At 48.0% G+C, this 57,671-nt stretch carries 49 protein-coding genes and 1 pseudogene (1 of these 50 cut by a window edge); 25 read left to right on the top strand and 25 right to left on the bottom strand.

Features of this window, described 5'->3' with window-relative positions; genetic code table 11:
- Together QGP82_RS30120 and fabI are read right to left on the bottom strand one after the other, a co-directional pair.
- Nucleotides 1-447, bottom strand: the 5' portion of a protein-coding gene (locus QGP82_RS30120; protein WP_006515154.1) for an SRPBCC family protein. Its footprint begins 3 nt before the window's first position; only the first 447 of its 450 coding nucleotides appear in the window; it begins with the start codon at nt 445-447; its stop codon lies off the left edge, out of view.
- A 44-nt stretch (nt 448-491) separates the two neighbouring features.
- Nucleotides 492-1,268: an enoyl-ACP reductase FabI gene (gene fabI / locus QGP82_RS30115; RefSeq protein WP_163667930.1), complete on the bottom strand. Its 777-nt coding sequence runs from the start codon at nt 1,266-1,268 to the stop codon at nt 492-494.
- A gap of 422 nt (nt 1,269-1,690) precedes the next feature.
- Between fabI and ntcA the strand changes: the two genes are divergently transcribed.
- The 4 genes from ntcA to QGP82_RS30095 all read left to right on the top strand — a co-directional run bounded on the left by ntcA (nt 1,691) and on the right by QGP82_RS30095 (nt 5,525).
- Nucleotides 1,691-2,356 (top strand): global nitrogen regulator NtcA, encoded by a 666-nt coding sequence (gene ntcA / locus QGP82_RS30110; RefSeq protein ID WP_006515157.1) that lies wholly within the window; start codon nt 1,691-1,693, stop codon nt 2,354-2,356.
- Between the two features lie 94 nt (nt 2,357-2,450).
- A complete protein-coding gene (locus QGP82_RS30105; RefSeq protein WP_163667928.1) occupies nt 2,451-3,857 on the top strand; it encodes a DUF3084 family protein in 1,407 nt (468 codons plus the stop codon).
- 638 nt (nt 3,858-4,495) lie between these two features.
- Nucleotides 4,496-4,873: a PadR family transcriptional regulator gene (locus QGP82_RS30100; RefSeq protein ID WP_006515159.1), complete on the top strand. Its 378-nt coding sequence runs from the start codon at nt 4,496-4,498 to the stop codon at nt 4,871-4,873.
- Between the two features lie 88 nt (nt 4,874-4,961).
- Complete coding sequence (locus QGP82_RS30095) at nt 4,962-5,525, top strand: cofactor assembly of complex C subunit B (RefSeq protein ID WP_348918245.1); 564 nt, start codon at nt 4,962-4,964, stop codon at nt 5,523-5,525.
- Between the two features lie 138 nt (nt 5,526-5,663).
- Here the strand turns inward: QGP82_RS30095 and QGP82_RS30090 are convergent, their stop codons facing one another.
- Nucleotides 5,664-5,969, bottom strand: a complete 306-nt coding sequence (locus QGP82_RS30090) for a DUF3155 domain-containing protein (protein WP_036018428.1) — start codon at nt 5,967-5,969, stop codon at nt 5,664-5,666.
- Nucleotides 5,970-6,256: 287 nt separating this feature from the next.
- Between QGP82_RS30090 and QGP82_RS30085 the strand changes: the two genes are divergently transcribed.
- A complete protein-coding gene (locus QGP82_RS30085) occupies nt 6,257-7,570 on the top strand; it encodes a GAF domain-containing sensor histidine kinase (RefSeq protein WP_163667923.1) in 1,314 nt (437 codons plus the stop codon).
- On the opposite strand, the gene QGP82_RS30080 is transcribed toward QGP82_RS30085, so the two are convergent.
- Nucleotides 7,551-9,035, bottom strand: a complete 1,485-nt coding sequence (locus QGP82_RS30080) for a hypothetical protein (protein ID WP_163667921.1) — start codon at nt 9,033-9,035, stop codon at nt 7,551-7,553. The genes QGP82_RS30085 and QGP82_RS30080 overlap by 20 nt on opposite strands.
- A 59-nt stretch (nt 9,036-9,094) precedes the next feature.
- Complete coding sequence (locus tag QGP82_RS30075) at nt 9,095-9,493, bottom strand: AbrB family transcriptional regulator (protein ID WP_006515164.1); 399 nt, start codon at nt 9,491-9,493, stop codon at nt 9,095-9,097.
- A gap of 547 nt (nt 9,494-10,040) precedes the next feature.
- Between QGP82_RS30075 and QGP82_RS30070 the strand changes: the two genes are divergently transcribed.
- Together QGP82_RS30070 and pyrR are read left to right on the top strand one after the other, a co-directional pair.
- Complete coding sequence (locus QGP82_RS30070) at nt 10,041-10,472, top strand: Rrf2 family transcriptional regulator (RefSeq protein ID WP_006515165.1); 432 nt, start codon at nt 10,041-10,043, stop codon at nt 10,470-10,472.
- A 160-nt stretch (nt 10,473-10,632) separates the two neighbouring features.
- Nucleotides 10,633-11,172, top strand: a complete 540-nt coding sequence (pyrR, locus tag QGP82_RS30065) for a bifunctional pyr operon transcriptional regulator/uracil phosphoribosyltransferase PyrR (RefSeq protein ID WP_163667920.1) — start codon at nt 10,633-10,635, stop codon at nt 11,170-11,172.
- Between the two features lie 7 nt (nt 11,173-11,179).
- Here pyrR and QGP82_RS30060 read toward each other — a convergent pair whose 3' ends face one another.
- The 4 genes from QGP82_RS30060 to QGP82_RS30045 form a co-directional block, all read right to left on the bottom strand.
- Nucleotides 11,180-12,472, bottom strand: coding sequence for a family 8 glycosyl hydrolase (locus QGP82_RS30060; protein ID WP_163699317.1), 1,293 nt, complete (start codon nt 12,470-12,472; stop codon nt 11,180-11,182).
- Nucleotides 12,473-12,621: 149 nt separating this feature from the next.
- Nucleotides 12,622-12,768, bottom strand: coding sequence for a hypothetical protein (locus QGP82_RS30055; RefSeq protein WP_163667916.1), 147 nt, complete (start codon nt 12,766-12,768; stop codon nt 12,622-12,624).
- Nucleotides 12,769-12,829: 61 nt separating this feature from the next.
- On the bottom strand, nt 12,830-15,106 hold the full coding sequence (locus tag QGP82_RS30050) for a tetratricopeptide repeat protein (RefSeq protein ID WP_499061853.1): 2,277 nt from the start codon (nt 15,104-15,106) through the stop codon (nt 12,830-12,832).
- A 101-nt stretch (nt 15,107-15,207) separates the two neighbouring features.
- Nucleotides 15,208-16,593, bottom strand: coding sequence for a carbohydrate porin (locus QGP82_RS30045; RefSeq protein ID WP_499061851.1), 1,386 nt, complete (start codon nt 16,591-16,593; stop codon nt 15,208-15,210).
- Nucleotides 16,594-17,098: 505 nt separating this feature from the next.
- Between QGP82_RS30045 and fni the strand changes: the two genes are divergently transcribed.
- Together fni and sppA are read left to right on the top strand one after the other, a co-directional pair.
- A complete protein-coding gene (fni, locus tag QGP82_RS30040) occupies nt 17,099-18,160 on the top strand; it encodes a type 2 isopentenyl-diphosphate Delta-isomerase (protein ID WP_348918244.1) in 1,062 nt (353 codons plus the stop codon).
- Nucleotides 18,161-18,223: 63 nt separating this feature from the next.
- Complete coding sequence (sppA, locus tag QGP82_RS30035) at nt 18,224-20,044, top strand: signal peptide peptidase SppA (RefSeq protein WP_163667910.1); 1,821 nt, start codon at nt 18,224-18,226, stop codon at nt 20,042-20,044.
- 17 nt (nt 20,045-20,061) lie between these two features.
- On the opposite strand, the gene QGP82_RS30030 is transcribed toward sppA, so the two are convergent.
- The gene (locus QGP82_RS30030) at nt 20,062-21,153 is read right to left on the bottom strand and encodes a hypothetical protein (RefSeq protein WP_499061850.1); all 1,092 of its coding nucleotides are present in this window, start codon (nt 21,151-21,153) and stop codon (nt 20,062-20,064) included.
- Between the two features lie 345 nt (nt 21,154-21,498).
- Here QGP82_RS30030 and QGP82_RS30025 point away from each other — a divergent pair, with 345 nt between their 5' ends.
- Nucleotides 21,499-22,287 (top strand): DUF4058 family protein, encoded by a 789-nt coding sequence (locus QGP82_RS30025; protein ID WP_163667906.1) that lies wholly within the window; start codon nt 21,499-21,501, stop codon nt 22,285-22,287.
- On the opposite strand, the pseudogene QGP82_RS30020 reads toward QGP82_RS30025, so the two are convergent.
- The 4 genes and pseudogenes from QGP82_RS30020 to QGP82_RS30005 form a co-directional block, all read right to left on the bottom strand.
- Nucleotides 22,285-22,371 (bottom strand): annotated as a pseudogene (locus QGP82_RS30020) (PIN domain-containing protein); the annotation flags it as partial. The gene QGP82_RS30025 and the pseudogene QGP82_RS30020 sit on opposite strands and share 3 nt — an antisense overlap.
- Nucleotides 22,372-22,410: 39 nt before the next feature.
- Nucleotides 22,411-24,045 carry a glycoside hydrolase family 3 N-terminal domain-containing protein gene (locus tag QGP82_RS30015; protein WP_499061849.1) on the bottom strand — a complete coding sequence of 545 codons (1,635 nt, stop codon included), beginning with the start codon at nt 24,043-24,045 and terminating at the stop codon, nt 22,411-22,413.
- Between the two features lie 192 nt (nt 24,046-24,237).
- The gene (gene rbfA / locus QGP82_RS30010; RefSeq protein ID WP_163667902.1) at nt 24,238-24,660 is read right to left on the bottom strand and encodes a 30S ribosome-binding factor RbfA; all 423 of its coding nucleotides are present in this window, start codon (nt 24,658-24,660) and stop codon (nt 24,238-24,240) included.
- 92 nt (nt 24,661-24,752) lie between these two features.
- Nucleotides 24,753-24,950 carry a DUF751 family protein gene (locus QGP82_RS30005; protein ID WP_006515175.1) on the bottom strand — a complete coding sequence of 66 codons (198 nt, stop codon included), beginning with the start codon at nt 24,948-24,950 and terminating at the stop codon, nt 24,753-24,755.
- 111 nt (nt 24,951-25,061) lie between these two features.
- Here QGP82_RS30005 and QGP82_RS30000 point away from each other — a divergent pair, with 111 nt between their 5' ends.
- Nucleotides 25,062-25,904, top strand: coding sequence for a DNA adenine methylase (locus tag QGP82_RS30000; protein WP_499061847.1), 843 nt, complete (start codon nt 25,062-25,064; stop codon nt 25,902-25,904).
- A gap of 12 nt (nt 25,905-25,916) precedes the next feature.
- Here QGP82_RS30000 and QGP82_RS29995 read toward each other — a convergent pair whose 3' ends face one another.
- Nucleotides 25,917-26,648, bottom strand: coding sequence for a HepT-like ribonuclease domain-containing protein (locus QGP82_RS29995; protein WP_499061846.1), 732 nt, complete (start codon nt 26,646-26,648; stop codon nt 25,917-25,919).
- Between the two features lie 131 nt (nt 26,649-26,779).
- Here QGP82_RS29995 and QGP82_RS29990 point away from each other — a divergent pair, with 131 nt between their 5' ends.
- Nucleotides 26,780-27,643: an alpha/beta fold hydrolase gene (locus tag QGP82_RS29990; RefSeq protein ID WP_499061845.1), complete on the top strand. Its 864-nt coding sequence runs from the start codon at nt 26,780-26,782 to the stop codon at nt 27,641-27,643.
- A 20-nt stretch (nt 27,644-27,663) separates the two neighbouring features.
- On the opposite strand, the gene QGP82_RS29985 is transcribed toward QGP82_RS29990, so the two are convergent.
- The 4 genes from QGP82_RS29985 to QGP82_RS29970 all read right to left on the bottom strand — a co-directional run bounded on the left by QGP82_RS29985 (nt 27,664) and on the right by QGP82_RS29970 (nt 34,200).
- The gene (locus QGP82_RS29985; RefSeq protein ID WP_499061844.1) at nt 27,664-29,877 is read right to left on the bottom strand and encodes a protein kinase domain-containing protein; all 2,214 of its coding nucleotides are present in this window, start codon (nt 29,875-29,877) and stop codon (nt 27,664-27,666) included.
- A 187-nt stretch (nt 29,878-30,064) separates the two neighbouring features.
- Nucleotides 30,065-31,354 carry a proton extrusion protein PcxA gene (locus QGP82_RS29980; protein ID WP_163667891.1) on the bottom strand — a complete coding sequence of 430 codons (1,290 nt, stop codon included), beginning with the start codon at nt 31,352-31,354 and terminating at the stop codon, nt 30,065-30,067.
- Nucleotides 31,355-31,446: 92 nt separating this feature from the next.
- Nucleotides 31,447-32,856: a DCC1-like thiol-disulfide oxidoreductase family protein gene (locus tag QGP82_RS29975; RefSeq protein WP_163667889.1), complete on the bottom strand. Its 1,410-nt coding sequence runs from the start codon at nt 32,854-32,856 to the stop codon at nt 31,447-31,449.
- Nucleotides 32,857-32,994: 138 nt separating this feature from the next.
- A complete protein-coding gene (locus tag QGP82_RS29970; protein WP_499061842.1) occupies nt 32,995-34,200 on the bottom strand; it encodes an NAD(P)/FAD-dependent oxidoreductase in 1,206 nt (401 codons plus the stop codon).
- 252 nt (nt 34,201-34,452) lie between these two features.
- Between QGP82_RS29970 and QGP82_RS29965 the strand changes: the two genes are divergently transcribed.
- Entirely contained in the window at nt 34,453-35,166 is a 714-nt protein-coding gene (locus tag QGP82_RS29965; protein ID WP_163667884.1) for a 4'-phosphopantetheinyl transferase family protein, read from the top strand.
- Between the two features lie 97 nt (nt 35,167-35,263).
- Here QGP82_RS29965 and QGP82_RS29960 read toward each other — a convergent pair whose 3' ends face one another.
- Entirely contained in the window at nt 35,264-35,830 is a 567-nt protein-coding gene (locus QGP82_RS29960; RefSeq protein ID WP_163667881.1) for a pentapeptide repeat-containing protein, read from the bottom strand.
- A 294-nt stretch (nt 35,831-36,124) separates the two neighbouring features.
- Here QGP82_RS29960 and QGP82_RS29955 point away from each other — a divergent pair, with 294 nt between their 5' ends.
- The gene (locus QGP82_RS29955; protein ID WP_163698414.1) at nt 36,125-36,619 is read left to right on the top strand and encodes a tetratricopeptide repeat protein; all 495 of its coding nucleotides are present in this window, start codon (nt 36,125-36,127) and stop codon (nt 36,617-36,619) included.
- A gap of 9 nt (nt 36,620-36,628) precedes the next feature.
- On the opposite strand, the gene QGP82_RS29950 is transcribed toward QGP82_RS29955, so the two are convergent.
- Complete coding sequence (locus tag QGP82_RS29950; RefSeq protein ID WP_163698416.1) at nt 36,629-37,585, bottom strand: peptidoglycan DD-metalloendopeptidase family protein; 957 nt, start codon at nt 37,583-37,585, stop codon at nt 36,629-36,631.
- Between the two features lie 158 nt (nt 37,586-37,743).
- On the opposite strand from QGP82_RS29950, the gene QGP82_RS29945 reads away from it, so the two are divergent.
- From QGP82_RS29945 to QGP82_RS29935, 3 genes are all read left to right on the top strand, one after another.
- Nucleotides 37,744-38,271, top strand: a complete 528-nt coding sequence (locus QGP82_RS29945; protein ID WP_163667875.1) for an adenine phosphoribosyltransferase — start codon at nt 37,744-37,746, stop codon at nt 38,269-38,271.
- 74 nt (nt 38,272-38,345) lie between these two features.
- Nucleotides 38,346-39,398, top strand: a complete 1,053-nt coding sequence (locus QGP82_RS29940) for an ABC transporter permease (protein ID WP_431732049.1) — start codon at nt 38,346-38,348, stop codon at nt 39,396-39,398.
- Between the two features lie 3 nt (nt 39,399-39,401).
- On the top strand, nt 39,402-39,806 hold the full coding sequence (locus QGP82_RS29935; protein WP_163667873.1) for a hypothetical protein: 405 nt from the start codon (nt 39,402-39,404) through the stop codon (nt 39,804-39,806).
- Nucleotides 39,807-39,934: 128 nt separating this feature from the next.
- Here the strand turns inward: QGP82_RS29935 and QGP82_RS29930 are convergent, their stop codons facing one another.
- Nucleotides 39,935-40,351: a hypothetical protein gene (locus QGP82_RS29930; protein ID WP_499061841.1), complete on the bottom strand. Its 417-nt coding sequence runs from the start codon at nt 40,349-40,351 to the stop codon at nt 39,935-39,937.
- A gap of 340 nt (nt 40,352-40,691) precedes the next feature.
- Between QGP82_RS29930 and QGP82_RS29925 the strand changes: the two genes are divergently transcribed.
- Nucleotides 40,692-40,979 carry a hypothetical protein gene (locus QGP82_RS29925; RefSeq protein ID WP_006515333.1) on the top strand — a complete coding sequence of 96 codons (288 nt, stop codon included), beginning with the start codon at nt 40,692-40,694 and terminating at the stop codon, nt 40,977-40,979.
- 100 nt (nt 40,980-41,079) lie between these two features.
- On the opposite strand, the gene QGP82_RS29920 is transcribed toward QGP82_RS29925, so the two are convergent.
- Nucleotides 41,080-42,996 carry an ABC-F family ATP-binding cassette domain-containing protein gene (locus QGP82_RS29920; protein WP_499061839.1) on the bottom strand — a complete coding sequence of 639 codons (1,917 nt, stop codon included), beginning with the start codon at nt 42,994-42,996 and terminating at the stop codon, nt 41,080-41,082.
- A gap of 560 nt (nt 42,997-43,556) precedes the next feature.
- On the opposite strand from QGP82_RS29920, the gene QGP82_RS29915 reads away from it, so the two are divergent.
- On the top strand, nt 43,557-45,461 hold the full coding sequence (locus QGP82_RS29915; protein WP_499061838.1) for a sensor histidine kinase: 1,905 nt from the start codon (nt 43,557-43,559) through the stop codon (nt 45,459-45,461).
- On the opposite strand, the gene QGP82_RS29910 is transcribed toward QGP82_RS29915, so the two are convergent.
- Nucleotides 45,458-46,933 (bottom strand): DEAD/DEAH box helicase, encoded by a 1,476-nt coding sequence (locus tag QGP82_RS29910; RefSeq protein WP_163698424.1) that lies wholly within the window; start codon nt 46,931-46,933, stop codon nt 45,458-45,460. The genes QGP82_RS29915 and QGP82_RS29910 overlap by 4 nt on opposite strands.
- A 271-nt stretch (nt 46,934-47,204) precedes the next feature.
- On the opposite strand from QGP82_RS29910, the gene QGP82_RS29905 reads away from it, so the two are divergent.
- Nucleotides 47,205-47,369, top strand: coding sequence for a hypothetical protein (locus QGP82_RS29905; protein ID WP_163667862.1), 165 nt, complete (start codon nt 47,205-47,207; stop codon nt 47,367-47,369).
- 478 nt (nt 47,370-47,847) lie between these two features.
- On the opposite strand, the gene nrdJ is transcribed toward QGP82_RS29905, so the two are convergent.
- Nucleotides 47,848-50,025: a ribonucleoside-triphosphate reductase, adenosylcobalamin-dependent gene (gene nrdJ, locus QGP82_RS29900; protein WP_163667860.1), complete on the bottom strand. Its 2,178-nt coding sequence runs from the start codon at nt 50,023-50,025 to the stop codon at nt 47,848-47,850.
- A 723-nt stretch (nt 50,026-50,748) separates the two neighbouring features.
- On the opposite strand from nrdJ, the gene hpsE reads away from it, so the two are divergent.
- The 5 genes from hpsE (at nt 50,749) to htpG (ending at nt 57,426) form a co-directional block, all read left to right on the top strand.
- Nucleotides 50,749-51,765: a hormogonium polysaccharide biosynthesis glycosyltransferase HpsE gene (gene hpsE / locus QGP82_RS29895; RefSeq protein ID WP_163667858.1), complete on the top strand. Its 1,017-nt coding sequence runs from the start codon at nt 50,749-50,751 to the stop codon at nt 51,763-51,765.
- A gap of 67 nt (nt 51,766-51,832) precedes the next feature.
- Nucleotides 51,833-52,846 (top strand): glycosyltransferase family 2 protein, encoded by a 1,014-nt coding sequence (locus QGP82_RS29890; RefSeq protein ID WP_163667856.1) that lies wholly within the window; start codon nt 51,833-51,835, stop codon nt 52,844-52,846.
- 10 nt (nt 52,847-52,856) lie between these two features.
- Nucleotides 52,857-54,104, top strand: coding sequence for a glycosyltransferase family 4 protein (locus tag QGP82_RS29885; RefSeq protein WP_163698430.1), 1,248 nt, complete (start codon nt 52,857-52,859; stop codon nt 54,102-54,104).
- 92 nt (nt 54,105-54,196) lie between these two features.
- Nucleotides 54,197-55,075 (top strand): sulfotransferase family protein, encoded by an 879-nt coding sequence (locus QGP82_RS29880; RefSeq protein ID WP_499061837.1) that lies wholly within the window; start codon nt 54,197-54,199, stop codon nt 55,073-55,075.
- Nucleotides 55,076-55,449: 374 nt separating this feature from the next.
- Nucleotides 55,450-57,426, top strand: a complete 1,977-nt coding sequence (gene htpG / locus QGP82_RS29875; RefSeq protein ID WP_499061836.1) for a molecular chaperone HtpG — start codon at nt 55,450-55,452, stop codon at nt 57,424-57,426.
- Nucleotides 57,427-57,671: the final 245 nt, after the last annotated feature.

The raw sequence follows: 57,671 nt of genomic DNA, 5'->3' as shown, positions 1-57,671 counted from the left end.
GCCAGCCTTAGCATCCTGTTCAGCTTTTTGGCGAAATCGCTCCAGGTCAGCCTGTAGCGTAGAGTCGACAATTTGTCGCAACCAGCCATTTTCCATAAAACGGGCCAATACACTTGGCACCGAATAGGAAAGGGTCATCTTAACTGTGCTATTACCAGCATGATGGCCATAAAACCGGATTGCACCACGATTGGGCAACCCATCTACCGATTCCCACTGCAAAATCTGATGGGGAACCACTTTAACTGTACGAGACATCCAAGTAAATTCCCAAACGCCCGAAGCTAGCTTCCAACGAGATAGTTCGGGCTGATCGTCTAAAAGTTCTACCGAATCAATCCACTTCATCCACTGGGGCATCTGCTCTAGATCCGACCAGAGAGCCCACACTAATTCAATGGGGGCCTCCACATCAACGTACACGCTATGTTCAAGCCAATTTGCCATGGGGGATATGGACTAAAACAAAGAACTAATGGCTGCAAAGACCACTACATTCCCATGACTTCATAGCCAGAGTCAACGTAAAGGATTTGCCCAGTCACACCGGAGGCTAAATCACTACATAGGAACGCTGCGGCATTTCCTACTTCCGACTGAGTAACTGTACGACGCAGGGGAGCAACTTCCTCTACATGGTGAATCATATCTAGAATTCCGCCCACCGCTGACGATGCCAGGGTGCGGATCGGACCGGCTGAAATCCCATTTACTCGAATATTGTTAGACCCGAGTTCTGCCGCTAGGTAACGAACATTCATTTCCAGAGCCGCCTTGGCAATACCCATTACATTGTAGTTAGGCACTACCCGCACACCCCCCAGATACGTCAGGGTAAGGATGCTGCCGCCCTCAATCATTAAAGTTTTTGCCTGCTGAGCAAGCTTCACCAGAGAGTAAGCGCTGATATCCAGAGCAGTTTGAAACCCCTGACGGGAAATATCGCTAAAATCTCCCGCTAAATCATCACGATTGGCGAATGCCAAACAGTGAACCAGAATGTCCAACTTGCCCCAATCGGTCTTCACGGTATCAAACGTAGCCTGGACCTGCTCATCATCCTGGACATTACAGGGCAAAAACAAACTAGGATGCAAAGGCTCGGTTAAATCCCGAACCTTTTTTTCCATGCGCCCCTTGTCATCAGGAAGATAAGTGACACCAATATTCGCACCAGCCTTACTCAACTGCTGAGCAATTCCCCAGGCAATTGAACGATTATTGGCAATACCAGTTACCAAGGCATTTTTTCCAGTCAGGTCTAACATGATAGTTGGGTGGAGCTGTATCGAAATTAGTTAATTAAGGCTATGCCGCCGGAACGGCCCCTAGGAGCATACTGAAAAATGGCTCCCATGAATACCCTTGCCAGCGAGTTAGCCCAATTAACGTTGAGGCTAGTCATTAAGGTGACCGGAAAACAAAGTTTAGTATATTGCTATACAAAAGCCTCGACGAACTTGGGTTTTATTGGTCTAAAGTCAGGAAATCTTACCAATTGGAGGTTTTCTACCGATTGGTTGAGTATTTTTACTGAGGCACTGATTGGTTAGAAACGCTGCTAAATTGTTTTCGGCATCTCCGCTTCTGATCGGTTTAAAACCTGAAGGCTCAGTTTGCCACTACAGCTTTCAGCTACTCTTATTTGCAAATATTTGCTATAGCTTTGAGATCGCATACTCCCACTACCGTGACTACAGAGAAACCTCTTGCCAACCTATTACGGCAGCTATCCACAGGCTCATTCCCCCCTGTAGCCGAAACCTACGAGCGCGGTAAGACAATTTTCTTTCCAGGCGATCCGGCTGAACGAGTTTATTTTTTACTGAAGGGTGCCGTTAAGCTTTCTAGAGTCTATGAAGCTGGCGAAGAAATTACAGTAGCTCTGCTTAGGGAAAATAGTGTTTTTGGCGTTCTTTCACTGCTAACAGGCAATCGGTCAGATCGGTTTTACCATGCCGTCGCCTTTACACCAGTCGAACTAATGTCCATGCCCATTGAGCAAGTGAAACAGGCACTTGAGGAACATCCTGAGCTCTCTATTATGCTGCTCCAAGGGTTATCCTCTCGTATTTTGCAAACTGAGATGATGATTGAAACACTGGCTCATCGGGACATGGGTTCTAGACTTGTCAGCTTTCTTCTCATTCTTTGTCGCGATTTTGGAGTGCCCAGCACCAGCGGCATTACTATAGACCTCAAACTTTCCCATCAGGCCATCGCCGAAGCCATTGGCTCCACACGAGTTACCGTCACACGGCTACTGGGGGATTTGCGTCAAGACACGATGATATCTATTCACAAAAAGAAAATAACTGTCCACGATCCCGTCGCTCTCAGCCAGCAGTTTGCTTAGGGTTATCGTCGGTTTACTCACCACAGTGACAAACAATCAAGTAACCTATACGAGAGCCTGCTCAGGTGCTTCTGCTCCGTTGGATAGACGTTAGATGGACGTTGGTCTAATACTGATTACGACCGTGCTCGTCCTCGGTGGCCTTATTGCCACACTGGGCGACCGAATTGGTATGCGTGTGGGAAAGGCACGTCTATCGTTATTCAATCTTCGCCCCCGACAAACAGCCACCCTTGTCAGTATTTTGACGGGCAGTGTAATTTCGGCTTCAACCTTGAGTCTATTACTGATCACCAGTGAGCAACTACGCAAAGGCCTTTTTGAGTTTGAAGAAACCCAGGCTAATTTATCAGAGGCCCGCAATGCCTTAGAAGAAACTCAAATCGCTAAATCTGAAGTAGAACAAGCCCTCAATCGAGTCACTCGTCAAAAAATTAATGCCGAAGGTGAACTGACCGAAGTGATTACGTTTTTAGATGAGGCCACTGAACGAGAAACCATCATCCGACAACGTCTTGGTCAAACTCAAAATCAGCTTGGCATTGTTTCTGAACAGGCCGATCAGCTCCAGGGAGAAATTAGCCGACTACAGCGGGATCGTCAACTTCTACAACGTCAGCAGGCCGAGGTCAAGCGACAAATTGCCCAGCGAGACCGCTCACTGGCTCAGCGAGACCAAGAGTTGCTACAGCGAGATCGCGCCATTGCCCAGCGAGAAGGAGCCCTGGAGCGATTGAAGACTGAGCAAGCTTTTCTAGAGGACGAGATCCAGCGTTTAGAATCAGAGTTCCTCAAATTACGCGCTGGCAATGTTGCCATTAGTCGGAACCAAACCCTGGCCCTGCTAATCACTCGGCCATCCTCCATTGCAGCCGCCACAGCAGAAATCGAACAACTCTTATCAGAAGCCAACCGATTAGCCTTAAATGCGATCTGGCCCGATGCCCCTAATAAGGCAGTGCAAATTTTGCGCATTAATCCCCAAATCATTCGAGGAATCGCCAGGAATATCACCGACGGTCAGCAATATGTAATTCGCGTTGGCGTCTCGGGAAACTATGTAGTCGGTGAACCCTGCGTTGTACAGCAAGAAGTTCCCCCATGTGTAGAAATCACTCTGCAAGCCAAGCTCAACCGTATCGTTTTTGAACAGGGGGAAATCATAGCCCGTGTCCCTATCGAGGCAGCTTACCCTAGCACACCTTCTTTAGTAGAGGCCCTACGCACCCTGGTTACCAGTGCTCAAATCAGAGCGAGTTTAGAAGGCATCATCATCGTAGATAACCCTCGCGTAGCTGGCGGTTTTAGTGAACCTGTTATCGATTTTCTTAACCAGGTACAAAACTATGGCGCTCCTCTGGAAATTGAAGCCGTTGCAGGCAAGCAAATTTTCACCACAGGCCCTTTGGCTTTAGAACTCGTTGCTAGCCGTGACGGTCAACGTCTATTCCAAACCCAACTCTCTTCATCACCCTCACCAAGGGACGAACAAGAACCATAACTCAAGGCCCTTGAACTAGAAAAATATCAAATGGCATTTCTGACTATTAGTACAGTTTGCCAAATTTAGGCTGGTGAAAATTTTACGGATCGATTCATCCTCTAAATCAGTAACAGCGAACGGAGAAAGGACTATCAGGCATTTTTTATTATCAAAATCTCAAGCTAGTTTATATTTTGTTTGCGGATAGTAACTATATAAGGCAGCGATCCCACTAAGCATTTTTTAGCGTCTAAAATAAAGCTTAGATTTTTTAATAAAATCTTTTGACGAAATATCTAGGTTGGCGAAATATCTAAGGTTGAGGCTGTAGCTTTTGCTCCTTATTGCCATGACAAGGGTATACACGCAACATAGGTCATAGTCACCATTTAGCTTGAATAGCTCAGTCAGCTTTTGAGAAGCCCTCTCATTTGGTGATCTCCACCAAGTAATGGTGACTATCACCAAATAGTGGTGACCATTACCAAGTTTGGTGACCATCACCAGCCCTTGAGCTTGAACTACTCAAGGGCCTTTGGAACATTAATTTATAAAGCCGTTAGGTTGGACCTAACACTTTTTCAATGCTCCATTAACAAATCATCAATAGCCAAGCTGTCTTAAACCCATCCCTATTGCAGCCGGAGCAATAAACCATGAAATTTGAGGACATTTATCAATTTTTTGAAGATCCGCCGCCTCTCTACCTCAATAAGGAATTAGCTGTTTGTTACGTCCTTTCGGTACTCATACGTCGTGATTCTTACGGTACTGAACTGATTCACGCGATTGAAAATGAGTACCCTGACTATCGTTTGTCAGATACAGTGCTCTATAGTGCTCTGAAATTCCTAGAGAATCAGGGTGCGATTATGGGCTATTGGAAGAAGGTTGAGGGTCGTGGCCGTCCCCGTAGAATGTACCGCCTACGCCCTGACTGGCAGACTAAAGCACGAGAGCTCGCAGAGCTTTGGCAGCGTTATATTTTAGGTCAGCGTAATACTACACCTAGGCGTCGAGCAATGAGCTCTTAAGGTATCGTCTCAAGGATGCGTCTTAGATTCGATAGCTATCTAGCAATCAGTCAACCGCATAAGCAACAGCTACTGGGGTATAGTCAATGTGATTCCAGTAGTTGTTGTTTTTGCAGGGATAGCTGTTGTGGAAAGTGCAGTCAGTCAGTCAACCTTTTTCCTAACTATGCTTTTAGGAGTAGGGTTGTTCTTTTTTATCAAAGCAGCTACTAAGGATCGTACCGAGATCGCTGAATTTTTGACCGATCAGTCTCCAGAGACATTACACCAAAAGCTACTTGACTATTTTGAGGAGCGTGCCTACCACCTAATGCCCGAAGTATCAGCATCTGATGAAGATACTTGGGTTAAGTTAGTTGGCTTAGTGAGACCTAGCATCTTTTTGGCTATTTTTTTGGCATTTTTAGCAGCTGTAGCGTTAATGTGCTTTTCTTTGGTATTGGCGACTCTATTTAGTAACTATGGGCCAGTTTTCTTTGTCTTAGTCTTGTTATCCCCTGTTGTTGCCATTGCCTATTGGAAACAGGCTAAACGTGAAGAACAAGTTGCTTTCCGTATTAGCAGCACAGATAAGGGGAGTGCTCTAGCTGTAAGGGGTCATCGGGATGAAATTATTCAGCTTAAAGCCCATGCTCCCTTTCAACTCTTGTAAAACGTCGGACAACAGCCTGCTTGTGGCATCAAAATACTCGCCAAAAAGGGAGGCACAAATGGTACACCTCCCTGGTAATCTTTTATAGGTTTTGTTTGAACAGGTTAAGTGCTGACCAAAGCACTTAACCTTTACTTTTTAGCCCAGAACTGCTTCTTCCTCTTCACCAATTAAGGCGCGAAGACTAGGAAACAAAAAGTGGTTCTCTTCAACATACTGAGCACCAAACAGCCCCTTCTCTGCCCAAAAGTACCGGTCAGTGGTATGCTCATTACGCTTGACCAGTAGTACAGCAGGTGGTTGAATTCCTTCAGAATGAATGAAGTTACGAGCCGCAGTCACAGGCTTTGCTTCTCCACTCTCTATGCTGTATTGAGGAACGGACTCTAAAATACGACGCCCTTCGAGGCGGCGACGGCTTTTGCGTTTACGTCTCCGTGCCAAGTTAATTGACCTCCCATGCATTTATTGAATAGCGGCTTCGTGTATTGATAGTTACAAAAACACTTAACCCAGCAAAGTATATCGGTTGTGCCTTAGATTTTCAACTTCTTTTAAAAATGTGGCGTACTGGCTGAAAGTGTGCTGGTGACAATCATCTAAAAAATCGGGGACAATATAGACCCCATAATTTTTCTGGTTATCTTGATAAAAATTAAACTTTAGATAATTTTATCCGGATTTGTGAAATACCCAAGGGATCGTTCCATTGATCAACGTAAGGCCAGACCATGCCAGCCAGTGCCGAATTAGTAGATTTATGTCAGGCTCACCTCGAATTATTGCGCCGGACATTCGGCGAGGTATCGTCTGTCATCTATCTCACCTTAGGTATGGATCAAGAATCTGAACCCATACTGGTTCCCATAGCTCAATTACCAGAGTCTGGCGACTTCAAAGATTTGCTTGATCCTAGAACTAAGCGCGATGCTCTACCGCCATCAGACCTAGATAGTGCTTCACCTGGAGAATTAACTGGAATTGAACCATCAGGTCCAGACTTGGGGGGTGAACGCCTGGTTATGCCATTAATGCATCAGGAAATCGTTATGGGCGTCCTAGTTACCATGCGTTCGGACCGCGCCTGGCAAGCGAGTGAACAGCAGTATTTACAAACGGTCTCGACGAGCTTAGCGGCCGGTTGCTTTTTAGATCGGCAAAATCAATGGTTACGTCAACGTCTCAAAACCAAACAGGCGTTACAAGGAGAACAATCTGACGTTTTTCATAACCTGCTACATCAGTTTCGTAATCCTTTAACCGCTATTGGTACGTTTGGGAAGCTAATGCTGCGGCGATTAACCCAAGATGACCCCAACTATAGATTGGCAGACGGTATTGTACGTGAAAGTCAACGACTGAAGGAACTGGTTACTGATTTTGACGCTGCAGTTGACATTGGGGATGCTGATATTGCCCAAGAAGTCACACCTCCCCTGCTGCCACCAGATAACATTGACACTAGTCAAAAGCCACTGCTGCCTGCATTAGGTCGCTCTTTAGAAATTACCCCCCAACGTTTGGAAGATGTGATTCACCCCTTGATCATGGTGACGGTAGCTGCTGCTAGTGAAAGAAATCGACAGTTTTGGCATTCTCCCTTGGATGGTTTCCCGCAAACACTCGTAGGCGTTGATGCCCAAGCATTACAGGAAGTGATTGCGAATTTACTGGACAATGCATTCAAGTATGCACCTCATCAAGCATGGGTTTGGCTTCTGGGAGGATTAACCAAAGAAAATTACGTAGGCATTGTCATTGGCGATAATGGTCCCGGAATTCCAGCAGAGGATCAAGTTCATTTATTTGAACGACATTACCGAGGGATTCAGTCCCAGGGGGCCATTGGTGGTACGGGCCTGGGCTTAGCGATCGCAAAAGATTTGGTTATCCAAATGGGAGGGACCATAGACTTGATCAGCCCCATTTGGACTCAAACAGCAGTACCGCCATGGATACCTGTACCCTTACATCAAAAACTATCACCTGCTGATAAGGGTACAGTTTTTATTGTGTGGCTACCGATTATGGACGCTCCGAAGTAGCCGTTGAACTAGCAGGTCTAGCCCCCGCTGAACGGACTGACGTTATCCGCCGTAGAGCATCAAACCAAAAGTTAGATCCCATAGAAACAGCCAAGCCTGTCACAATCCATCCAAACCAATGGCGCGGTATTGGTAGGGGCCAATCAGCTTCTAGCACCGCTTGAGTCGCCAACAGTTTAGGAGAGCGGCCAATGGGCAGCGAATAGTCCGAAAGTGTGGTTTGTACAGCAGTCCCTAAGGACTGTAGGTCATCGCTTAGGGCTCTAGCATCGTCAGAGGGGGAAACGAGAGTGTCTAGGGATGCCTGGTTAACGGTTTGAATTACGCTATTACGTACAGCTTGATCGACCGTCAAACGATTGACAATGTAAAACGTATCTGCATTAACGGCAGCTGCAATCGCCACACCAATTAAAATGGCAACTATTTTTGAGTTACGGCGATATACCCCTGCGGCCCGATCCATACCTCGGTCGTACCAATGTTCTAATTCCTGCTGGAAAAGTTTAAACTGATCCTCTGCGGCACCGGTGCGACGACTCACTCGCTCAGCCAATATATTGAGACTCTCTTGAAGACGTACAGGTATTCTGCCATCAAGGGTTTGACGGATATAGGCCAGTTCAGAACGGGAGTCGGCTTGCTCACCTGAACTCGTTAATAACGCCAGCAATTCTTTCAAATTTGGCTGTAGCTGATGGACTAAACCTTCGGCCATATCCATGCCGCCGGCAATTTGCGATCGCAAGTATCCTAGCCGCCGAGTAAACGCCTGGGTTGCCCCATAGCTCTCAGGCAAAACTTGAGCTCCCTGATCGGCAAAATGATCTAGCTCGGCCATGACCCGATCGGCAATTTGGGCTAAACCAGTGCGCCCCGTCCGATAGTCTATGAATATTTTCTCTAAGGACGCTTCCAAATTTCGCAGCTCGACATCAAGCAGCGCACCATCACCAACGGCTGCTCGTAGCGTATGCAGCGTATCTCCTAAAGGAAGCATGATGCGCTCCTGCAACAATCGCTTGAGGCGAGCTTCGACTACTGTTTTTTGCACCCCTTCCAACTGCAAGGTTTCCATCAGTGTGGTTGCAAATGCTTCTGACGGAATATACGAAGGGCCGGACGTTTGCCTGCCAAATACATTACGGGTACGGCTCACCAATCGATACACACTACCTATCACATGGAGCATCTGCCGAGCCGAGCGAGCAATGATTCCCTGGGCTTCATAATTCAAGTCACGCACCATGGGACTACTGTAAATCTGGTCGGCTAACCTACGAGCAGCACGATGATCGGCAGATTGTCCCCCTGCCAACAGCTGCTCAATCGAATACTTAAGATGTTCAGCCCGCCATTGCAGCATAGTGCTAACAATTTCCTGCACCTCACTGGCAATCAAACCCAAGGCCATATAAACGAACACCAGCCCTAGGGCAACATCTAAAACTACTGGCAACCCCATAATTTTTCTGAATTAAAGCTAAGAATTGAGCCAACTAACGATGACGCAATTACAAACGATTATTCGTCAGCATCGTCATCACTATCGACATTAAGCTGCTTTAAGCGAATATGCTTACGACCTAAAGAAATCTCAAACTCATCTCCGGGTTTTAGCCCCATTTGCTTGGTATAGGCAGCTCCAATCAACAAATTACCGTTAGATTGCACAGTAATTCGATAGCTTGCACTACGCCCGCCTCGCCCATTACCTGTTTGAATACTATCCAATTGAATACCTTCGGCATCAATCAGCGCATTCATAAATTTCATCATGTTCACACGGACAACATCATTCTTTGTCACCGTGTAATAGCCACAGGCTTTAGCCTTTTCCTCTCTAGAGAGATGTTCTAAGTCCTTTACTTTTTTAAGTAATGTCTTACCAGTTAATGGATTTGAATTTGACGGTTTAGCCATTCACCCACATCTCTAACACGAACACGTTTGGAAGTTTGCTTTTACTGCTTAAAGAAATGATTCTGCTTGCTGTGACTGTTAAACCATGTCTGAGTAAACTTCATATTTTCCCCGAGAAAAACCATCGTTCTGAATGGAGACATGATCAACTAATTATCACCTCATACAGGATTCATTCCATTGGTCCGCAATATCAAAAGCTAATCATAGATATTTGGGAAGGAGTCCACGAGTAATGCTTCAATTAAATTGCTTTAAACTCCCTGAAGCACCCAGCCCATTACTATTTTTAAACATTACCTACTCACTGCGCAGTAGATAACGAGCAGAATCATACATGATTAAAATACGTTTGTGCACGCTGTTTGCATTTATTTCTTGATAATTGTATTAAGAGTTGATTTACCTAGTAATTTGTCCAGGGTCTAATCATTATGGAAACTTCTTATGTTAACTTTTCCCTAATTCTCCCTAATCTATCCTGTTGACCTGAGGCTAGATTCACCTTTTTCTAAACCTCAAAGTCGAGCCAGTATCCGCCTTAACCATGAAACTGACAACCCGCGGACACTATAGTGTTAAAGCAATGCTCGATCTGAGTTTGCAACCCCGTTTAGCGTCCGTTAAACTCATTGCTCAGCGACAAAATCTACCAGCTCCCTACTTAGAAAAACTGCTAATTCAACTGCGTCAAGCGGGCTTAGTTGAATCAGTTCGAGGCTCGCGTGGTGGCTATCGTTTAGCAAAAGCGCCCAGTCATATATATCTAGGCCAAATTTTAGATGCCGTCGGCGAACCAATTACGCCTTTGGAGCTAGCATCTCCTGAAAAAGCTGAGGACTGGGTCACACTTACCCTATGGCGAAAATTGCAGGAAAAACTAAGAGAAACGCTTTATAAAATTTCCCTAGAAGAACTCTATTACGATGCGCGTAGTTGGCAAGCGGCCCAAGGTGAAGATACAAACTTTATGGTTTAAGGCTTGCTAAGTCGAAAGTCTTCGTTATGGTTATTAAACTAAGCGTTAATGTACCTTGAGATCCCTTAATCTATGAATTGCCAATTGTACGCTGGCAACATAGATAGAAGTATCTCTTGATCAGCAACGGCATAAATTGCTTTCACTTCTCGCCTTAATTATGGCCGATCAGGTTGTTGAAATTCTATCCGCAGAGGCGATTCGCCGTACTCTAAACCGTTTGGCTTCTGAAATCATTGAACGCACCCATGCTCTGGATGACTTAGTCTTAGTCGGCATTTACACCCGTGGCATTCCCCTGGCCCATACCATTGCCCAGCAAATGGAACGGCTTGAAGGCATTAAAGTTCCTGTGGGAGAACTCGACATTACATTTTACCGAGACGATCTCGATAAAATCAGCACTCGTACACCTGCAAAAAGTGAGATGCCCTGTGATCTGACAGGGAAGAAAGTTGTGTTAGTGGATGACGTCATTTTTAGCGGGCGCACCATTCGAGCCGCCCTCAATGCCGTACTGGACTATGGCAGACCCAATATGATTCGTCTGGCTGTGCTAATAGATCGGGGCCATCGGCAGGTTCCTATTCATCCGGACTTTATTGGCAAATCTCTACCCACTGCCCGCGAAGAGTTGGTCAATGTACAGCTTATGCCTGTAGATCCCAAGGACACGGTTGAGTTATTGAAACCGACCTAACAAACGCCTAGCGAACTGATCTGAACCAGGATTCTGGTACCCATTCCGGAGGATAGAGCCCCAACCAAGCAAGGTTTTGCGTGTAGTAGGCAGAATCTCCATCCCAAAAATCATTGGGGTCTGCCAGTGCCAACTTATTTTCTCGAATCGCCTCGGCTGCCTTGGGATCTAAATGACGAGCAGCCTGATAAACCATGGCGTATTGAGATGTGGCCCCATAATCAACCATCGCTTCACCCGCCAGATCGATCTGGGCTGGTAGCTTTTGAGATTGTTGCCAAAGTTCCAGTAAGGGTGTGAGATGCTCGCTCAGGTAGTGGCCCGCTGGAGGAGCCTCAAACCAAGTCAAATCAAGGGCTACTCGCCACCACACTCGATAGGCATCAAAGCCATAAATACTTCTAAGCGGGGCTGAGGCTGGTAATTTTCGATAGTGAGGGGCTTCACTGTGCAGCAAAAACCAATCGCTGGGCAGTCCTAGTTCTGAGATTTTTGCACTCTCTTCCAGCATTCTGTAACTGGTATGGACAAGTTCCATCCAATCGCGCCGTCGATCGACTTGGGCAAAAAGCCGGAAAGCATAGGGTGCTGCATAGGATGGGTTTAGGTACCAGGTTTCAGGGGAGGGATGAAAGGCCTCCATGGGGCCAGGCAAAAGATAATGTCCAGACAGATCATCTTTTAAGGCGATATCAGCTGTCGAAAAGTCCCAAATATCCTTGAGTTTGATCTTTGCTAGGGTCAAATAGGCTGGCTTTTTCCAACGACGGGCAGCCATAATCAGGGCTGTCGCTGCATCGATATCGGCATCAGTGGCAAAGTTTTCGTCAAGGATGCCCCATGTCTGAGCTTCACCCGGTGCGGCATCAGGCCCCCACTTCCAGGCCCAAAGATGGTCGAGCAGTTCACCGTCTTCATCCAGACGCGCTAGATTTTCTTCGCCCCATTGCAGTACTCGATCAAAGGTCTCAGGATCATCGATCAGCAATGCACGCAACATCGCATAGGCTTGACCTTCAGACGTGGTGCGCTGATCGTCGTTTTCCCAATCAATCACCCGACCATCAGCCTGAATAAAACGATCGCGATAACGCTGCCATGTGGTTTCAAAAAAAGACTGTTGAGCTGCACCATCCGACGTAGCTATTGTGATAGAAGCCGGTAGCTGTGTTGGTAGGTTATAAATAGCCTGCGATCGCACAGATACCAAGCAACCAGTAATCCATACATTAAGCACAAGACCCAAAAGGACTAGACAGCCCCAACGCTGCATCCATTTAAAAACCGCTCTCGACAACATGTTTGTCCCATCCTTTTTATATGGTCTAGCGTTGTAGTCATGTCCTAACAAATTAAAACCGCGACATATCCCATTAGTTGCCACTTCAATTAGCTGCCACGTATATCAGTGCTCAGTTTTGACTACGGTGTGATGCACAATGTGATCACTTACGGTGTGATCGCTTGCTGATCCGGTGTAGGATGTCCATCCTGCACCATAGAAAATCGACTAGAAACTGATATAAACCGATATACAGCCAGTGTGCCAAGCTGTCGGCAAACGTCCTTATCCTGCCACACCACTCTGAAACTCATCAAAATTGAGCGATTGGATTCACGTCTTACCCAAAAATTACGGCTCTAAATGTAGAAACGGTTAATAACGCTCCCAAACAGGTTGAAAACCGCGATGAAGTAGTAATCCCTCTTTAATTAAAATTTCCTGGCGCTCCAGACCAAGATTGTTAGGGACTCGACTTTGCAGAGCATTGATTTCTTCCAATGCTCGTAAAGGACGATCTTGAGCCACCGTTAAGCTAATGGAGGTCTGGCGTAAATTAATATCGTCCGGGGCCAGTTCAATGGCCTGGTCATATAGACGGCGCGCCTCTTGATAGCGCAATTGCCGGAAACGAACCCCAGCCAAACCGACCATTGCATCAAACTGCTCAGGGTTTCGCTCTAGCAAAGTGTTATACGCATTAGCCGCCGTCGATAAATCATCGGTGTCTTGGGCAATCTGTCCCTGTAGCAGATAAACTTCAGGAGCATCTGGGTTATCAGCCACGAGCTGCGCCGCAGCCTCATTAGCCGCATCGGGGTCGGTCATCGCCAGCACCTGGATCTGACGCTGACGCACCGCAATGGAATTAGGGTTAGCTATCAGCAGCGCTTCATACAGCTCGCTGCGGGCTGGATCCGCGGGTAGTGCACCCACCAGACTATATAGTTCAGGCGGGTTTTCATTGGTAGAGTGATTGGCAAGCCACTGCTCTAGAACTGATTCCGCCGTTTCGACTGAAATAAATTTACCCTGATAGGCCAGGCTGGTTTGACCCAGGATTTTGGCATCGTTACCGGGATTGAGGGCAATGATTTCTTCATAAAGAGCCAAGGCCTCAACGTACTGACCTTGACCTTGATAGATACCCGCCAGACCTTGCAGAGCACCGGTCACTACCTCATTGCTACTGGTAGGGTCATTAATCAGCTGCTGATATAGTGAAATACTCGTGTCGATATCATCTTGACGACGAGCTTGTTCCGCCTGGAATAGAAAAACAGCCGGATCATCTCCGGCATAAAGACGCAGCTGCTCCTGGGCCAGGTCCAACTGATTTTTCTGAAGATAAATTTGGCCGAGACGATAGTGGAGAAATGGCTCAGCAGAAGTCACTGCAAGCACATCCTGATAAAACGTGATTAGCTCTGCATCGGGGGGATCAAGTCTGGCCAGGCTGGTGGCAATGTACTGAAGCTGGGTGGGATTTTGCGGTAAGTTGATCGACAACAGACGCTGTCGCAGCTCGTAGGCCGAAATTTGAGCCAGCTGTCGCTCCCAAATGCTGGTCTGTACATAGAGGCTGACGTCATCGGGGTATTGAGCCGACAGCTGGCGATAGGTCGCTAATGTGGTGGGCTGGCTACTGGGATAAGCGCCCAGGGCAGCCGCCACTTCACGAGCGGCCCCCACCGTCAGGCTGGAGCTGGTTAAGACCCCTTGATAGGCTGAGATCGCACGACGTTGCACGACAGGGGCATCTGTGTAGAACGTCATCCCTCTGAGGGCACGAGCCACCACTAGCGGCTGGCCTTGAATGGTATCTAGTAATGCTAACCCACGCTCATATTCACGATTTGCAGCATAGGAAGTGGCAAGCTCTGCCTTAATTTGAGCCTGTTGAATGGAATCGCCATTGGCATCGAGAAACGGCGTAAGCACCTCGATTGCTGCCCTGGGATTATCTTGCTGGCGGAGGGCAAAACTGTAAGCCTGGGCTTCAAACACCGTTAGAGTTTGACCAGCATTGATATAACCTTCAAACAATTCAACGGCCTGGGCAGAGCGTCCACCATAGGCAAAGGCCTGGGCAGCGCCCACCTGAGTGGCCAATGGGGGGGACTGCTCCAGGGCAATTTCGTAGTCAGCAACGGCTTCAGCCAGGCGGCCATCATAAAAAAGGAGGAGGGCGCGTTGCGATCGCACCTCTCCATTTTGTCCATACCCCGGCTGCTCCAACAGCGTAGTCAGCGCATCAATGCCAACCGTCCGCCATTCAGGGCGATAGCTCCCCAAAAAGCCCAACGTTTCCAGCGCTTCAATATTAGTTGGATCAAGCCCTGTCAAACGACGAAATTCTTCAAATGCATTGGCATCCTGACCTAACTTGAGATAGGACCGAGCCACCCCTAACTGAGCTGGAACAGAGTCTGGATACTGCTGTACCGCCTGTAGAAACTTTTCAAGGGCCTGATCAGTCCAGCCTTTCTCAAATAGGTCATACCCTTCTTGCACTAAGGCAGGTTCATTATTTAAGTCCGGCAATTGGGCATTGGGCAATTGGGCCAACACCGGCTGAGCCAACATCAGTGGCGTAGCAGCCAGTAAATTAAAACCGAGGCATAGACCTAAAGTGCAACGATACCAGTTCATAACAATAAGGGTTCCTATATTTCTCCGGGAATGGCGTTCTGCCTACACATCAATCAAAAAGGAGGGCAAAAAAGAAGGGTGGGCGGCCCACCCGATCAGAATCAATCCAAAAGCTCCAATAAATCCCAATCGGCACGAACACGGACACCAAACACCGCATCAGAGAATTCATCCCGCAGCTGCAAACTAACAGCGGCTCTAGCATTGGGGGCGAGTCGGATGTCATAAAACGTTTCTAAAACATCAGGACGATCTCCCTGACGTCGATCGTCATCGCTAAGGTCACGACCATAGCCAATGCCAAAACGGTCATCTTCCATGAACAGGTCTAGGAAATTAACACCAAAACTGTAGGTATTGCCTGAAATATCTAAATCAGTATTTCTGTGATGACCATAGCGACCAAACAGTCCGGCATTGAGCTGAGGAATAAACCACTCGGCATTGATGCCGTAGGACTCTTCACGATCCCCCTCCTGGGGGCCAAAAATGCCATTGCGGTTGAGCTGAAAACTCTCAGGGATACCATCACGATCACCGTTATCAGTGGCTGTCACGTAGGTACCACGCACAATAAAACTACCGACATTAATACCCAATTCACCAGCAAAGGCATCAAAGTTCAAGTCATCAAATCCACCGGACGAAAATGTTGCCGCCTTGAGAATAATTTCATCAATGGGCCGCCAATGAATCAGTGCTGCTGGTTGGGACTCAAGCTGTGTTGCCGCGAGGGCAGGATTCGTCTGAAAAACAGGATTAATGAAATGGGTCAGACTATCTTTAGCAAAGCTATTACGATCAAAAAAGGACGTCAGCTCAATGAGCCCAGCAGCTCCTCGCAGACTGGGCAAATTTGTTGGAGACGCAACGACATAAAGTTCGCTGACGTTAAAACCCGTGGAATCCGTGTCTGAGAATGCATCGCCAGTGGATAAGTCAACGGCACCTACAAACGCAACGTTAGATTCCAAGAAGTAGTGACCATAGACACGCGCTCGGGCAGAAAAATCACCATCTTCTACAATCGCAGCGGTTTGAAGTTTGAGAGACGGTGGTGTGAGGGGCCCTTCGACGTCGACCTCTTCTCCAGTGACTGCATCATCGATTTCTGACTCCGTATTCGAGAGAGGAGCAAGCACGCCATCTTCAGATGCTTCAACAGAGGTTTCATCAAAGAAAAATGGGTCTGCGGGTTCCGCTAGATCACTGGCATTTTCCTGGGCCAAAAGAATCTGCTCAGCTTCAGCCCCATTGGTAGCCTCAGCCGTTTCGTCCTCCTCCTCAGACGCTTCCTCCTCCTTAGATGCTTCGTCTGGAGTAGATTCCGGTAGTGACGTCACCAGGGTAACCTCTTCTGTCTCCGCTGTCTCCGGCAGTGCTTCTACAGGTAAGGCCATCACTGGAGCTGCAATTACCGCCATGGCTATCCATACCATCCAAGACACCAGCGGCAGGGCTTGAAAATTCCTAGCGATATCCCTCATAGTCCTTTCCAATAAGTGTTCCTATTTAAGAATTTTGGGCGTTGCTAACCCTTGGAATCAGTAAATCTGTAATGCCATGGGCAAAACAGACAAAACCATCCCACAAAACCAACAACAGCTTTTTAGATAGTTTTTTTAACCCTGATATCGGTGACAGATTAAACATCTAGGGCCACATCGGTATTCACCCCATAGTTATCCCATCGGGTCAAATCATCTTTAATACCCTGGAATATCAAGATGCTTAATTCGCCATCTTGTTCCAAAACTAGTGTGAACTCTCTGTTTGGGCTTGTAGTTCTTAGTTAAAGACAAATCGCCTTTATCAGTTCTTTACAAAGTCTTTGAATGCGTCCCCAGGAAAACTCCGGTTTTGCCATGAGTTCGCCCAATGTATCTTACGTATCTTGGTCAGACGCGTGAATAAACGTTGACTAACAATAATTGGTTCAACCTAGGGCTTACTTTAGATAAAGCAAGATCAGCAAAAATATAGAAACATACCGTGGGCCAAACCGTTAGCTTGGACAACACCAATCCTGCAATTATTCAGGATCGCAAAGCGGATCATCTGCGCATTTGCCTCGAAGATGATGTGCAATGTCATCAGATCACCACTGGTCTAGAAAACTATCGCTTTATCCACTGTGGTCTACCTGAGTTGAATTATGACCAGGTGGATATTAGCACCACATTCCTGGGTAAACAGCTGGCCACACCGTTACTCATTTCCTCCATGACCGGTGGCACAGAACAGGCTCGGGTCATTAATCAACGCCTGGCTGTCGCCGCCCAGAAATTTGGCTTAGCCATGGGGGTAGGTTCTCAGCGCGTGGCCGTGGAAAAACCAGAATTAGCGCCCACGTTTAATATCCGTCGATATGCGCCGAGTGCTCTACTTCTGGCTAATCTGGGGGCGGTGCAGTTGAACTATAGCTATGGGCTAGAACACTGTCAGCGGGTGGTGGATTGGTTAGAAGCCGACGCCCTGATTTTGCATCTAAATCCACTTCAAGAATGTGTGCAGACCCGGGGTGACACTGACTTTAGCGGTCTGCTGGTTAAAATTGAGACTCTCTGCGCAAAGCTGCCGGTGCCGGTCATTGCTAAAGAAGTGGGCAACGGTATTTCTGGCGGTTTGGCGAAAAAGCTTATTGATATAGGTATCTCGGCCATTGATACCGCTGGGGCTGGTGGCACATCCTGGGCCAGGGTAGAAAGTGAGCGGGCTCAGGATATTAAACAACGTCGCCTGGGGCAAACCTTTGCGGACTGGGGTATACCCACGGCTGATTGCATTGTGAGTGTGCGTGCGATCGCACCCAAAATTCCCCTAATTGCCTCTGGCGGACTGCGCAACGGTCTAGATGTGGCTAAAACCTTAGCCCTGGGTGCTGACATTGCCGGCATGGCCTTACCATTCCTCAAAGCAGCTGACAATTCCGAAGAAGCCCTGGACACCCTGGCCGATATCCTGATAGCCGAACTTAAGACTGCACTGTTTTGTACGGGTCAAGGGAATCTTAAAGACCTGAAACACAGTCAAGTTCTACAGCGCATACCATAGAGTAATCTGCGTTGAGTCAGATTTTCCAAACCCAGATTTTCCAAACGTTGCCCACATCCCACCATGCGAGACTTTTTTAAATATATGGCAGCTAGTGCCATTGGCACTTTAGTTGGTCTATTCAGTTTAATTGCCCTACTGGGTGTGGGCGCAATCGGGCTGGCAGGCTTGTTTATCACCTCCGCGTCCAGTGACACAGAACCTGAGGTTGAAAAAAATTCGATCTTAGTTTTTGACCTGGCCACCGACATTGTGGATGCGGTGCCCTATTCAGGAGCCAGTGTCGTACTCGAAGAAACGCTTTACGGTAACCCCTATCGGTCCATGTCTCTGCATAGCGCCCTAGAAGCCATTGAGGCTGCTGCCACCGACAACAATATCACTGGCATTTACCTCACTGGCAATACCAATGCTGGGCTGGGCACATTAAAAGAGATCCGGGCCGCCCTGGAAAAATTTAAAGCCGACTCCGGTAAACCGGTTTTGGCAAACAACTCTGTCTGGAGCGAGCGGGACTACTATCTTGCTTCGGTAGCCGATTCTCTATATCTAAACCCGGCAGGTATTCTTGAACTCAATGGTTTTCGAGCCGAGATTCAGTTTCTAGCGGGCGCGCTCAGCAAATATGGTGTGGGCGTGCAAGTGTTGCGAGCTGGCCGTTACAAATCTGCCATCGAGCCATTTACCCGTACCACCAGTAGCCCAGAAGAGAAGCAACAGACCCAAGCACTGCTAACTGACCTATGGCAAGAGTTTTTAACCACCGCCAGTGAAGCTAGAGAAACCACACCGGAATCCATTCAGGCAATTGCTGAGAACCAAGGCTTACTGCCAGCCGCCGAAGCCCAGACAGCTGGACTGATTGATAATGTCGCTTTTTATGACGATGTGCTGAGTGAGCTGAGGGCATTAACTAAGCAAACCGATGAAAAATGGGTTGAGGATGAAGATGATTTCACTCAGATTAGCCTTCATCGCTACAGCCAGACCCTAAGCCCTGATATTGGCAAGGATACCATTGCTATTGTGTATGCCAGTGGGGAAATTATCGATGGAGAGGGAACCACACCTGGCACCATTACCTCCGGCGGTCTCTCGGATACGCTGCGCCAAGTACGTCATGACAATGATATTGAAGCGGTGGTGCTCCGGGTCAATAGCCCAGGGGGCAGTGCGATCGCATCTGAAATCATTGCCCGTGAAGTGGAACTCTTAGCAGCGGAAAAACCTGTGATTGTCTCCATGGGTAACTACGCTGCTTCAGGGGGCTATATGATTGCGGCCCCTGGCGATCAGATTTTTGCCACCCCCAGCACGGTAACCGGCTCCATTGGAGTATATGGCCTGCGGCTCAATTTCAAAGAAATTGCCAACCGCAATGGCGTTACCTGGGATGTAATTAAAACTGCAAAGCTGGCCGATATTAACACCATTAGCCGTCCCCAAAGTGAGGATGAACTGAAGCTGCAACAGGGGTTTGTTAACACCTTATACGACCGTTTTGTGAGTCTGGTGGCAGATGGGCGAGAACTCCCCAAAGAAAAAATCAACCAGGTGGCGCAAGGACGTGTGTGGTCAGGCACCGATGCCCAGAGTGCCAACCTGGTGGACCAAATGGGCGGACTAAATGATGCGATCGCGGCTGCCGCCGAAGCTGCCGAATTGGATGATTGGCACGTGGAAGAACTGCCCAAACCTCCCAGCTTTGAAGAACAACTTTTTGAAAGTCTCTTTGGTGTAGGCGTTGTTACCAGGTTACCCTGGGCTCAGGATCCGATCTCTCAAGAAGCGATGAAACTCAGAGAAGATCTAACATTGTTAAAAACTCTCAACGATCCCCAGGGAGTCTACATGAGACTCCCGTTTACCACCGAGATTGAGTAGATTTTAAACAACGATGTCTAATGTTGTTGTCTAATCGCCCATAACCCACTTCCGACTACCCCAAGGGCAAGCAACAAACTGGGTTCTGATACAGATTTAGCATCAGACTGAGCTAATAGAGTTACGGGCGAACTGCTTAGATCTGTTGTATCTGCCAAACCTGACAGCACTGGCACCGGGGCGGATGTCGCGAAAAGAGGAGTATCTTCTGTGGCGACCTCAGGAGGATGGGATGGGAGGGTGAGATTAGGCAACACATGGGTGGCGATATCTTGCACAATGCGATCATGCAATCTTGTATCGTCGTCTATGGTGCGGTGGGTGATGTTGCGATCGCCAAATAACTCCTCCACATTAATATTCTCAGACCCATTAACGTTGCTTGCTCCCCCTAAATCAAACAGGTCCCAACCTGGCCTAAAAAAGTTAAAGCGGTTACGACGCTGGTAGTAATTAATGCCAGTTTGCACATTAGGGGGCAAAACCTCATCTTCTTGGTCCCTCCCAGTCAGTGGCTCATAGGAATCAATCTGTACCAGCAGATCAATCGGCGAAGGCGACTGACCGGTAGCAGTTCGCATCGCGGACAGACCTCCGCCACTATAGCCAATTAGACCAATAGCACCAACATCGTCAAACTGGTTAAGAAAGGATAGCCCTTGAGCACTGCCCACTTCTTGAAAGTTAAAGATATTCCCTTCGTAAGAATCAAAGACTTGAACAGTCAAGTTATGGTCCGGAAAGGCTGTGCTGATACGATTGGCGAGGGTATCCATACCTGATGGGCCAGAATCACCACTTAAAGGGCCCAGTAAGCCACCTGCCCCTCGAAATAGACCAATGACGGCCCGTTCGCCCAGGGTAAGCTTGGCAGCTTGGGCAGCCGTAGGACTGAGTACTGCAACTGAAATGATCAGCAGGCTGAGCCCAACCCCCTTGGGAGTTACACGCCTGACAGGATCATACTTTTGGGGAGGCTGCGGACCTTCGGGAGGATTTAATCTAAAAAATGCTGATATCGGGCCAGCCCGCCAGCTCGCTTCATCCCCTGAATCAGCAACGGTATTTTGGATCGCCTGCCTGAAGCATTTTGAAAGCCAATGACTCATTTGCCGCACCGGGTAAGTTTTAGCGTGTTGCCATCAACAATAATCCATACAATGTTGGCACAGTCTTTCTGTGCTAACAACATTGCAAGCGTTGATTGAAATTATGGATCGATACTGTCCTCGATACTGAAGGCATCGAAGAAGGTTAAATCCTTGAAATCTTCCATGTCCTGGGCGAATCAATTGATGTTGTGACGGCACCTAAGTCTGCTGTTGCTCCACTCAGTCTCGTTTTAGTGTGGCAGAGCCACAGTAGTCTTCTCCAGGCTGAGCCTGGGAACAAGGAAAGGGGAAGCAGAGCTATGATTAATCTGAACACTGCAAGCTTAAACTGTCACAGCCACCATGCCCTCACCATTTCCAGGGATGGATCCATATCTAGAACAGCCAACATTCTGGTCGTCTTTTCATAGCCGATTAATTGTAGCGATTGCCGATACCCTAGCCCCTCAACTTCGTCCCCACTACTTCATTGAAGTTGAAACCAGAACTTACAAAGATATTCCTGACGATGAGCTACTAGTAGGCATTCCAGATGCAGTAGTTTTAGCCGGTATCGCCCAAAATAATCCGAAGCCACCAGATTCCCCATCAACACCTGGCATAGAAGGACAATTTCAGCCTCAAACCGTTACCCTACCCATGCCAGCGGAAATCAAAGAACGCTATCTAGAGGTGCGTGAAGTCGGTAGTAATGCCGTTATTACAGTGATAGAAGTACTGTCTCCCAAAAATAAGCGGAAAGGTAAAGGTCGCAATGTTTACGAAGAAAAGCGACAAACCATTTTAGGTAGCGCTTCTCACCTAATTGAAATCGATTTGTTGCGTAGCGACTCTCCAATGCCAATGCAGGGAGCCGTACAACTTGCCCATTACCATGTCTTGGTCAGCAGAGCAGAACAACGCCCTCAAGCAACACTGTATGCAGCCACCATCCGTGATCCATTACCGGAATTTCCAGTACCGCTAAAAGTCGCTAACGAGAAGGTCTTGGTAAACTTGCAAACTATTGTTGCAGGGGTATATGAGCGAGCCAGTTACGATTTACGCATTGACTACTCGCAGCCGTTGCCACCCCCTAGGTTTTCTCAAGCTGACAAAGACTGGATTGCTGCACTGTTAGAGTCGACATAATGCTTGGGTTTCCAAGGCAATACGAGGTTGCGTTTGGTCATCAAACGGTCGATTTAATATGCTTGTATCCAAACAAATCCTTATCTGCCCTCCCCCTAACCTAATTGACAGAACGCAAATCCGCTAATCTGTAAAACTTTGATCCACCACCCTAACAGCAACTGCTTCACCCATTAGAGTTGTCAACGCTAATGTCTGAGCCATCGACATCTGCCCATAGCTAAACACCCAGGGCACATCATCCGTCAGCGACAACTTCTCCAACAAATAAGGACTGCCGTAAACAACCACCGCCTGCAAATCCCCTGCAAGCATCTCCAAATACTTGCGGGCCAACTGAACCACAGGCTCCCCACGCCGAAATGGATTATCCCGCACAAACAACTGCACCAGTGTCGGCAAACCTGTCCTCGGCAACTGTGACGACCGACTATCCAGCAGCGTCAGCCCATAGTCCCATCCCATCGGCTCAGTAATCGCCGGAGCAGTCCTCGATAAATACCGACAATTCAAAACATCGTCTACGAGGATCACATTTTGCCCCGGTCCCTTTGGCCTAAACTCAGCACCACCCCGCCGACTTGATGCTTTCAAAATAGACCTTGCTAGCCCTAACGTCTCAGGCTGTGCCAGCTGCTGCACCTGAGTTACTGGCTCCGCAGGCTCCCAATTATGACAGGACGGCCCAGTCCCCAAAGGCCCCGAAACCTTATACTTAGCTCGCCAAATGCGCTCCACCGATGCCCGAATCTGGTCCTCATCTATGCGACCTACCCGCACTGCTTCACAAATTGCCTGAATGCAACCCTCCGCATCCGCAGGCATCATGATCACATCTGCCCCCGCTTCCACTGCCAGCACCGCTGCCTCGTACGGGCCATAGGTTTCCGTAATCGCCCCCATCACCATCGCATCGGTGACAATCAACCCATCAAACCCCAGATCCTGACGCAATAGCCCCGTCAAGATTGCTTTAGATAACGTGGCAGGATACTGCTTATCTAAAGCAATCAAACAAATGTGGGCCGTCATCACGCTATCTACGGCCTTACCTGCCCCAGTAAAAATCGCGCCCTTAAATGGCAAGAGTTCCACCCGATCTAACCTGCTTAAATCGTGGTCAATAACTGGCAAACTCAGATGCGAATCGATTGACGTGTCTCCATGGCCCGGAAAATGTTTCGCCGTTGTCAGTACTGGATACTCCTGCGCTCCCTCAATAAATGATTGGGTCAGTTCAGCAACAATCTCCGGTGTTTCTCCAAACGCCCGTACATTAATTACCGGATTTACTGGATTATTATTCACATCCACCACTGGAGCCAATACCCAGTTCAGACCAATGGCCATGGCTTCGCAGGCTGTGCACTGACCAAATTGATGGGCATAGGTTTTCGCTAGGGATAAATCCGTTCGAGCAATTTCCCCCAAGGCCATTGGTGGTGGAAACCAGGTGGCACCACTAAACCGTTGACCCACACCTTCTTCAATATCCGCTGCCATCAAGAGGGGAATATCCGCCATGGCTTGGAGTGCCTGGCAACGTAGGGCAACTTCAGCACTGCTACCGCCTAGCAGGATGACACCACCTACGCCCAGATCAGTGATGTAGTGTGCTAACTGTTCTTGGTTGGCTTCCCATTGGGGATATGCGATTTCATGATCAAACAGATGCCCGGTGGTCCGAACCACAATCATCTGGGCGACGAGCTGCTGTAGTGACAGGCTATCTGGGTCGGGGAGAATGGGTTTTAGCATTTACGCCGTAGGGGCATACCGACGTGCACCCTCCGAAATCTAGACAAATTAGACAAATTATCAATATCTGATTTGCACCAATGTGCATTTTTCAAGATCTAGGCAAATTATCAATATCCTGCATTGGGCGCGCAGCAGTGCGCTCCTACGGAATCATGCTAATTTGCTTAAATTTGATGAAAATTGTGGTTCTTACAAACCATCCTCATCTTCAACGGCACTGGGCACCACAGTCGGAATACCATTCTCATCAACGCTATTGCGTTCGTGCTTCAACCGGCTCAGTAAGTTGAGCACGTCAGTGCCCTGCTCAATTGAAATATCCTCTTTGAACATAATTTCGGGTGTACGTCTCAAGCGTAACCGCCGCCCCAATGCCCCGCGCACATAGGGTGTGGCTGCTGCTAGGCCTGCCATTGTTTCGGCTTTAGCTTCGTCAGTGCCGTAAATGCTGACAAACACCTTGGCGTGTTGCAAATCACCGGACACATCAACAGCAGTGACACTCACCATACCCGCTCCGACACGGTCATCCTTGATATCGGACACCAGCATCTGACTAATTTCACGCTTAATCGACGCCGATACCTTTGCTACTCGACGACTTGTTGCCATGATTTTCTCCTATTTATGAATGGTGGGGATTTTGAACGTAGGCGATGCCCACTCGTCCACCGATTATTGGGGGGCCTCCTTTGTGGGGAGCCCTATGCTAAACCCAGCATTGCTCTCAGGGTAAAGGTTAGGAACATAAAGCCAGCCACTATAGCACCTACCAAAGCAATTGCAGTCACGCGATTTTCGAACAACGGTAGAAGGGGCTTAACAATGCTGTAGAGTACGCCCAGGGTAAATGTAATAAAATAACGCGGATACCGCGATACATTGGAAAAAAAGTCTTGCATCGTCTAAATTAAGGCTCGGCAGCAGCCCTTGGAGTTAAGCAGCTTATTATAGGCTCTATCTATCCTACCGTAGGTGCTTGCTTCTCCTGAGAGGAAAATTCTTAAGAGTTTATGGTTCAACTATCCTCCCCATCTGTAGCGCTACGTCCATTCTTAAAATGGGCTGGGGGTAAACGACAGTTAATACCGGAACTACTTAAGTATGCGCCTGATTCCTATGGTCGCTACTATGAGCCATTTATCGGCGGTGGGGCATTGCTACTCACCTTGCGGCCTGAACGGGCAACGATTAGCGATCGCAACCAGGAACTGATCAACTGCTACCAGGTGGTCAAAGGCTCCGTCGATGACCTAATTCAAAACCTACAGCAACACCGAAACGAGAAGGCCTATTTCTACGAAGTCCGTAGTTGGGACCGTCAGACGGACTTTATCAATAAAACTGCAACCCAGCGGGCTGCCCGCATTATTTTTCTTAACAAAACTTGTTATAATGGCCTGTTCCGGGTCAATTCCAAAGGTCAATTTAATGCCCCCTTTGGTCGCTACAAAAACCCTACCATTGCCGATGAAACCGTTTTAAGAAACGTCAGCGCCTATCTAAATCTGGCCAATGTCACCATCCAACAAGCAGACTTTGCCGTCGCCGTTGCTGATGCAGGCCCAGATGATTTTGTCTATTTCGACCCGCCCTACGATCCGGTGTCTACCACAGCATCGTTTACGGGTTACTACAGAAACGGCTTTGATCGCACTGAACAGCAGCGCTTAAAAAGCGTAGTCGACAACCTCACCATGCGGGGCTGCAAAGTACTGCTGAGCAACGCCTACACAGAATTTATTCAGGACCTGTATCGGGACTATCGCTGCGTACGGGTCAGCGCCACTCGGGCCATTAATTCAAACGCAACAAAGCGCGGCAAGGTAGACGAAATTCTAGTGATGAATTACTGATATCGAAATCCTTTATTCATCCACTTCCGGTAATGGTGGAACGAGCGGCTTAACCTGCCCTAAAATCTGCGGAACTTCGTCTGACACAATTTGCCAAAGGCGAGCATAATCAATGTCGTCGTACTTGTGAATGATGATATTTCGCAATGCGATCGCACCACTCCAATCAACATCTCCATGGGTCGCTTGAAAATCAGCACTCAAACGATTCGCCGATTCGCCCATAATCTCTAATTGACGCTCTACAGCACTTTGAAACAGTTCATCGTCTAACAAATCGTCGTAGGTGCGTCCTACTAGAAACCGAGCAATGGCTTCCATCGCTTTTACCATGTCAAGCAACGCAGCATTATTTCGGGCTGTCTCGGTCATTGTGGGCTCACACTCTATCAAGTTCGTAAAATTCCTTTGCTCTGACGGATAAAGCACACAATAGGTGCGCAGTATTTCTGCCCGGCTAAAGGGATTCAGTAGTAACCGTTTTTGGGTTAGGTCCACCTCACGTCTAACTAGCTGGTTCAGTTCCCACTGAACGTTCTCGCTATTTAAATAATCCCCATCGCTATTAAAGACGACCAACACGTCAATATCGCTATCCTCTCGAAAATCTGTTCGGATAGCAGAACCAAATAGCCCCAGTTCCTTAATATGCCAGCGTTGACAAAAATCAATAATTTCAGACTCAGTCAAGTTCAATCTGTCCACCAGCACAGACGGCAAAGCTGAAACTGTATTGGTTTTCATACTTCACACCTCTTGCCCCATGGGCTTATTATCACCTCTTTTATTGCCTATGTCCCAGATGGTTACTGCACTATACCTATAGCCACAGACAGGGATAAAATTGGCACCGACTTCATTATGAAACGAGGACCATGGCAGTCTATCGCTGGCAGCAGTATACCTGCGCCTATGAGACACACAATACAGAAAGCACCGAAACGCCTTTGCTTTTAATTCATCCCATTGGTGTGGGGCTAGCGGGCAAGTTTTGGCAGCCATTGATCGAACAGTGGCAGGGGAGACCCCTGTATGTGCCTGATTTATTGGGTTGTGGCGACAGTGATTTACCCAGTCGTGCCTATAGTCCCCGCGCCTGGGCGGAGCAGCTGCATTACTTTATTTCGGAAGTCATTCAACGGCCCGTCATCATTGTGGTGCAGGGGGCGCTGCTACCGGTGGCTCTGGAACTGATGGCAGATAAAACCATGACTCAGTCGGTCGTAGGAGCGGCCCTATCGGGACCACCGGCCTGGCGCTTGATCACTGAACCGACACCGCAGTGGCGACAACGGCTGAACTGGTCGCTATTTAAATCGCCCCTGGGCTGGGGCTTTTATCAATACGCCCGCACTCAAAAATTTCTCAAGTCATTTTCTGAACGACAGCTGTTTGATCGAGCAGAGGATGTCACTGATGCCTGGTTAGCCATGCTCAAGGGCGGCTCGCGGGATATGGGCACTCGCTATGCCGTGTATTCGTTTTTGGCTGGATTTTGGCGACAGGATTATGGGGCTGCGATCGCAGCCATCCAACAGCCCGTCCTTGTCATCATGGGCAAAACCGCATCCACCATTGACCGAACCGCTCAAGACACAACAGCCCAGCAGCGTCTTGATGACTACACTGACCATTTTCCCAACGCCCGTGGCGTCTTTATTCCAGGACGTAATGTGCTGCCCTATGAATCAACAGCTGAGTTTATTGATGCACTTTTACCCTTCGTGAACGAGCTGTAGACTTGCCAATGCTAGAGCCACTAAAAATCAACGATGGGAGTATCAGAGGTATCGGTATCAGTACTCTGGTCACTGCCATCTGGGGTTTCTGCGTCAGCATCATCCGTTTCATTATCAGGGGCTGTAGAGTCACCACCTTCAGATGGAGTTTCATCCGTCGCCTCCTCTCCATCGGGGGCTGAGCCTTCATTAGTCGGCGGCGTATCACCACTCTCAGCCTCCTCCTCACCCGTCTCATCTGGGGGAGGTGTGGGGCGAATGTTGTCGACAGCCGTTGTCAGGGCATAGTTGAGAGGATTGGGAGAATTAGATACCACCACCACTTCGTAATAACCACTTTGGGGCAACCGTCCTGACCAGGTAGTTTCAGATGAATCAGACAGCAAAAACGGCGTGTCTTGGGTGGGCTCCGGCAAATAGAGAGACATTAACGTACTCTCCTGAGGTGCTTGCAAATTGAGCCGCAAATTTTGCCCGGCTTCCAGATCCAAGACAAATACTTTCCCTTCACCAGGGGTTAGCTGCCCAGTTAACCGTTCTCTAAACGTCCCCGGTTCAAACTCTACCCGTTCCAAGGTGTCGCCAGACTTCAAATCATCCACACCATCTTGAGCCAGGGCATACCAAACTTGACCAATGGGCTGATCCAAAATCCCATCGCGTCGCTCTTGAGGAAAAATAGCCGTAAACTTTGCATCGGCCAAATCATCCAGGGCACGACTGCTGACATTGAGCTGATTTACCGTTCTGCGCCAGCTTTCACGATCGTCAGCTCCATAGGCCCCCAATCCACGTCGCGCTGGCATACTCAAATGCAGCTCCAGCGTATCAAGAGTATCCATCGATAGGTTGTCCCAGCGTAGTCGCAACGGAGCATCTTCCACCGACACCGTTAAGGGACGCCCCCGGAGGTTTGGGTACTGCTCATAGAAACGCTGATTTACCCAAAGATTGAGCCAAGCTTCGCCCACACCTAACGATTGACGCCGCTCTAATAGTTCCTGTTTACGAGCACGTTCATCTGGGGTGATCCCATTTTGCACATCCTCAACAGGATCAGGCTGGGATGCTCTTTGCCCAAAGGGCCAGCGCGGGCGGAACCCCAATCCCACCACCAATGCCAGGATCAAACTCGTGATGCCCAGTAACGCTAGCAAGCCAATTGTGGCTTGAATAAACCCGCTTCTATCGCCAGTTTGCTTCATCGGACTAACAGCACTAGGTGTATCTAGCGTCGTTGCCGTTAATGAGGGAGAAACAACCTGAGTTGCCTCGGTGGTGGGATAGACGTCAGCATCGTTGCCACCGACAGAACTACCACCATCAGTGTATATAGGCGGCAGCTCAGTCTCATCAAAGGGTAGATCAGCCTCTGCTGGCATTTCTTGCCCAAACATCTCTCCTTGCAAAGCCTGCATCACCGCAGCAGCAGAAGCATAGCGCTGCACTGGAGATGGAGCCAACATTTTCTTGAGCACCTGATTTAGGGGTTCACCCAGGGTGACAAAACGCTCCCAGTTCCAGACGCCTTCGTAAATGTCAAAAAGTTCTTGAGGTTCTTTTCCAGTGGCCAAAACCACCAGGGTTGCCGCCAGGCCGTATAGATCGCTGGTGGCATCCACCGAGCCAGACTGAAACTGTTCTGGCGGCACATAGCCAGCTTTACCAATGCGGGTCTTATTGGCTGCCGCTGACAGCTCTTGCTCCACAGTTGCGGCGATTTCTTTAACGCTGCCAAAATCAATCAGCACTGGCAGCCCATCCTGGGTGCGTAAAATCAAGTTCTCAGGGGAAATATCACGGTGAATGATATCCAAGCCGTGAATATAGTCCAGCACTGGCAGCAGCTGATACAGCAACTGGGTAATTTCCGTTTCACTAAAATGACCGCCATAGTCCTGACGATTTTTTAGCAAGCTACGGTACGTAGTCCCTGCCACATAGTCTTGTACCAGGAATAGCTGGCCGCCTTCCCGCATCAACTCGCGAAATTTGGGAATCTGGGAATGCTCCAACTGATAAAGTACCTTGGCTTCCCGCTCAAATAGTTCCTGCGCCTTGGCTAATAAGCCCGGATCGTCAATTTGGGGCACAAATTCTTTCAACACGCAAAGCTCTTTAAACCGATGTAGGTCCTCAGATAAATAGGTACGACCAAACCCCCCTTCTCCCAGTTCTCGCAGTACGTTATAGCGTGCGCCCAACGGGGTGCCAGGTTCCCAGGGTGTGCTCATTGATCGGCTCCTTCACAGGTGAGTGTGCGCCCCACTAAAAGTTGATCGGGGGAAGTATCCCCCTACCAGTATCGGGACTAATTGGTCAGTGTAGTGGGTTTTCCCACGGATGCAACCACCGTCTTTAATTTTTTTTATGGCCACTGGTAAAGACATTCCATGGAACGTCTCTACCAGTGGCCTCCCCCTATTCGTTCATATTTTTGTAGGTGGCCACGGCGGATGGCGAAATCCGATTGAGATAACGGAAAATCCAATACTTAAACACCGTGTCTAAAATCACCGGGAACGTGGCAATGAATAGAAAAATGAAGTCGCGGTTGGCCGGAAACCCCAGGTGGCGCGATAGACCTTCCAATAACACCTCCCAGCCATGGGGAGAGTGGAATCCCACGAAAATATCCGTGAACAGGATGATGATGAATGCCTTGGCACTATCGCTCAAGCCGTAAACAATTTCATCGATAAAGGCCTTGAGGGTGGCAACCTGACGTTTGCAGGTACTCAACAATAGTGAAAACGCGAACACCGCAAAAATATCGGCAAAAACATTTTTGACTGAATCGGCACTACGTTCACGATACTCTTCTTCAATATCTAAGGCTTTGGCTAATACTCGCTCTTCTAATTGAATTTCATTCAGGGCAGCCACTTTGCCTAAAATCACCTCAAACCGCAGTCGCTCTTCAAACTGCTGTAGTTCATGTAGGGCTTCTTCTTCCATCTCATCGTTGAGAAATACCTCAGCTTCTGTGGTTTCGCGCACATAGTCCACCACAGGGCCAACAATGAAGTGCTTGGTCAACTGCTGGGTAAGCAGGGGCACAATCACCAGCAGCAATATAAAGCGTAAGGCTATTTTCGTCTTATTCTGAGATTTGCGAAAACCGCGCATCACGTCAGCTTCAGCCTTAGGATCGAGATCTTGTTTAACCCGATCGACCGTACGCAAGATGGAGCGTGGTAACACGCTACTGCGAGCGGCTAGTCCGGCTCGGCTCTTCTCAGTTTTGCCTGCGACATTATTTGAATTTTGCTGAGTTGTCTTGGTGTCATTGACCTTGCTCAAGGTGAGCGAAGCAGACAGGTCGTTGTAGCGCCCCAAAATCTCATCAATAAACCGTAATTTCTTGAAGATGATGGCAGATTGATCAATTAGATCGAGGGTATATTCATCCTGCTGATCGTCGTAGGACTGCACTTCCATCTGCCGTCCTTGAGAAAGGCTGGATCGAGTAGCTTCAAATTCCTCCATTCGCTGCCGAATTAGGGCAATGTTACGCTCAACTTCTCCTTCGATGTAGCGATAGGCACTGTCCCCGTACTCACTATTGTCTTGAGTGATGGGTTTACCGTCGAAGTAGTCGTCTTCTATCTTTTTGATAGCTAAAGCAGCTCCGTAGGCCTGATCAAGTGATTGGTCAGGAGACTTAAAAAGCCACTGCCCTGCGTTGCGAAAAAATGCGCGAAGCTGCATGGAGATACTGGGGTGCGCTGGAATGCCAGAACTATAGTATCAAGTCCAGGGAAGTGGGGAATGGGGAGTCTTGGGTAGGGTTGAGATCACACTCAACTCTCTTGGCCATCAGCATCAGGGGAGAAAATGTGCCAGGACTGATCCAGCCGGGCCGCTTGGCCTAAAGGGGCTAGACTTCGCACTATCGGACCATCGGTTACCTGACGCAGTAACGCCACAGCCGGTTGTTGACTCGTAGCCATGGCATCGTAGGCAGTAATACTGCGCAAATTCAACAGGGTAATCAACAATAGCGCAACCAGAGCGAGCACGCTGAAAACACGGTGGGAGCGGACGGTAAACGACTGATATTTAAAGGGCTTGGTAAAGTTACCAGCAAAGCGACGATTACTGGCAATGGTTTCATAGAGGCGAGTACCCACGGCCATCAGCGGAGGCACTCGTAGTACATGGGCTAGGGGACGAAACACAGGTGAGAGACTAACCACATAGGCAATGCCATGCCATTTGTAATGATGCTGTCCCTGCCAATCGACAATCACCCAGGAGTTGTGGGTTTCCATCGCGGTCTGGATCACCGGATCACTCTGGGTAATTTGCAATGGGACTCGACGCGGCAAAATTAAAAACGTCCGAATCAGATGCACAACTTTTTTGCAAAAGCCACACTCCGCATCGTAATAAATTTTGAGTCCTAGGTGTTTGGGGGTAAATGTGCGCTCAGCTAAGTTATCCCACACCGATGAGGGCACAAAGGCTAACCAGGTAATACAGCTGATCATAGGCAGTAAGCCCAGGTTTAAGGTAAGTGCCCCGCCAATGTGGAAAAGCAGCAAGAGCACAACGGCCAACAGGCGACAAACATCAGTTTTGATTGGGCTCCAGAGTAGCAGGGGGCCTACCCATGCCAACACCATGGCCATCATACCCACCCCGGTACCACCGCTCAGGGGTTGAGACAGGGCAGACGCTATATAGATATAGCTTTGTTGAGCCATCAACCCCACGGTGGCCATGGTCACAATACGTTTCGGCTGGGGAGTTTTGGCCATGTTTAATGCCTGGTCCACTGAGTAGCTGCTGCCCGACGGTAAAAACATGGCCCAGAAAACCATGGCTCGCAGCACATCGTCAGCTGACGATACGATCAGAGGGTTGCGGTTATGCAATGAGATCAACATGAGCCAGGCCACGATGGTAGCCCAGCGAGTACGATAGCCGATCAGCATAAGTAGGGCACTAAAGGTTGCGATCGCAAAACACCCCCACTGCCACACCACTGAGCCACTTAACGCATGAATCGACCAGTACCCTGGCAGCCAAAGTGCTCCCAGGGCACTAAGAGGCAATGTCCCCTGGTCAGTATAATCAGCCACTACATTGCCCAAGCGGAACCACACATCGAAGAGAATCACCAACGCCAGCCCCAAACGCAGCAGCGCTAAGGAACGTAAATCGAGACCATAACGATGTTCAAGGGGTTTAAGCCAGCGAGAAATCATGGCAGAAAACAGGTAACAAAGGAGCACGTAGGGTGGGCAGTGCCCACCTCACAAAAAAATCAACGCAAAGGTAATTTAGCAACCATTCACCCAGAAACACTTAGGCCAGTTCAGTAACCCCCATCATCCAAACCAATTCTACGATTTATTAAACGGCCAAAGTCCAGCGACAATCTGTTGTAGGGCACGACGGGCCACCTTCAATCGATGCCGATTGGTGGGTAGACGATGAATATACACAGCTCGGCGAATAATGCCACCTAGTTTTCCACCCAAACTAAGGCCAAAGCTCCATACCCCAGCGGTTCCCTTGCCAAGGGCCAACATGTCACCCAGGTGCAAATAGCGAAAAGATTTGGGCTGTCGCTGTCGCGTCATATAGGCCAAATTGCTAGCCACAGCAGCGGCAGCTTGATAGGCAGCCTGGGCGGTGTTGGGAATCGGCTTTGGTTGAGCCGCCACATCTCCAACCACAAAAACATTGAAATAGTCTTCTAGCTGTAGCGTAGAACGCACCCACACCTGTCCCTGATCATTAGTACGCACGGGGGTACCTAGCCATTCAACCGGCTCAGTTCCCGTAGCCCAAAGGGTGAGATGGCTGGGCATATCACCCTCGTCTAACCCCACTGTAGTAGGCCCTACCTGATTGATCTGGGTTTGTAACAGCACGTCTACATTACGCTGCAACAGGGCATCCATGGCCTGACGCTGCAGTCCTTTAGGAAAGGGCTTAAGAATTTGATGACCACGATCCACCAACCGCACCTGCCCTTTTTGACCAAGACGATCAGCGACCTTTGTCGCCAATTCAACACCACTCGCTCCAGCCCCAATAACGGTGACAGCAACCGGGTGTGCAGCCTGGACCAGCTGATCTAACCGAGCCTTAACAGTCACCACATCATCAAGGCTGCGAAACGTAATGGCATGCTCACGAATACCAGGAATTGGCAATGGTCGCGTTTTAGCACCGGTAGAGACCACTAGATAGTCATAGGGGAGACTGTCACCCTGACGCAGCATGACTCGCTGCTGTTCTAGATCAATATGGTCAGCCCAATCCTGCTGCCATTGGACATTGGTCCCCATTAACAAGCTCTGGTAAGCAGGCGCGACCTCCCAAAGCAACAACTCCTCAGTCAAAACTTCGTATAGCAGTGGTGTAAAAAGAAATCGTTCGCGAGGCTCGATCAGGGTAATGGCACTGTCCCTAAGATGACGATATTTCTGCAGATATAACGCCGTATACAAACCGCCGAATCCACCACCAACAATCACAATACGTGGGCAATAGTTAGTGGAACGACCGGAATAAGACGTTTGCGCAGGAGATAGGGCCATATGGACTATTTATTTAATAGCAATAACCGGTAGTAATACTTCCAGATTTACATAAAGCGATTGACTATAATTCTGACCATGGGTGCTCTAACGTTTAGTTGTTTAGAAGCCAACATAGTCACCAACGCAGCATCCCCCACAGTCGCTGCAGTCTTGGGCTACAAATCCTTGCGGTCAACAAGATTGACTCGGCAACCCTCAGGATTAAGATAATGAAAGCCCTATGGTTAATTCTGGCAGCTTCCCAAGACTATGACAAAGGCAATCCAAGACAATCTTGAGCATAGAACTTGGAGGCAAGCTCCAGCTGATTGCTACCAAACCATAGACCACAGCACAATGGATCTATGGCGCATTCCCCTGGATCGACCAGCACAAGTGGATTTACTGTCAAAAGATGAGCTCAACCGCATGAATCGCTATCGTTTTGCCGCCGATCAGCGTAAATTTGCAGTTGCCCGCAGTAGTCTACGTCAGATTTTGGCCGGTTACTGTCAAACCAGTCCTGCTGACCTTATTTTTAACTATGGGACCCATGGCAAGCCATCCCTGCACAAGCATTGTGACTGGCAATTTAATCTCTCTCACTCAGGTGAATATGCCCTGTGTGGTGTTGCCCAACACGTTGTTGGCGTAGATATTGAGCAATTGCGCTCTATGGATAGATTAGACGGCCTGATCAAGCGTTGCCTGGCACCATCAGAACAACAGTCCCTTGCCAGCATTTCACCCACACAGCACAGCAGCGCTTTTCTAAAATATTGGACATGCAAAGAGGCCTACCTCAAAGCCACAGGCCAGGGTATCAGCGAATCCCTAGCTGGCATTGAAGTTGACCTGTCACCAACACCGCAATTAAAGGTAACAGGTCAACCATGGCAGCTACAGATATTTACTCCCTGCGACGGATATACAGCAGCTGTGGTTGTCGCACCAGAAATCACTCAAATACGGCTTTGGGCCTAAGGAGAGGACTATAAACTAGCAACCCGATGGCCGAAATGTAGCGGCTATTGCATCCCCTCATCCACATCCCTAGTGGATAGATTTACGCCACACAGCACTAAACCAAGGCAGGCGGTTCAACTGATTTGGCAATCACTCCATCCAGGCGCACATTGGACCAGTTAACACCCCGCACAATCGCACCAGTCAAATCAGCACCACTCAAGTTGGCATAGGATAAATCAGCACCACTCAAATCAGCAAAACAGAGCTTAGCGCCCTGTAGGTTTGCCCCCTGCAAGTTTGCCTGCCTAAAATCACTCAAACGTAAGTCCGCTCGCTGTAGTGATGCATCGGATAAATCGGCAAATGTGAAACAACTGCGCAATACTAAGGCTCGACACAAGTCGGCTCGCTTCAAATTGACCCAGCTTAGATGGGCTCGCCAAATCATCGCACCCACCAATTGAGTTGCTTCCAGATTCGCCTGGTTCAAGTTAGCCCATGTTAAGTCCGCATAATTCAGACATGAGCCATTCAGCGTCGCTTCAGGCAGCTGGGCCTCACGCAAATCTGCTCGATCAAACTGACGCTGACCAATGTTATATCGTCTAATTAACTGAGATGCTTCCAAAGGTGGTTCCTCAACCGCTAGTGCAGAGTCGGATAGGGTTACATCGCCCAAAACAGCAACTTGTCAGTACAGAACCGAAAGTGTGCAGGCTTTTGTAAACTTATATTAACGTAAACTAATGTAACAATTTACGAGACACGACGCAACCTCAGTTTTTGTGGCTAATGCCCTTTGCATCATGAAACATTGAAATACAGGCGGGGTAGCCTAATGCTTCAGTTTCCTTCAATTATGTTGAACTCCGGTTCACGTAACTTCATCCCATAAACCTTATGGTCGATGGGGTTGCTTCGTAGCAATCCGTGGTAACAATATCGAAAATAACAGAGGTCAATTAGGCGATTAATGGCAAAGCAGTGGTTATGGAGCTCACTTTTAGGTTTGTCGATGCTTTTGCCTGGGACAGTGGCCCTGGCGCAAATTGAAACGACGCCGGAGCCAGAAGACGCTTATACCCAAGCAATGAACCTGGGCTATACCTATGCAAATCAATTTGATTATCAGACAGCACTCATTAACTTTCGTCGGGCTTTAGAGGAACGGCCAGATGATGTTTATGCCCTGAATGCGATCGCAAACATGGAGTATTACATCAAGCGTAATCGCCTTGACGCTATTCAAGCAGAGGTCGATACCCTTCAAGCCCGGCTAAACCTGGCAGCTCAAACCAAAGATTGGGTCTGCGTTACCGCCACTGTCGATGAGCTTATCCCCTATGCTGAGGGCCTAGAACGAGAGCGTCTAACCGGCTATCGCAGCCAACTCACAGGCGTTCTCGACTCTCGCACAGATGTAGAATTTTGGTCTACAGTGTGCAGTCCCGATCAGCCATTGCAATAAAAACTGGTATTACAGGTCCGCTAGCTGACCGTCACGAGATAAGGTTTTACCCGTCAGAGCCGCTTCTAGAAACTGTTTTGGAGGGTCAATATAATTTCCGTCGAGTTTGACTCGAAAATCATAGTGTTCGCCTGACCCCAGACCGCTATTGCCAGTCAGGGCAATCACTTCGCCGCTAGTAAATTGGCCCGAACGGCACTCATTTTCTAGCAAATGCAGGGACTGAAACACTAGTTTCGGGTAGGATTCTGTAGTTTGATTGGCAACCCAGCCACCGCCATCCACATCCCACCAGCATTCCACCGTAACCTGGTCTCCCGTCACCCCCACCGCATACACTGGGGTACCTGACGGGGTCGCCACATCCACACCATTATGGGGCACATTAATGGCACCTGTTACCGGATGCACAGGCCGGATGCGCATATGGTCAGTGACGTCATAACCTGCGATCGTATCGCCCGTCTTCAGGGTCAACGCACTCTGAAAATCAACTATGGCTCTCTTAGGCCCTGACAGCCGCAGGTCTAACACATAGAGAATGGGCAACAAAATAAGTGACGCGCAGGTTGCCGTCAGGGCTAGCTTTGGCAATCTGCCAAGGGAAAATCGAAGCTGTTTGGTTTGAGACGCTCCTTGATTAGTAGGATAGGGCTTTACCTGGGTATTAACTGAATCTGACGACCATGCTGTGACTGTCCGAGCCTGGGCTGTGGGAATATCCGTTGCAAACGTTCCCCACGGCTCATCACTGACTGGAGAGCTCCCTTGATCAATAGGCGGTCCCACTTCATCGGCAGTGACAATAACCAGCTCACCATTGCCTAGTTTTTCCAGTAGCTCTGAAATACTGCCACAACCCACCGCTTGCGCCGCCGCTTTTGAACCGTGCCAGGCCTGCGCAGATACTGTAACGGTACAGCGACGTTTAGCAGGGGCAGCTGGCGACTGAGGAACGTTATTCACAGATAAACACAGCCTCGCGGACATTTTCTGCCCCTTATCCTACTGGAATCTCACCGGAAGGCAAGGCAAAACTGACAGGTTGGTCAGTCCCACACGTGACCGACACAACAACAGCCCCACAGAGTATAAAATAGGGCCGTCCTGCATCAGCCCCCACCGTGAAGTCCACCACAGATATCCATGCACTGATTCGTGAGATACCCGATTTTCCCAAACCTGGCATCCTTTTCCGAGATATTACAACTCTGCTACAAAATGCTGACGGCCTGAGAGCCACTATTGATCTGATGGCAGAACAAGCCGTCAACCATCAGCCAGACTGCATCGTCGGCATTGAATCCAGAGGCTTTATCTTTGGCATGCCCCTTGCCTACCAACTCGGTCTGAGTTTTATCCCCGTCCGCAAACCCGGCAAGCTCCCCGCCGCTGTCCACCAAGTCTCCTACGCCTTAGAATATGGGCAAGATAGCCTCGAAGTACACCAGGATGCTCTAGATACCGGTCACCGCCCCCTGATCGTAGATGACTTACTGGCCACTGGCGGCACAGCAGCAGCCACAGCAAAGTTGATTGAGCAGACTGGCGCAACCATTGCAGGCTTTAGTTTTGTAATTGAGCTAAGCGAATTGAATGGTCGCCAAAAACTCCCTGACGGAATTCCCATAACCACGCTACTGTCATACTGAGATCACGCCTGTAGGGGCGCAGCATGCTGCGCCCCTACAACGAAATTCTGCACCCAACTTTAATTTCGTTGCCCATGACTGCAGAGCCCACTTCTACCCAATCTCGTTCACCATTGCAAACACTGCAGATGGTGCTCACCAGTGAGACGACGCTCTATGTGCTCAAGCGCATTTTGCAGGCATTATTGACGCTTCTACTGGCCTCAGCCTTTAGCTTTTTTATCATTCAGCTAGCACCCGGGGACTTTTTAGATGCTCAGCGACAAAATCCACAGATCTCTCCTGAAACTATCCAGCAGTTTGAAGAACAGTTTGGACTCAATAAACCCATTTGGCAGCAATACTTTCAGTGGATTTACCAGGTGGTCACCAAGCTCAATTTTGGTGTGAGTTTTGCCTATCAACGCCCAGCGGTAGAAATCTTGGCAGAGCGTATCCCCAATACGTTGCTGCTATCCATTGCATCCATTATCGTTACCTGGGCCATTGCAATTCCTCTGGGCATCATTGGGGCCGTTAATCACAACAAATTTACCGACCGTATCCTACGGGTACTCAGCTACATTGGCCAAGGTTTTCCCGCCCTAATTACGGGTCTGCTGTTGCTATTTTTTGCTCAGCTCACCACTCCCCTATTTCCAGTGGGCGGACGCACCAGCATCAACCATGACGACCTCAACTGGATTGGCAAAGTGCTAGATGTGGCTTGGCACATGATCTTGCCGACACTGGCCCTCAGCATTACCAGCTTTGCAGGCCTACAGCGACTGATGCGGGGCCAAATGCTCGACGTATTGCGACAGGACTATATCCGTACTGCCCGCGCAAAAGGTCTCCCAGAAGAGCGAGTCATTTATACCCACGCCCTGCGCAATGCCATCAATCCTTTGATTACTTTGCTAGGGTTTGAATTTGCAAGTTTACTGAGTGGTGCATTTATTACTGAATATTTCTTCGGCTGGCCAGGTCTGGGACGATTAACGTTACAAGCAGTGCAGTCCCAAGACCTGTACTTGATTATGGCCAGTCTAATGATGGGAGCCACCATGCTAATCGTTGGTAACTTGCTGGCTGACCTGGCGCTGTCCTTTGTGGACCCGCGCATTAAACTCTCAAAGATGAATTAGACCATGCAGCCTTTTAGGTCCTACAGTGGTCTACTTGTCGGCTTTATAGTATTTGGCATCGTGATTTGGTTAGCGAACCGGGTCCACGGTGAATTAAACGACCCAGGCTTTGCCCAAACGATATTAATTGCCGTTTCCGGTTGGGCCGGGGGATGGTTAGTAGGGTTCCTGGTCGCTCCAAACACCAGCAATGAACTAAAAAATCTCTCTCAAGCCACCTCTACCATTACGGCCTTCGTTGCCGGGTTCATCATGGCAAAAATAGAACCTTCATTTACCCCGATCTTTGCTGATGGCCAGCTGATGAATGAACCCATCTACGGCATTCGTGTATTAATCTTTATCATCTGCTTTGTGGTAGCGGCTATTAACATGTATGTATTCCGTGAGTTTAACGGACGGTATTGAAACATGTACGCTGTGGTTTCTCCAGAAAAAATTCAACTTCCCCCAGGTACGGTCATGCGAAGGCAGCGTGCATTAAAGCTTACTGTCCTTGGTAATGCTGGTTTGGACAATACAACTGCATTTTAGTGTCATTGAATTGTCCAGTTGCCAAGCTCATCTCGATAGAGTGTTTCATCAGAAAACTCAAAACACAACGTTTCTGAGTGGAGTAAATCCCCTCCGTGGCGTGGCATTTTAAGATACATGGCTACTTGGTCCTCGTTGACGAACACAAGCACATAGATATCGTCACGCTTTTCTATACCGGTTCGAACTTCTACATCCCAAGGAAATCCAAGGGTAGATTGGGCCATATTATTGGTGGTATATGGCCCAAGTACACACATGCGATTCCAAGTGTTAGGGCCAATGGAAGCCAGGTTCAATTCACGATCATTGGCTTGCAGATCGGCGACAAGACTGCGCTGGGGAAATAGTCCTCCCATGCGGCATCCAACCATAGTGGACAGCAGAAGGATAACTAATAGCAAGTGGCGATAGGTCATCAAGGCATGCTGTCCAGTAACAGTGCACTAATAGGTTATTCAACTTTCACCGGCTCACGCTGTCCGTCCGCTGAAATATCCACAAAGTACCAACCCTTTTTGTGGCATACCTTTTTGCATCAACTGTTTCAAATCTCGTATGTAGCTTCAGCAACGTTCGTTCTCTTTCTGATGAAAAAGTTGTCTACCCCCCTCAAGGAATGAACTATGATTTTTAGTTTGACTTCTAAACAAAGGTCTCTAGCCAACCACCCCCACCTAGATCAATTAAGCTTCGCAACAGGAACGTAGGCGATTGAGAATTTTTCTCTTAGCGTAAGGATAAAGCAATTCGTATACTATGTTCACCAAATCTTACTATCTACTACGCTCCACCCACGACGGGCAATATCTCGCTGCGAAACCTCGCAATACTGAAACCTCAAAAGGGTTTTTGATGCTTTTTAACGCTGACTATGAAGCCCTTAGCTATGTTAATCAGCATGCAGCTGAAGTCGCTAATCGCTTTGCCGTCGAACCCATCAGTGGGCCACAGCTTAAGCAAATGATGGAGCGCTGGGGCTATGAGGGGGTAGGAGTCGTTAACGATCCGCTAGTGCCACAGGTAGAGTTTTTAAAACGTAGTTAAGTAAGTTTTGAGTTTTGAGTTTAAGAGAATACATCAAGTTGCCTTAATAATTTTTAGGCAGTCCACCCAAAATAAGAACTTAAAACTTAAAACTCAAAACTTACTCCATTAGCTCCGCTAACTCCATCCACCGCTCTGTTGCCGTATCAATCTCCGTTGTCAGATCTGCCAATCGCTGAGACAGTACCTGCATTTCGTTGTAGTCGCTAGGTGGGTCAGTATACAGCTGGTTTTCTAGGGTTCCTTTTTCTGCTTCTAAAGTTGGAATTTTCTCTTCCAAAGAGGCATACTCACGCTTTTCTTTATAGGAGATTTTCTTGGGCTTTGATGAGGTTTGAGTTTTGGGTTTTGAATTTTGAGTTTTCTGTGGTTTGGCAGCAGCTTCCTGTTTAAGTTTCTTTTTCTGTTCAGCTTTCTCTTTATAGTCTAAATAGACTGAATAGTTTCCAGGATACTGCTTGAGATTACCTAACCCTTCAAACGAAAACACGTTTTCAACAGTACGATCGAGAAAATAACGATCATGAGAAACAACAATCACACAGCCGTTAAAGTCTTCTAGATAGTCTTCTAGAATGCCTAAGGTCTGCACGTCTAAATCATTGGTAGGCTCGTCCAGAATCAGTACATTAGGAGCCTGCATCAACACCCGCAACAAAAACAGACGTCGTCGCTCACCACCAGAAAGCTTATGGATCGGCGCATATTGCTGATCGGGCGGAAAGAGAAATCGTTCCAGCATTTTAGAAGCGGTAATCACCGTACCATCGGCAGTGGTTACCAGCTCAGCCACGTCCTTTAGATAATCGATCACCCGCTGGTCTTCATTAATGTTCACATCGTCGGAATACTGGTCAAAATAGCCGATGTGAATAGTAGAACCAATCTCAACGATGCCAGCATCAGGCTGCTCGCGCCCGGTGATAATATTCATCAACGTGGACTTGCCCACACCGTTGGGGCCAATGATGCCAATGCGATCTTCTGGGGTAAATAAATAAGAAAAGTCTTTGATCAGAATGCGGTCATCGTAGCCTTTGGTGACGTTTTCTAGCTCAATGACTTTTTTACCGATGCGGCGACCGGCAGTGGCAATCTCCACATTGCCCTGGACTTGCTTAAACTCAGCATTTTGCATATCGCGGATGCGATCAATGCGGGCTTTTTGTTTAGTGCTACGGGCCTTGGCACCGCGCTGTAGCCACTTTAGCTCACGTCGGAGCACTCCAGCGTGCTTTTTCTGGCTGCTGGCAGCTGCATCTTCTTGAGCCGCTTTTTTCTCTAGGTAATAACTATAGTTGCCTGAGTAGGGATACAGCTCACCTCGATCAATTTCTAGAATGCGGTTAGTGACTCGATCCAGGAAATAGCGGTCGTGGGTAATCAGGAATAGGGCACCACGATAACGGCCTAGGTAGTCTTGGAGCCACTCTACCGACAGGGCATCAAGGTGATTGGTAGGCTCATCCATAAGAATGAGGTCGGGTTCGGAGAGGAGGGCGGTTGCGATCGCAATCCTTTTCCGATATCCCCCCGACAGCGTTCCAATCTTGACATTAAAATCCTCAATTCCCAGCTTGGTCAATATCACCTTCGCCTGAGTCTCTAGCTCCCACGCATTCGCCTGATCAATCTGCTGAGATACCCGTGATAGCATCGCCATCAGCTGGTTCGTATCTCCTGTCGCGTCCGCCAACCGAGCAGAAATCAGCTCATACTCCCGCACCAGCGCCATACTGTCACCGCTATCGGCAAACACCTGCTCCAGTACCGTCAGGTCTTCATCCAAGTCTGGCTGCTGGGGCAAATAGACAATTTTGCTGCTGGCATTCTTCCAAATTTCGCCGCTATCGATGGGTTCTATACCCGCGATCATCTTTAGCAGCGTTGACTTACCCGAACCGTTGGTGCCAATCAGCCCCACCCGGTCCCCTTCCTCAATACTAAAGCTGGCATCCCGAAGAATTTCCTTAATGCCAAAGTCCTTATTTATGTCCCGTAAAGCCAGCAGAGTCATTAGTCAACGCAGAACAACCGTAGCTAGTGTAACGTGGGTGGCCGACCTATGATTCTGGACCAGCATCCCATTAATGGTGGCAGCTGGCTCAATGCCGCCATACCTTAACTCAACAATGCCCCACGCATACTGTCATAGTCACGGACCTCAATAGACATTAGACATTGTTATTGCGTTAAAGAAATAGATAATGGTGTCTTTTTTATTTTGATGTTATCCCATCTTTCCAAGACGAAAATCATCCAATAAAGTTGCCAATCAACTGAAGATTTTTCACAAACTTTAAACACCTGGGGTACTTGATGAATAGAGAATTGAAGACTCGTGGACCAGCCCAATTTATGACGGATTTGACTTCAGCATCTACGTATTATGAGCAAAACCTGGATGCGTTATACCTTGAAGGACAACAAATTTTAGGTAATAGCGACTATCTTCCAATCAACACCAATTAGTCTGGAATAATGTTTTAACCCATGGGCTTGCTGTACTTCAAAAGGTTGCTACTTAAATACCAGAGAGCATCACTACCACTAAAGATTAGCGTGCCTTTCATTGTGATGTTTCTAGGTTTCTGGGTAGTCAGCGTTGCTACAGTAGGAAAGTTTTTCTCACATAAGTTAGAACAAGATAAAAAGGAGCAGGCAGAAGAACTTGCTGCTTTGGTTGAGAGAGATATTTATCGAGAAATGGCTTCTCTACGGCAAGGGGCCCGTTTTTTATCCATTGAAGCCTTCATAACTCAGGCAATCATCAATCAAGATATCAATCAACTCCAGCAAACAATACTCCCCCTCGAAGGGATTTTAGAGACCGATATTACTAATATTATCGATCATAATAAAAGACAACTATTTCACGACAAAGATACTAAACTACAGAGTTTCAATCTTAACGACCAAGAGATCAATAACCTACTAATCAAAGGATCAGAGATTACTGATGTTGTCAGTAGCCATAATTTTGGACCTCCTGTTTTAATTGGTACTGCACCCATTAAAAATGATCAAGGGGTAATCGGCGGCGTTCTACTGGGTACAGCCCTTGATAGTGATTTTCTCAATCAAATTAATTTAACGATTCAAGAACAGATCATTGTTTTATCAGATGATGTAATTGTCGCCTCCACATTTTCATCTGACACTGTCCATTTAGATCAACTAAGTCTCGATAATCTCCAGGATTGTATTACTATCGATCGTCAGAAATTCTTAGCGGAGTCTATTTCTCTGGCTAGCTTCGATGGTGAACAGTTTCAGCTAGTGCTACTGATTTCCCAACAGTCGTTAACTCAGGCAAAAGACGCACTTTGGTTTTTTATCGCCATTGTCACATTAGGTGGGTCATTTATTACCTCTATCCTTGGCTATTGGATTGCAAAAAGAATAGCCAGACCCATTCAAGATATTACTCTGATAGCACAACAAGTAGCCGGAGAAAGTCGCTTTGATTTACGGGCACCTGCCAGTACGCAAGACGATATTAGTATTTTAGCCCTGTCTGTCAATCAGCTGATTGAATGGGTTGGCCATTATACCTATGAACTAGAAGTAGCGGCCCAAACATTGGAAAGCAGAGTACAACAGCGAACAACAAAACTATCCAACACCTTAAAGGAGCTAAAAGCGACCCAAACCCAGCTGATTCAAACTGAAAAAATGTCTAGCCTTGGCCAGATGATCGCTGGCATTGCCCATGAAATCAATAATCCGATTAGTTTTGTGCAAGGTAACATCGAGCCTCTAAAGGAATATTTTGAGGATTTACTAGAGCTGATCAAAACTTACCAAACAGAGTATCCAGAACCGTCCTTAGCAATTCTTCAAAAGTTAGAAGAAATTGATTTTGACTTTTTATTAGAAGATTTGGATAAGCTCTTGGGTTCAATGAATGTGGGAACAGAACGAGTCCATGAAATTGTTCAGTCGTTACGCAATTTCTCCCGTCTGGATGAGGCCACGGTCAAAGATGTTAATATCCACGAGGGCATTGATAGCACATTACTGATCCTCAATCACCGCATCAAACACGAAGTCACCGTTGTAAAAAAATATGGTGAGCTACCCCTAGTGCGCTGTTATCCCGCTCAGCTTAATCAAGTATTTACTAACGTAATTGTCAATGCCTTAGATGCCATGTTTGAGGCTAATTGCGATCGCAAAAAGCTAAAAATCATCACCCGCAGGGTTGATAACAAGCATGTTCAAATTATTATCTGTGACCGAGGTCCCGGCATTCCCCGCGAGATCCGCAGAAAGATTTTCGACCCCTTTTTCACAACAAAACCAGTGGGTAAAGGGACAGGTCTAGGCTTAGGCATTTGTTTTAGGATTATTCAACAGCACCACGGCAAAATCCGAGTACGCTCTAAGGTAGGTAAAGGGACTGAGTTTCTTATCACCTTACCCATCGACGTATTACCCGCTGATCCAGCCATCGCCAAATCCGCCAGAGTCGCAAGTTAATAGGGTAGATCTTCAGACTGCCAATCCGGACTGGACTCCGCCACCAAGGGCAGCTGCCCGACATCTGTACGATACCCCTTATCCCGCTGATCTGGTTCTCGTTTACGTGGGGACTGTTTGCGTCGACGGGCAATATTCTCCTCCGTAGTCTCTTCTGCAATCACTTCATACAAGATCGCTAATTTATTCCCATCTCCCTTACGGAGCACACGACCTAAACGCTGAATATATTCCCGAGTAGAGCCACTGCCTGATAACAAAATTGCAATTCTCGCGTCAGGAACATCCACCCCTTCGTTGAGCACATGGGAAACAACAATGGTCTTATAGTCTCCTGTGCGAAAGCTTTGCAAAACCTCACGCCGCTCTTTTACCGGAGTTTGATGGGTAATGGCAGGGATCAAAAAATCTTGGGAGATTTTATACACTGTGGCATTGTCATTGGTGAAAATGATGGTGCGTTCAGGGTAATGCTGAGCCAACAGATCTTCTAATACCCTCAGTTTGCCAGCGGTGCCCAGGGCAATATTTTTAGCCTCACGATGAGCCAGCATTGCCCGACGCCCCGTTTGCGAACGTGCACTGGCGGTGACAAATCGCTTCCATCCCTCAGGGCTGCCAAGCCAAATCCGAGACTGCTGCAAAAAGTCGTTGCGTCGTTGAATCAGCTCTGCATACCGCCGCCGCTCAATTTCTGACAAAGAGACTTTTAGCTGCACAATTTGATAGGGGGCTAACGCCTGACCAGACAATTCAGCCGCCGTTTTGTGATAGACAACTGGCCCCAGTAGCTGATCGAGATCGCTATGGCGTCCATCAGCCCGATCAGGGGTAGCGGTGAGCCCCAATCGGTAGGGTGCGATCGCATATTCAGCAATCACCCGATTAAAGTCACTGGGCAAATGGTGGCATTCATCGCACACCAATAGGCCATAGCGATTGCCCAAACTCTCTGCATGGATCGCCGCACTATCGTAGGTCGCCACTAAAATATCGGTGCGATCGCGACTGCCCCCACCCAACAAACCAATATCCGCATCGGGAAATGCCGTCTCTAAATGGGCATACCACTGATGCATCAAATCTAATGTGGGCACCGTAATCAAAGCACTGCGGGGAATAGCCTGTAGCGCTAATTGAGCCAGGTAAGTCTTACCCGCCGCTGTCGGCAAAACCACCACCCCTTGCCACCTGTTTTGCTGCCAAGCCTGGAGAGCTTCGCTTTGATGGGGATAAGGTTTAAACGTCAGACGAGGCGTTAGTTCCAAAGCGGTAAAGTCAGACGCCTGATCATTCACCTCCACCTGCTCACGACGCAGCGTCTCTAACAATGGGCGATAGCAGTGGGCCGGGATCCGAAACCGTTCAATGCGGTCATCCCACACGGCATGATCAATCCACCCCTTACCTCGCGGCGGCGGGTGCAAAATTAATGTGCCGCGATCAAACCGCAGCGTGGGTATACGCACCATACACAGAAAACATAAAAACGGGTTGCGTGAAGACCGCAACAACAACAGTAGCTAACTATACCAAGCTCAGTTATCTACCCTAGTTCCTGATTAAAGGAACGTTAAGTCTCCTACATTTTTTATCAACTACGTAGAATCACCGAGGCCGTTTATGGAGATTTGGTGACAATTAAATCAACTATCCGAGAACCCATGCAGCTTTGCTCTGGAATCGATAGGTTCAAAATTGTATTTATCCGTAGCATTTACCAAGGAGAATCGTCATATGGATATGTCAATGATTCTAGGTTTGACTCTTGCCGGTTTAATTATGCTGCTCAATGGCAACAAACATCAGGGAAAAGAGTCCAAAACACGATCCGGTAACTCATCTGAGTTTATAGTCAGCGTTGGCGGCGACGGCGGCGTCTCCATCAGCCCTAAGAAAAAATCCTGAGACTTTAGAGACTAAGGTCCATGGGCTCACGTTTGTTTGTCAACCCCATGCAATGATTATCCGTCATCCTTAACCCGTTCTAATACCAATCGGAATTCAGTCACTCCGATTAATCAGGGACAATCCCGTAGGGGCAATCCCTTGTGGTTGCCCTTCGATATTGGGTGCAGATAACCAGGATGTTATATAAGACCAAATCCGAATTCAGTAAGCCCGATTAGAAATGAGCAATCCCGTAAGGGCAATCCCTTGTGGTTGCCCTTCGATATTGGGTGCAGATAACCAGGATGTTGTATAAGACAACAATTCAAAATTAAATTAAACACCTGAGGGGGGATTCGCAAAATTGTGAATCCCCCCTCAGATGTAATTATCTAAAACCAGCGCAAGAGAACCCTGGTTTATAGAACAAACCCTAGTAAGGTGAGTGACTATTTAAGAAATCACCCCACTCTCCACTGTCTATTCCCCATTGCCCCTAGCCAGGCGTCTTCTCCGGCAACAGGCACTTATCAGAATCACAGCCTGCCGGACCAGCTTCAATCAGTTCACCCGCATCATAACGCTCTAACGCTGCATGGAAATTCTCGGTGGAACGACGGGCTAGAACCTCGTTACACAATTCCTCGTAGCGTGCTTTATCAATGGGTTCAAACGGCAAACGTGGGAATGTTTGCAGATCATCAAAGCGTGCCAGTAGGGCCGAAGAAATATAGCCTTCGTCATTTTGAATCGCCCGGTGAATGCGTTCTGCTAGAACCTCAATTTCATTTTCACGAAATTCGATAGTAGCCGAGGTATTATGCGCCGTATAGTGCCGCTGTACCTGCATGTAGAAATCAAACTGAGTCAGGGCAGAGAACTGCTCAATGGCAATCTGATCTGCCCCTGGCAAATTAGCCCAGGGCACCTCCACAGGCATTTCCACTAGCCACTCAGTACAGCGGGGATCAAAAGGATCGTTTAGCAGGTTGCCGTTCTCATCTTTATCAGACTGGGATGGCACCACCGCATAACCATAGTCAATACAAGCCAGGGCCACCGGATCATCCTTGCGGAAGGTAATGCGACGGATAAAGCGTTGGGACTTAGGTGGATGCCAACCAGAAGACGCACCGCTGAGGAGACTCTTCGTACCAGCAGGTTGCACAGTTGTGCAGCGGTTGGGACGCTTGATGTTATGGCGATCGCAATAGTCCCAAACCGTCCCATGGACAATGGCCTTCCAACGGCTTAGATACTCTTGCTCCTTGGCCTTAAACTGTATTCCCTGCATGGTATCTGGGCGACCGGCTTCCCACCATTTCAGCCAGTCCACTCCAAAGGCCTGCACAAAGAAGTCAAATAGTCCGGTAAAGGACACGCCGACAATGGGATCATCCAACCGTGATTGCTGATAGCGGGGTTCAATAAACTGGTGATTGAGCAAAGCAGCAACTGCGATCGCACCGGCACGGAAGGCATCTTCCTGTTCTTGCAGGTTCTCTGGATCAATTTGGTTCAAGTGAATTTCCGCCAGATTGCAGTGGAAGTTCTGGCCCAAAATTTCACCGCAGGGGTTTAGGCCATAGCGCCCTTCGCCCTGGGCACGGCGTTCTGCTTCACCCGCCCACTGAATCGCCCCTTCACCGGAGTAAAACTGCTTACGCACCGCATTGGTCATTTCCTCCAAGGATGGCTTGGTGTGGAACACCCGCGTGTGGTTAGCCATACGCAGCGCATCACGCTCAGGGTCAATTCGCCAGTTGCCGTCAGCATCCTGTTGCCACAGATTATCTTTAGCCGCCGCCGCTTGCTCATCATGGCTGTCAAACTGACGCATCCCCGCCGACCGCCGGATATTACCAGCCACCACACAGGCCGCAGCTTCATCAATTAACAGACAGCACTCCACAGAGTTGAGCTTACGGCCAATGGCTTTATTTAAAATTGTGGCGCAGCGATTGTATAGCCCCGGCAGCTTCACCGGATTGGCCATGCCGCCAAATCCCTTCAACTTTTCCCCCGCAGGACGCACATCACTCAGATTAACGACCACATCTACATCACCCGTGAAGTCTTCACGGCTGGAAAGCTCTAAAATCGTCTGATACGACATCACCCAGCCATTACGACTATCACCAACACGGATCTCAACACGGTTGCCATCCACCACGACATCCGTTTCTTCACGACGCTGAGCCACAGGCGTAGCCCCCACATCGCCAGCCATGGTCACCGTTAACCGATTACGAATCACTGGCAGCTGATCGATGTATTTAGGCTCTAGCATCGCACCGGTGCCACAGCCCATCATCGCTAAATCCATCATCAGACCAAAGGCACGCCAGTCCACCACATTGGTGCTGGTACAGTTATAGGCCCCAGAGAAATTTTTCTGCTGCCTACTCCACTCAGTCCCCCCGACCCAGAGCCAACGACCCGACGGCAGCGCCTTTAATTCCCGCTGCATTCGCTGCACCAGGGCCTTTTCGTCCGCCGTCAGCTTACCCAGTTCCACCAGACCGCCTAGGGTGCGATCGCAAACGTCATACCAAGATTCCCGCTGTCCATCGTCCAAACGACGGCTATAGGTACGATAAAAAACTGGATAGGCCGCTGGCGCAGTTCCAGGGAAAGGCGTTTTTGTACGTAGTCGTTCTAACTCTTGAACCATTCGTCTGGACTTCCTTACGAATCTAAGGGTGTGAGTGAAATAGGGTCGTTAACGATGGGGATATACATCAAACCTTGGGAAACAGCACATGTAGCGCCAATGATGTCCCCAATACTTGTTAACACTCTAAATGTGCTATGGCACATGGAAATAAAGCCTAACACCACCATCAAAAAAAATCTAGCGTCTTGCCTTTAGGGCGAACGCTAGATGTAGCGATCAGTAAATTTTTTATCCATTACGTGAACTAAAACCCCTAAACAGCCGTCAATCCTAACTAACGAACTAATCGACGATTTAGCAAGATGACGTAAGGGGAGACGATATACCGTTGTCAGGCTATATTAATTGCAAGACCCAGGGGTATTTACATCCACATCCAAGAAACGTTCAAGGCCTGATTCCATTGGATCAAGGCTATTTTTTAAAGCTCAGTTTTAGGGTTGTGAGCCAGGTGCGATTTAAAAAGTGGTCAAATTACTAAAGTTACTAATAGGTTGACCGGTAAGCTGCAATATGAGGGTAGCCATATATAGAGGACCTAAAGAATATATGGTTATAGATACTCTAATTGGCACTGGGCTTACATAATGCTCCATATAGCATTCTCGTGGTGTTTGGTAAAGATTTCCTGTCTTAACGATTAACTCAATTCCTTTTACGGGTTTTTCCGAAGTTAGTTCTACTTCCCTGTATCCAATGCTGTGAATCAACCCATTGACCATGAGCCATTCAGTAGTGTTGTCCTCTCCATTAACAGAGACAGTGCAGCGGCCATGTGACTTCACGATTGCTATTTGCACCTATAACGGTGCCCAGCGTATTCCGGCTGTTCTCGATCGACTACAGCAGCAGCTTAATACTCAAATACTGCGCTGGGAAGTTTTTGTAATCGACAACAACAGCAGCGATTCTACAGCTGCAGTCGTCCAGGAATACCAGCAGAAGTGGTCGTCTGACATTCCGTTGCGGTATTTATTTGAGGGTCGTCAAGGGGCCGCTTACGCTCGCCAGCTAGCCATGGAAACGGCTAAGAGCGAGCTTGTCGGTTTTTTAGATGACGATAATTTACCGGCTGATAACTGGGTAGCAACGGCCTATAAGTTTGGCCAGCAGCACCCACATGTTGGGGCCTACGGCAGTCAAATCTATGGCCAGTTTGAAGGCACGCTCCCCGATGACTTTCATCGGATCCAGTCATTCTTCGCCCTAACTCAGCGAGGTGATGAAGCCCATGTTTATCAGCCTCGCCAGCGAGTCTTGCCACCCTCTGCAGGTCTAGTGGTGCGGCGGCAGGCTTGGTTGAAAAACGTCCCCCGTCAACTCATTTTGACCGGGCGTCATGACGAACAAATGCTCACGGGCGAAGATTTAGAAGCCATCGCCCACATCCGCAGAGGTAACTGGGAAATTTGGCACAACCCCGACATGAAGGTTTGGCATCAGATCCCAGCCCGTCGTTTGCAGCGCAGTTATCTGCTGCCATTTTTCCGAGGCATTGGCCTCAGCCGCCACGTGACTCGCATGCTCAACATGCCCTCCTGGCAGCGTCCCTTTATGTTTTGGGTGTTTATAGCCAGCGATTTGCTTAAAGCCCTACACCATGTGGTGACTTACCGCACACTACTCCAAACCAAGGTTGTCCCGGCATGTGAGCTAGAATTCTATCTTTGCAGCTTGGTCAGCCCACTTTATATCTGGCGTTTACTATTGCTTAGGTTTCTAAAAAATAAATCTTGAGATATCAATTATCTCAACTACTTTGGGAATATAGAACCGTAGGGACTGCATAATTCTGCGCCTCCTGATGTCAGCCCTCCAAGGCTATGTTTATTTGATACCTATGACCTGTGTCAGTGCTGCACTCATCCTGCCCGTTCGAAATCGTCAAGCCTATACATCAGCCATTTTGCATCAGCTGAGGGCTCAAATTTCTGCGTCCTCAGGTGCACATACCATCGAAGTGATAGTGGTGGATGATGGGTCTACCGATGGGACACCTGAGTTGATTCGCCAAACCTTTACAGCGGTTCACTTACTACAAGGGGATGGCGAGCTTTGGTGGACGGGTGCGATCGCAACCGGCATGAACTTTGCCCAGCAGCAACTGCAAACAGACTATGTCGTTTGGCTTAACGACGACATCACGTTAGCAGACGACTTTATATCCCAACTAATCCAGGTATGTCAGAAAAATTTAAATAAAAAAGTAATCACCGGCGGCATCGTATGTGCTCAATCTCACCCAGACTGGATTGTATTTGGCGGGGTGATTGCCAGCCAACCCATTAATAACCTGGAGCAATTTAGCGATAGTCCAATAATTCCAGTAGATACCTTAAACGGCAACATTGCCGTCATACCCACTGCATTGATAGCAGACATTGACCTCCCCAATGCCAAACGATTTCGCCACTACGGCGGTGATTACGAATATATCTGCAGAGCGAAGGAAGCAGGGTACAAAGTGCAACTGTCCAATCAACTAAACGCAAGCACTGATTGGCAAACCAGTGACGTCATTCGCTACATGCCCCTGTGGATTCAATGGTATATCAGCCAAACCTTTACGGATAAGCTCAAGGTTCTCCAAAGCTTAACTAATCGAAAATCGCCCCATAACGTCGAGCACATGGTTAACAGCATCCATCGGCAGTCTAACCATGTACCCCGCTGGATCTACCTTATTTTTCATCTCAAAAAACTCATAAAACTCGTTAGTAGCGCCCTCATTCCCGCATCGTTACGCCACAAACATGTTCAAGCTTATTTCCAAAAACATAACGTGCCCTCCGACGTTGTGCAATCTGTCTTGCAATAGCTGAGTTTCGATGAAAATATTACATCTCAGCACATCAGATGCGAATGGCGGAGCGGCTCGGGGTGCCTATTGGATGCATACGGCCCTCAAACGAGCTGGCGTTGATTCCCACATGCTCGTGGCCGAAAAATATACTGATGACTCAACAGTAATTGGCCCCAGTGGCATTACAGGAGGACAAAAAATTCTTAACGGTATTCGTCAAACCGTCGAATACTGGCCCTTAAAACGTTATCCCCACAAATTACCAGGGCTCTTTTCCCCGGCTATTTACCCCAATCCAGTTATCAAACAAATCCAACAAATTAAGCCAGACATCATTAATTTACACTGGGTTGGGTTAGGGCTGCTCAGGCCAGAACAACTCAAAACATTTACCCAGCCCATCGTCTGGACATTACGGGATATGTGGAGCTTTACCGGAGGTTGCTGCTACACCCAAGGCTGTACTCGATATCAACAGCAATGTGGCCGCTGTCCTATGCTGGGCTCCACTCAAGAAAAAGACTTATCTAGAAAAGTTTGGCAACGCAAATATCATGCCTGGCAAAACCTGAATCTAACCTTAGTACCCATTAGCCAATGGGTAGCTGACTGCGCCAGCAAAAGCACTCTATTAAACCAATATCCTGCCCAAGTCATCCCCAATGCCGTAGATACTGATATTTTTCGTCCTATTGACAAAAATATCGCCCGTGACATTCTGAAACTGCCTCAACAGGATAAACTCATCCTTTTTGGTGCGTTAAGTGCAACCACTGATAAGCGCAAAGGCTTTGACCATTTAAGAGCTGCTCTAAATACACTAAAAAGTAACAATACCTTGCCTCTGCGAGCTGTCATCTTTGGTGCGAACAAAATATCACCATCAATGAAACTCAATATCCCTCACACTATGCTGGGACGCCTAAACGACAATGTCACACTGGCACTCGCCTATTCAGCCGCTGATGTGATGGTAGTCCCTTCTGTTCAAGAAGCCTTTGGTAAAACCGCCATTGAAGCCATGGCCTGCGGCACACCAGTGGTATCCTTTGATGCCACTGGCTTACGCGATATTGTTGAACATCAAAAGAATGGTTATCGTGCCGCATGCTTTAGTGCTGAAGACTTAGCTAAAGGTATTGAATGGACTCTTGAAAATACCGAGCGTCTACAACAACTCTCTCAACAATCTCGACAAACTGTAATTACAAAGTTTTCATTTGAAGTCCAATCAGCATCCTATAAGCAACTTTACCAAGAACTATTGCAATAAATTTGAGAAATCACCTTTGCACTAATTAACCACTATTAATAAAGTCACCTAGTTAATAAAACCACCTATTAATTTTTATCTGTGTTCCTCATATGATGACTCAAAAGCACAAGCACCCATATACAGCATCTCCTATCTTTATTGTTGGCTGTGCTCGCTCGGGCACCACTCTTCTGCAAAGCCTGCTAGCCAGTCATCCCGATATTGCTTCATTCCCAGAGTCCAAATTTTTTGTAGATCTTGTTTGGATGCCAGAAGAATGCTCACGTCGCTATGCCTTAGGTCTAGTTTCTAAGGAAATGCGCAACACAATGGAATCGTTTTTGCATGAAGTTGGGCATCCAGAACTCACCCATAAACTTCCGCGTTTACCCCTCATTCAGGCCTACGTTCGTAGCTTTAAAGAAATAATGGGCGAATTGACCCATCTACAGAAAAAATCTATCTGGCTAGAAAAAACCCCTGAACATTTACACCGACTGAAATATATCGAGCACTACATGCCAGAGGCGAAAGTGATCCATATTGTTAGAAGCGGCATGGATGTCATTGCTTCTATATATGACTTAGCTCAGCGTCATCCCAACCATTGGGGACGCACCTTTAAAACCCTGGATAATTGTATTCAACGTTGGACTGAGGACATTGCCATCACGCATCAGTACCTGGATAAGCCTAACCATACCTTGATTCACTATGAACAGATGGTTAGCCATCCAACAGATGAAGTCAAACGCCTCTGTCAGTTTATTGGTGTCCCCTTTGATGATCACATGCTCGAAAACTATCGGAATACATCGAGCCAATTAATCCGATCTCGCGAAACGTGGAAAGCCTCAACTCAAAAAAATATACAGAATACAAATTCTCAGAAATTTTTATCAGTGTTTACCAGGGAACAGCAAAATTACGTTAAGAACCTGGTGCAACAAGTCAATTTGCCAGTTTTACCAACACAAACATTGGCCTAAGGCTAGCAATAAAAGCACAAGGAGCCATGGTCGCTACGCAGAACAGCTGAAGAGACTTTTAGAGTACTTTTCTAGGAAAAATGTATTAATACTAAATTCTGAACAACCAGTCCAAAATCCAGAAAAGGTGTAGGGGAAACCGAACTACATTAGCGGAAATCTACAATTGGGTTCTAACTTACGATGTATCAATATATGGTGCGGCATGCTTTATGCACGTTTAATACAAATCCGATAAAAATGGACAATCCTGTAGGGGCACTCCCTTGGGGATGCCCTTCAATAACGGGCACCATCAGTCAGGATTTTGTATAAATTAGTGCATAGAGCCAACACCGTTAGCAAGTCTTAATGAGTCAGAGTAAATCTAAGTCATGGCAGTTGTTCAAGAAACGGGAAACATCAGTATCCATACTGAAAATATTTTTCCCATCATCAAAAAGTGGCTCTATTCCGACCATGAAATCTTTCTGCGGGAGTTAATTTCCAACGCGGTAGATGCCATCAGTAAGCTGAATATGGTGTCCCGAAGCTCCGACTTCACTGGCGAAGTCGGCGAGCCGGAAATTACCATCGCTATCGATAAGGACGCTAAAACTTTAAGTGTTAGTGATAATGGCATCGGCATGACCGCTGATGAGGTTAAGAAATACATTAACCAGGTAGCCTTCTCCAGTGCCGAAGAATTTGTATCTAAGTATAAGGACAATACTGACCAGCAAATTATTGGTCACTTTGGCCTAGGGTTCTATTCATCATTTATGGTGTCCGACCGAGTCGAAATCGACACCTTGTCCTATCAAGCAGAAGCCACTGCTGTCCATTGGTCCTGTGATGGCACTACCTCCTTTGAGCTGACTGATTCAGAACGAACTGACCGAGGCACCACCATCACCCTACATTTGATGGAGGAAGAGGCTGAATACCTGGAGACGACTCGCATCCAGCAGCTGATCAAAACCTACTGCGACTTTATGCCTGTTCCCATCAAATTAGATGGGGAATCTGCCAATAAACAAAATGCTCCCTGGAAGCAATCCCCCGGTAACCTCACCGATGAGGATTATCTAGAACTCTATCGCTATCTCTATCCGTTCCAAGAGGAGCCGCTGCTTTGGGTCCACCTAAATACGGACTATCCCTTTGTCGTTAACGGTATTCTGTACTTTCCAAAGCTCCGCCCCGACGTCGACGTTACCAAAGGGCAAATTAAGCTTTTCTGCAATCAAGTTTTTGTCAGCGATAACTGCGAGGAAATCATTCCACAGTTTCTACTACCCCTGCGCGGTGTCGTCGATAGTACCGACATTCCCCTAAACGTCTCCCGCAGCTTTTTACAGAATGATCGCACCGTCCGTCGCATCGCTGACTACATTGCCAAAAAAGTAGGTGATCGTCTCAAAGAGCTATACCGCACTGATAAAGCAAAATACATTGAGTGCTGGCAAGATTTGGGCACCTTTGTTAAGTTTGGTTCCCTCAATAACGACAAGTTCAAGCAGCAGATTGCCGATTTTATAATTTTCCGCACCACGGCAAACCTCGCCAGCGATCAGCCAAAAGTTGAAGTGCAAACGGCAGAAGACGATGCCTGGCAGTCGACAGATGAGGAAAGTGCAGCCATTGATGCCAAGGGTAATCCCTACACCACTCTCAAAGAATATTTAGAGCGGAATAAGGAGAAGCATGAAAACCGAGTCTTCTATACAACGGACGAAGTGTCCCAAGCCACCTATATCGATCTGCACAAGCGTCAGGGACTGGAGGTCCTTTATCTAGACTCCTTTATCGACACTCACTTTGTACCGTTTCTAGAGCGTGAATATTCTGATGTCAAGTTCTCCCGTGTAGACTCTGACCTGGATGACACCCTCATCGACGAATCAGCGGGTAGTGACATTGTCGACCCAACCACTAATAAAACTAAGGGTGAGCGGGTGAAGGAGCTATTTGAAAAAGCCCTCGCTCAGCCCAAGGTTACGATTCGAACCGATGCCCTCAAGTCTGACGATGTCCAGGGTGCACCGCCTGCCATTGTGCTACTTCCCGAAGAAATGCGCCGCATGCAGGAAATGATGGCGATGATGCAGCAGCAGACGGCTCAATTTCCTGAGGAACATACCTTGCTGGTGAATACGGCTCATCCACTGATCCAGAATCTGCTAGACATGAGTCAGGGCGCAATTGTACAAGCTGACGGTGGCGAGTCTCCCACTGCGGCCATGGCCAATATGATTTGTCAACATGTCTATGATCTGGCTCTAATGGCGCAAAAAGGATTTGATGCCGATGGCATGAAGTCGTTTGTGGAACGCTCCAATAGCCTGCTAACAGGTTTAACCAAATCGTAGGCAATGGCCGTTTTCTTGAAGACCTCATAGGTGTTTCTTAGAAAAGGCTATACCGGTTGCAGGCTCCCCCTGTTGATCTATCGTGTACACACAAGTCCTGGAAACTAGCGTTTGCGCTTGTCTAACCCCCTCTAACTCCCCCTTGGTAAGGGCTACCGTGTATACATAAGTCGGAGAGTCGCTCCAAATCTCGAGCCCACTCTGCGAGAAGAGCAAAGCTCTACATCCCCCAACCCCTTACTCCC

The sequence above is a fragment of the Leptothoe sp. LEGE 181152 genome (assembly GCF_032906605.1).
GTDB lineage: Bacteria > Cyanobacteriota > Cyanobacteriia > Phormidesmidales > Phormidesmidaceae > Leptothoe > Leptothoe turfae.
The sequence above is the reverse complement of the archived record's forward strand: the minus strand, read 5'-3'. Positions and strand labels throughout refer to the sequence as shown.

What these genes read in the sequence shown, in the direction of transcription:
- htpG (WP_499061836.1), top strand. Translation starts at nt 55,450, where the DNA reads ATGGCAGTTGTTCAAGAAACGGGAAACATCAGTATCCATACTGAAAAT.
- QGP82_RS29885 (WP_163698430.1), top strand. Translation starts at nt 52,857, where the DNA reads ATGAAAATATTACATCTCAGCACATCAGATGCGAATGGCGGAGCGGCT.
- QGP82_RS29990 (WP_499061845.1), top strand. Translation starts at nt 26,780, where the DNA reads ATGGCAGTCTATCGCTGGCAGCAGTATACCTGCGCCTATGAGACACAC.
- QGP82_RS30105 (WP_163667928.1), top strand. Translation starts at nt 2,451, where the DNA reads ATGGACGTTGGTCTAATACTGATTACGACCGTGCTCGTCCTCGGTGGC.
- fabI (WP_163667930.1), bottom strand. Translation starts at nt 1,268, where the DNA reads ATGTTAGACCTGACTGGAAAAAATGCCTTGGTAACTGGTATTGCCAAT.
- QGP82_RS29995 (WP_499061846.1), bottom strand. Translation starts at nt 26,648, where the DNA reads ATGAAAACCAATACAGTTTCAGCTTTGCCGTCTGTGCTGGTGGACAGA.
- QGP82_RS29985 (WP_499061844.1), bottom strand. Translation starts at nt 29,877, where the DNA reads ATGAGCACACCCTGGGAACCTGGCACCCCGTTGGGCGCACGCTATAAC.
- sppA (WP_163667910.1), top strand. Translation starts at nt 18,224, where the DNA reads ATGCGAGACTTTTTTAAATATATGGCAGCTAGTGCCATTGGCACTTTA.
- QGP82_RS29965 (WP_163667884.1), top strand. Translation starts at nt 34,453, where the DNA reads ATGACAAAGGCAATCCAAGACAATCTTGAGCATAGAACTTGGAGGCAA.
- QGP82_RS29955 (WP_163698414.1), top strand. Translation starts at nt 36,125, where the DNA reads ATGGCAAAGCAGTGGTTATGGAGCTCACTTTTAGGTTTGTCGATGCTT.
- QGP82_RS30005 (WP_006515175.1), bottom strand. Translation starts at nt 24,950, where the DNA reads ATGCAAGACTTTTTTTCCAATGTATCGCGGTATCCGCGTTATTTTATT.
- pyrR (WP_163667920.1), top strand. Translation starts at nt 10,633, where the DNA reads ATGGCCGATCAGGTTGTTGAAATTCTATCCGCAGAGGCGATTCGCCGT.
- QGP82_RS30085 (WP_163667923.1), top strand. Translation starts at nt 6,257, where the DNA reads ATGCCAGCCAGTGCCGAATTAGTAGATTTATGTCAGGCTCACCTCGAA.
- QGP82_RS29915 (WP_499061838.1), top strand. Translation starts at nt 43,557, where the DNA reads ATGTTTCTAGGTTTCTGGGTAGTCAGCGTTGCTACAGTAGGAAAGTTT.
- QGP82_RS29940 (WP_431732049.1), top strand. Translation starts at nt 38,346, where the DNA reads ATGACTGCAGAGCCCACTTCTACCCAATCTCGTTCACCATTGCAAACA.
- QGP82_RS30100 (WP_006515159.1), top strand. Translation starts at nt 4,496, where the DNA reads ATGAAATTTGAGGACATTTATCAATTTTTTGAAGATCCGCCGCCTCTC.
- QGP82_RS30075 (WP_006515164.1), bottom strand. Translation starts at nt 9,493, where the DNA reads ATGGCTAAACCGTCAAATTCAAATCCATTAACTGGTAAGACATTACTT.
- hpsE (WP_163667858.1), top strand. Translation starts at nt 50,749, where the DNA reads ATGAGCCATTCAGTAGTGTTGTCCTCTCCATTAACAGAGACAGTGCAG.
- QGP82_RS30060 (WP_163699317.1), bottom strand. Translation starts at nt 12,472, where the DNA reads ATGTTGTCGAGAGCGGTTTTTAAATGGATGCAGCGTTGGGGCTGTCTA.
- QGP82_RS29930 (WP_499061841.1), bottom strand. Translation starts at nt 40,351, where the DNA reads ATGACCTATCGCCACTTGCTATTAGTTATCCTTCTGCTGTCCACTATG.
- QGP82_RS29975 (WP_163667889.1), bottom strand. Translation starts at nt 32,856, where the DNA reads ATGATTTCTCGCTGGCTTAAACCCCTTGAACATCGTTATGGTCTCGAT.
- QGP82_RS29925 (WP_006515333.1), top strand. Translation starts at nt 40,692, where the DNA reads ATGTTCACCAAATCTTACTATCTACTACGCTCCACCCACGACGGGCAA.
- QGP82_RS29890 (WP_163667856.1), top strand. Translation starts at nt 51,833, where the DNA reads ATGTCAGCCCTCCAAGGCTATGTTTATTTGATACCTATGACCTGTGTC.
- QGP82_RS30080 (WP_163667921.1), bottom strand. Translation starts at nt 9,035, where the DNA reads ATGGGGTTGCCAGTAGTTTTAGATGTTGCCCTAGGGCTGGTGTTCGTT.
- QGP82_RS30070 (WP_006515165.1), top strand. Translation starts at nt 10,041, where the DNA reads ATGAAACTGACAACCCGCGGACACTATAGTGTTAAAGCAATGCTCGAT.
- QGP82_RS30050 (WP_499061853.1), bottom strand. Translation starts at nt 15,106, where the DNA reads ATGAACTGGTATCGTTGCACTTTAGGTCTATGCCTCGGTTTTAATTTA.
- QGP82_RS29980 (WP_163667891.1), bottom strand. Translation starts at nt 31,354, where the DNA reads ATGCAGCTTCGCGCATTTTTTCGCAACGCAGGGCAGTGGCTTTTTAAG.
- QGP82_RS29920 (WP_499061839.1), bottom strand. Translation starts at nt 42,996, where the DNA reads ATGACTCTGCTGGCTTTACGGGACATAAATAAGGACTTTGGCATTAAG.
- QGP82_RS29905 (WP_163667862.1), top strand. Translation starts at nt 47,205, where the DNA reads ATGTCAATGATTCTAGGTTTGACTCTTGCCGGTTTAATTATGCTGCTC.
- QGP82_RS29970 (WP_499061842.1), bottom strand. Translation starts at nt 34,200, where the DNA reads ATGGCCCTATCTCCTGCGCAAACGTCTTATTCCGGTCGTTCCACTAAC.
- QGP82_RS30055 (WP_163667916.1), bottom strand. Translation starts at nt 12,768, where the DNA reads ATGAGTTTCAGAGTGGTGTGGCAGGATAAGGACGTTTGCCGACAGCTT.
- nrdJ (WP_163667860.1), bottom strand. Translation starts at nt 50,025, where the DNA reads ATGGTTCAAGAGTTAGAACGACTACGTACAAAAACGCCTTTCCCTGGA.
- QGP82_RS29935 (WP_163667873.1), top strand. Translation starts at nt 39,402, where the DNA reads ATGCAGCCTTTTAGGTCCTACAGTGGTCTACTTGTCGGCTTTATAGTA.
- QGP82_RS29880 (WP_499061837.1), top strand. Translation starts at nt 54,197, where the DNA reads ATGATGACTCAAAAGCACAAGCACCCATATACAGCATCTCCTATCTTT.
- rbfA (WP_163667902.1), bottom strand. Translation starts at nt 24,660, where the DNA reads ATGGCAACAAGTCGTCGAGTAGCAAAGGTATCGGCGTCGATTAAGCGT.
- QGP82_RS30045 (WP_499061851.1), bottom strand. Translation starts at nt 16,593, where the DNA reads ATGAGGGATATCGCTAGGAATTTTCAAGCCCTGCCGCTGGTGTCTTGG.
- QGP82_RS30030 (WP_499061850.1), bottom strand. Translation starts at nt 21,153, where the DNA reads ATGAGTCATTGGCTTTCAAAATGCTTCAGGCAGGCGATCCAAAATACC.
- QGP82_RS30025 (WP_163667906.1), top strand. Translation starts at nt 21,499, where the DNA reads ATGCCCTCACCATTTCCAGGGATGGATCCATATCTAGAACAGCCAACA.
- QGP82_RS30015 (WP_499061849.1), bottom strand. Translation starts at nt 24,045, where the DNA reads ATGCTAAAACCCATTCTCCCCGACCCAGATAGCCTGTCACTACAGCAG.
- QGP82_RS30000 (WP_499061847.1), top strand. Translation starts at nt 25,062, where the DNA reads ATGGTTCAACTATCCTCCCCATCTGTAGCGCTACGTCCATTCTTAAAA.
- QGP82_RS29910 (WP_163698424.1), bottom strand. Translation starts at nt 46,933, where the DNA reads ATGGTGCGTATACCCACGCTGCGGTTTGATCGCGGCACATTAATTTTG.